This window comes from Sphaerochaeta sp. (genome assembly GCA_022482495.1).
Taxonomy (GTDB): Bacteria; Spirochaetota; Spirochaetia; order Sphaerochaetales; family Sphaerochaetaceae; genus RUG023.
Genome location: JAKVPA010000004.1, coordinates 1 through 56,696, shown reverse-complemented (window position 1 = coordinate 56,696; position 56,696 = coordinate 1). Strand labels below are relative to the sequence as shown.

59 protein-coding genes, 1 tRNA gene and 2 pseudogenes are annotated in these 56,696 nt (G+C 57.4%); 22 read left to right on the top strand and 40 right to left on the bottom strand.

Annotation, left to right across the window (positions count from 1 at the left end):
- Positions 1–44: 44 nt before the first annotated feature.
- The gene (locus LKE28_05690; GenBank protein ID MCH3907735.1) at positions 45–977 is read left to right on the top strand and encodes a ketopantoate reductase family protein; all 933 of its coding nucleotides are present in this window, start codon (positions 45–47) and stop codon (positions 975–977) included.
- Here the strand turns inward: LKE28_05690 and LKE28_05685 are convergent.
- Together LKE28_05685 and LKE28_05680 are read right to left on the bottom strand one after the other, a co-directional pair.
- Positions 974–1,300, bottom strand: coding sequence for a hypothetical protein (locus LKE28_05685; GenBank protein MCH3907734.1), 327 nt, complete (start codon positions 1,298–1,300; stop codon positions 974–976). The two genes, LKE28_05690 and LKE28_05685, sit on opposite strands and share 4 nt — an antisense overlap.
- Position 1,301: 1 nt before the next feature.
- On the bottom strand, positions 1,302–1,847 hold the full coding sequence (locus tag LKE28_05680; GenBank protein MCH3907733.1) for a hypothetical protein: 546 nt from the start codon (positions 1,845–1,847) through the stop codon (positions 1,302–1,304).
- Positions 1,848–1,903: 56 nt separating this feature from the next.
- Between LKE28_05680 and LKE28_05675 the strand changes: the two genes are divergently transcribed.
- The gene (locus LKE28_05675) at positions 1,904–2,497 is read left to right on the top strand and encodes an MBL fold metallo-hydrolase (protein MCH3907732.1); all 594 of its coding nucleotides are present in this window, start codon (positions 1,904–1,906) and stop codon (positions 2,495–2,497) included.
- Here the strand turns inward: LKE28_05675 and LKE28_05670 are convergent.
- The 4 genes from LKE28_05670 to LKE28_05655 all read right to left on the bottom strand — a co-directional run bounded on the left by LKE28_05670 (position 2,484) and on the right by LKE28_05655 (position 7,432).
- Positions 2,484–3,362: an acyltransferase domain-containing protein gene (locus LKE28_05670; GenBank protein ID MCH3907731.1), complete on the bottom strand. Its 879-nt coding sequence runs from the start codon at positions 3,360–3,362 to the stop codon at positions 2,484–2,486. The two genes, LKE28_05675 and LKE28_05670, sit on opposite strands and share 14 nt — an antisense overlap.
- Before the next feature lie 66 nt (positions 3,363–3,428).
- A complete protein-coding gene (locus tag LKE28_05665; protein MCH3907730.1) occupies positions 3,429–4,703 on the bottom strand; it encodes an NCS2 family nucleobase:cation symporter in 1,275 nt (424 codons plus the stop codon).
- A 187-nt stretch (positions 4,704–4,890) separates the two neighbouring features.
- Entirely contained in the window at positions 4,891–6,777 is a 1,887-nt protein-coding gene (locus tag LKE28_05660; protein ID MCH3907729.1) for a phosphoenolpyruvate carboxykinase (GTP), read from the bottom strand.
- A gap of 106 nt (positions 6,778–6,883) precedes the next feature.
- Positions 6,884–7,432 carry a cyclic nucleotide-binding domain-containing protein gene (locus LKE28_05655; GenBank protein MCH3907728.1) on the bottom strand — a complete coding sequence of 183 codons (549 nt, stop codon included), beginning with the start codon at positions 7,430–7,432 and terminating at the stop codon, positions 6,884–6,886.
- Between the two features lie 67 nt (positions 7,433–7,499).
- Here LKE28_05655 and LKE28_05650 point away from each other — a divergent pair, with 67 nt between their 5' ends.
- The 3 genes from LKE28_05650 (at position 7,500) to LKE28_05640 (ending at position 11,125) form a co-directional block, all read left to right on the top strand.
- Complete coding sequence (locus LKE28_05650; GenBank protein MCH3907727.1) at positions 7,500–8,843, top strand: MFS transporter; 1,344 nt, start codon at positions 7,500–7,502, stop codon at positions 8,841–8,843.
- 39 nt (positions 8,844–8,882) lie between these two features.
- The gene (locus LKE28_05645; GenBank protein MCH3907726.1) at positions 8,883–9,053 is read left to right on the top strand and encodes a hypothetical protein; all 171 of its coding nucleotides are present in this window, start codon (positions 8,883–8,885) and stop codon (positions 9,051–9,053) included.
- A gap of 65 nt (positions 9,054–9,118) precedes the next feature.
- A complete protein-coding gene (locus tag LKE28_05640; GenBank protein ID MCH3907725.1) occupies positions 9,119–11,125 on the top strand; it encodes a U32 family peptidase in 2,007 nt (668 codons plus the stop codon).
- Here the strand turns inward: LKE28_05640 and LKE28_05635 are convergent, their stop codons facing one another.
- The 5 genes from LKE28_05635 to LKE28_05615 all read right to left on the bottom strand — a co-directional run bounded on the left by LKE28_05635 (position 11,126) and on the right by LKE28_05615 (position 14,955).
- Positions 11,126–11,404, bottom strand: a complete 279-nt coding sequence (locus LKE28_05635; protein ID MCH3907724.1) for a hypothetical protein — start codon at positions 11,402–11,404, stop codon at positions 11,126–11,128.
- Between the two features lie 320 nt (positions 11,405–11,724).
- Complete coding sequence (gene asd, locus LKE28_05630) at positions 11,725–12,744, bottom strand: aspartate-semialdehyde dehydrogenase (GenBank protein MCH3907723.1); 1,020 nt, start codon at positions 12,742–12,744, stop codon at positions 11,725–11,727.
- A gap of 137 nt (positions 12,745–12,881) precedes the next feature.
- A complete protein-coding gene (locus tag LKE28_05625; protein MCH3907722.1) occupies positions 12,882–13,031 on the bottom strand; it encodes a hypothetical protein in 150 nt (49 codons plus the stop codon).
- Positions 13,025–13,522, bottom strand: coding sequence for a hypothetical protein (locus LKE28_05620; protein ID MCH3907721.1), 498 nt, complete (start codon positions 13,520–13,522; stop codon positions 13,025–13,027). The genes LKE28_05625 and LKE28_05620 overlap by 7 nt, the downstream gene beginning before the upstream one ends.
- Positions 13,519–14,955, bottom strand: a complete 1,437-nt coding sequence (locus LKE28_05615; GenBank protein MCH3907720.1) for a DUF1538 domain-containing protein — start codon at positions 14,953–14,955, stop codon at positions 13,519–13,521. Before LKE28_05615 ends, LKE28_05620 begins: the two co-directional genes overlap by 4 nt.
- A gap of 136 nt (positions 14,956–15,091) precedes the next feature.
- Here LKE28_05615 and LKE28_05610 point away from each other — a divergent pair.
- Positions 15,092–15,165, top strand: a tRNA-Ala gene (locus LKE28_05610).
- Between the two features lie 30 nt (positions 15,166–15,195).
- Here LKE28_05610 and LKE28_05605 read toward each other — a convergent pair.
- The 3 genes from LKE28_05605 to LKE28_05595 form a co-directional block, all read right to left on the bottom strand.
- The gene (locus LKE28_05605) at positions 15,196–15,702 is read right to left on the bottom strand and encodes a GNAT family N-acetyltransferase (protein MCH3907719.1); all 507 of its coding nucleotides are present in this window, start codon (positions 15,700–15,702) and stop codon (positions 15,196–15,198) included.
- A gap of 64 nt (positions 15,703–15,766) precedes the next feature.
- Positions 15,767–17,098, bottom strand: a complete 1,332-nt coding sequence (locus LKE28_05600) for a hypothetical protein (protein MCH3907718.1) — start codon at positions 17,096–17,098, stop codon at positions 15,767–15,769.
- Positions 17,098–17,697 carry a penicillin-binding protein activator LpoB gene (locus tag LKE28_05595; protein MCH3907717.1) on the bottom strand — a complete coding sequence of 200 codons (600 nt, stop codon included), beginning with the start codon at positions 17,695–17,697 and terminating at the stop codon, positions 17,098–17,100. The genes LKE28_05600 and LKE28_05595 overlap by 1 nt, the downstream gene beginning before the upstream one ends.
- A 191-nt stretch (positions 17,698–17,888) precedes the next feature.
- On the opposite strand from LKE28_05595, the gene LKE28_05590 reads away from it, so the two are divergent.
- Positions 17,889–18,641, top strand: a complete 753-nt coding sequence (locus LKE28_05590) for a hypothetical protein (protein MCH3907716.1) — start codon at positions 17,889–17,891, stop codon at positions 18,639–18,641.
- Positions 18,642–18,757: 116 nt separating this feature from the next.
- Entirely contained in the window at positions 18,758–19,147 is a 390-nt protein-coding gene (locus LKE28_05585) for a hypothetical protein (GenBank protein MCH3907715.1), read from the top strand.
- Here the strand turns inward: LKE28_05585 and LKE28_05580 are convergent.
- A complete protein-coding gene (locus tag LKE28_05580) occupies positions 19,137–21,686 on the bottom strand; it encodes an EAL domain-containing protein (GenBank protein ID MCH3907714.1) in 2,550 nt (849 codons plus the stop codon). The two genes, LKE28_05585 and LKE28_05580, sit on opposite strands and share 11 nt — an antisense overlap.
- A 177-nt stretch (positions 21,687–21,863) precedes the next feature.
- Between LKE28_05580 and LKE28_05575 the strand changes: the two genes are divergently transcribed.
- Positions 21,864–22,802: an ADP-ribosylglycohydrolase family protein gene (locus LKE28_05575; protein MCH3907713.1), complete on the top strand. Its 939-nt coding sequence runs from the start codon at positions 21,864–21,866 to the stop codon at positions 22,800–22,802.
- On the opposite strand, the gene LKE28_05570 is transcribed toward LKE28_05575, so the two are convergent.
- The 6 genes from LKE28_05570 to LKE28_05545 all read right to left on the bottom strand — a co-directional run bounded on the left by LKE28_05570 (position 22,777) and on the right by LKE28_05545 (position 27,831).
- Positions 22,777–23,136, bottom strand: a complete 360-nt coding sequence (locus tag LKE28_05570; GenBank protein ID MCH3907712.1) for an Hpt domain-containing protein — start codon at positions 23,134–23,136, stop codon at positions 22,777–22,779. The genes LKE28_05575 and LKE28_05570 overlap by 26 nt on opposite strands.
- 64 nt (positions 23,137–23,200) lie before the next feature.
- Complete coding sequence (locus LKE28_05565; protein ID MCH3907711.1) at positions 23,201–24,322, bottom strand: GGDEF domain-containing protein; 1,122 nt, start codon at positions 24,320–24,322, stop codon at positions 23,201–23,203.
- A 160-nt stretch (positions 24,323–24,482) separates the two neighbouring features.
- Positions 24,483–25,028, bottom strand: coding sequence for a GNAT family N-acetyltransferase (locus tag LKE28_05560; GenBank protein MCH3907710.1), 546 nt, complete (start codon positions 25,026–25,028; stop codon positions 24,483–24,485).
- A 1-nt stretch (position 25,029) separates the two neighbouring features.
- Positions 25,030–25,404 (bottom strand): VOC family protein, encoded by a 375-nt coding sequence (locus LKE28_05555; GenBank protein MCH3907709.1) that lies wholly within the window; start codon positions 25,402–25,404, stop codon positions 25,030–25,032.
- 11 nt (positions 25,405–25,415) lie between these two features.
- Positions 25,416–26,099 (bottom strand): MBL fold metallo-hydrolase, encoded by a 684-nt coding sequence (locus LKE28_05550; protein MCH3907708.1) that lies wholly within the window; start codon positions 26,097–26,099, stop codon positions 25,416–25,418.
- An 829-nt stretch (positions 26,100–26,928) separates the two neighbouring features.
- Positions 26,929–27,831: an SPASM domain-containing protein gene (locus LKE28_05545; GenBank protein ID MCH3907707.1), complete on the bottom strand. Its 903-nt coding sequence runs from the start codon at positions 27,829–27,831 to the stop codon at positions 26,929–26,931.
- A 126-nt stretch (positions 27,832–27,957) separates the two neighbouring features.
- On the opposite strand from LKE28_05545, the gene LKE28_05540 reads away from it, so the two are divergent.
- Positions 27,958–28,788, top strand: coding sequence for a phosphatidylglycerol lysyltransferase domain-containing protein (locus tag LKE28_05540; GenBank protein MCH3907706.1), 831 nt, complete (start codon positions 27,958–27,960; stop codon positions 28,786–28,788).
- Here LKE28_05540 and LKE28_05535 read toward each other — a convergent pair.
- The 7 genes from LKE28_05535 to LKE28_05505 all read right to left on the bottom strand — a co-directional run bounded on the left by LKE28_05535 (position 28,775) and on the right by LKE28_05505 (position 34,275).
- Positions 28,775–30,298 (bottom strand): alpha-amylase family glycosyl hydrolase, encoded by a 1,524-nt coding sequence (locus LKE28_05535; GenBank protein MCH3907705.1) that lies wholly within the window; start codon positions 30,296–30,298, stop codon positions 28,775–28,777. The genes LKE28_05540 and LKE28_05535 overlap by 14 nt on opposite strands.
- Before the next feature lie 147 nt (positions 30,299–30,445).
- A complete protein-coding gene (locus LKE28_05530) occupies positions 30,446–30,871 on the bottom strand; it encodes a flavodoxin (protein MCH3907704.1) in 426 nt (141 codons plus the stop codon).
- Positions 30,868–31,500, bottom strand: coding sequence for a DUF3793 family protein (locus tag LKE28_05525; GenBank protein ID MCH3907703.1), 633 nt, complete (start codon positions 31,498–31,500; stop codon positions 30,868–30,870). Before LKE28_05525 ends, LKE28_05530 begins: the two co-directional genes overlap by 4 nt.
- A gap of 31 nt (positions 31,501–31,531) precedes the next feature.
- The gene (locus LKE28_05520; protein MCH3907702.1) at positions 31,532–32,458 is read right to left on the bottom strand and encodes an AraC family transcriptional regulator; all 927 of its coding nucleotides are present in this window, start codon (positions 32,456–32,458) and stop codon (positions 31,532–31,534) included.
- Entirely contained in the window at positions 32,455–33,066 is a 612-nt protein-coding gene (locus LKE28_05515) for a methyltransferase domain-containing protein (GenBank protein MCH3907701.1), read from the bottom strand. The genes LKE28_05520 and LKE28_05515 overlap by 4 nt, the downstream gene beginning before the upstream one ends.
- On the bottom strand, positions 33,063–33,320 hold the full coding sequence (locus LKE28_05510) for a heavy-metal-associated domain-containing protein (protein MCH3907700.1): 258 nt from the start codon (positions 33,318–33,320) through the stop codon (positions 33,063–33,065). The genes LKE28_05515 and LKE28_05510 overlap by 4 nt, the downstream gene beginning before the upstream one ends.
- A gap of 82 nt (positions 33,321–33,402) precedes the next feature.
- Entirely contained in the window at positions 33,403–34,275 is an 873-nt protein-coding gene (locus LKE28_05505; protein MCH3907699.1) for a LysR family transcriptional regulator, read from the bottom strand.
- An 89-nt stretch (positions 34,276–34,364) separates the two neighbouring features.
- Here LKE28_05505 and LKE28_05500 point away from each other — a divergent pair, with 89 nt between their 5' ends.
- The 7 genes and pseudogenes from LKE28_05500 to yicI all read left to right on the top strand — a co-directional run bounded on the left by LKE28_05500 (position 34,365) and on the right by yicI (position 42,125).
- Positions 34,365–34,937, top strand: coding sequence for a DJ-1/PfpI family protein (locus LKE28_05500; GenBank protein MCH3907698.1), 573 nt, complete (start codon positions 34,365–34,367; stop codon positions 34,935–34,937).
- A 14-nt stretch (positions 34,938–34,951) separates the two neighbouring features.
- A pseudogene (locus LKE28_05495) lies at positions 34,952–35,862 on the top strand (NAD(P)/FAD-dependent oxidoreductase).
- A 175-nt stretch (positions 35,863–36,037) separates the two neighbouring features.
- On the top strand, positions 36,038–37,054 hold the full coding sequence (locus LKE28_05490) for a LacI family transcriptional regulator (protein ID MCH3907697.1): 1,017 nt from the start codon (positions 36,038–36,040) through the stop codon (positions 37,052–37,054).
- Between the two features lie 33 nt (positions 37,055–37,087).
- Complete coding sequence (locus tag LKE28_05485; protein MCH3907696.1) at positions 37,088–38,359, top strand: extracellular solute-binding protein; 1,272 nt, start codon at positions 37,088–37,090, stop codon at positions 38,357–38,359.
- Positions 38,360–38,372: 13 nt separating this feature from the next.
- Positions 38,373–39,266 carry a sugar ABC transporter permease gene (locus LKE28_05480; protein ID MCH3907695.1) on the top strand — a complete coding sequence of 298 codons (894 nt, stop codon included), beginning with the start codon at positions 38,373–38,375 and terminating at the stop codon, positions 39,264–39,266.
- A 1-nt stretch (position 39,267) separates the two neighbouring features.
- Complete coding sequence (locus LKE28_05475; protein ID MCH3907694.1) at positions 39,268–40,110, top strand: carbohydrate ABC transporter permease; 843 nt, start codon at positions 39,268–39,270, stop codon at positions 40,108–40,110.
- Positions 40,107–42,125, top strand: a complete 2,019-nt coding sequence (gene yicI / locus LKE28_05470; GenBank protein MCH3907693.1) for an alpha-xylosidase — start codon at positions 40,107–40,109, stop codon at positions 42,123–42,125. The genes LKE28_05475 and yicI overlap by 4 nt, the downstream gene beginning before the upstream one ends.
- Before the next feature lie 54 nt (positions 42,126–42,179).
- On the opposite strand, the gene LKE28_05465 is transcribed toward yicI, so the two are convergent.
- A complete protein-coding gene (locus LKE28_05465; GenBank protein ID MCH3907692.1) occupies positions 42,180–42,353 on the bottom strand; it encodes a hypothetical protein in 174 nt (57 codons plus the stop codon).
- Positions 42,354–42,442: 89 nt separating this feature from the next.
- Between LKE28_05465 and LKE28_05460 the strand changes: the two genes are divergently transcribed.
- Both LKE28_05460 and LKE28_05455 read left to right on the top strand, forming a co-directional pair.
- Complete coding sequence (locus LKE28_05460) at positions 42,443–42,589, top strand: hypothetical protein (protein ID MCH3907691.1); 147 nt, start codon at positions 42,443–42,445, stop codon at positions 42,587–42,589.
- A 56-nt stretch (positions 42,590–42,645) separates the two neighbouring features.
- Entirely contained in the window at positions 42,646–43,677 is a 1,032-nt protein-coding gene (locus LKE28_05455) for a dihydrodipicolinate reductase (protein MCH3907690.1), read from the top strand.
- A gap of 73 nt (positions 43,678–43,750) precedes the next feature.
- Here LKE28_05455 and gpmA read toward each other — a convergent pair whose 3' ends face one another.
- The 8 genes from gpmA to LKE28_05415 form a co-directional block, all read right to left on the bottom strand.
- The gene (gene gpmA / locus LKE28_05450; protein ID MCH3907689.1) at positions 43,751–44,497 is read right to left on the bottom strand and encodes a 2,3-diphosphoglycerate-dependent phosphoglycerate mutase; all 747 of its coding nucleotides are present in this window, start codon (positions 44,495–44,497) and stop codon (positions 43,751–43,753) included.
- 19 nt (positions 44,498–44,516) lie between these two features.
- A complete protein-coding gene (locus LKE28_05445; GenBank protein MCH3907688.1) occupies positions 44,517–45,299 on the bottom strand; it encodes a ZIP family metal transporter in 783 nt (260 codons plus the stop codon).
- Positions 45,300–45,383: 84 nt separating this feature from the next.
- On the bottom strand, positions 45,384–46,292 hold the full coding sequence (locus tag LKE28_05440; protein ID MCH3907687.1) for an HNH endonuclease: 909 nt from the start codon (positions 46,290–46,292) through the stop codon (positions 45,384–45,386).
- A 42-nt stretch (positions 46,293–46,334) separates the two neighbouring features.
- Positions 46,335–47,270: an MBL fold metallo-hydrolase gene (locus tag LKE28_05435; protein MCH3907686.1), complete on the bottom strand. Its 936-nt coding sequence runs from the start codon at positions 47,268–47,270 to the stop codon at positions 46,335–46,337.
- Positions 47,267–48,136, bottom strand: a complete 870-nt coding sequence (locus tag LKE28_05430) for a sugar ABC transporter permease (protein MCH3907685.1) — start codon at positions 48,134–48,136, stop codon at positions 47,267–47,269. The genes LKE28_05435 and LKE28_05430 overlap by 4 nt, the downstream gene beginning before the upstream one ends.
- A 61-nt stretch (positions 48,137–48,197) precedes the next feature.
- Complete coding sequence (locus LKE28_05425) at positions 48,198–49,439, bottom strand: extracellular solute-binding protein (GenBank protein MCH3907684.1); 1,242 nt, start codon at positions 49,437–49,439, stop codon at positions 48,198–48,200.
- Positions 49,440–49,489: 50 nt separating this feature from the next.
- On the bottom strand, positions 49,490–50,326 hold the full coding sequence (locus tag LKE28_05420; protein MCH3907683.1) for a carbohydrate ABC transporter permease: 837 nt from the start codon (positions 50,324–50,326) through the stop codon (positions 49,490–49,492).
- 13 nt (positions 50,327–50,339) lie between these two features.
- On the bottom strand, positions 50,340–51,317 hold the full coding sequence (locus tag LKE28_05415) for a LacI family transcriptional regulator (GenBank protein ID MCH3907682.1): 978 nt from the start codon (positions 51,315–51,317) through the stop codon (positions 50,340–50,342).
- A 298-nt stretch (positions 51,318–51,615) separates the two neighbouring features.
- Between LKE28_05415 and LKE28_05410 the strand changes: the two genes are divergently transcribed.
- Genes LKE28_05410 through LKE28_05400 form a run of 3 tightly spaced genes read left to right on the top strand, consistent with a single transcriptional unit; the run spans position 51,616 to position 53,311 of the window.
- On the top strand, positions 51,616–51,849 hold the full coding sequence (locus LKE28_05410; protein ID MCH3907681.1) for an AbrB/MazE/SpoVT family DNA-binding domain-containing protein: 234 nt from the start codon (positions 51,616–51,618) through the stop codon (positions 51,847–51,849).
- A complete protein-coding gene (locus LKE28_05405; protein ID MCH3907680.1) occupies positions 51,846–52,571 on the top strand; it encodes an ABC transporter ATP-binding protein in 726 nt (241 codons plus the stop codon). The genes LKE28_05410 and LKE28_05405 overlap by 4 nt, the downstream gene beginning before the upstream one ends.
- Entirely contained in the window at positions 52,568–53,311 is a 744-nt protein-coding gene (locus LKE28_05400) for an ABC transporter permease (GenBank protein MCH3907679.1), read from the top strand. Before LKE28_05405 ends, LKE28_05400 begins: the two co-directional genes overlap by 4 nt.
- 75 nt (positions 53,312–53,386) lie before the next feature.
- Here the strand turns inward: LKE28_05400 and katG are convergent.
- From katG to LKE28_05385, 3 genes and pseudogenes are all read right to left on the bottom strand, one after another.
- Positions 53,387–55,531 (bottom strand): annotated as a pseudogene (gene katG / locus LKE28_05395) (catalase/peroxidase HPI).
- Between the two features lie 79 nt (positions 55,532–55,610).
- A complete protein-coding gene (locus LKE28_05390; protein ID MCH3907678.1) occupies positions 55,611–55,943 on the bottom strand; it encodes a DUF4491 family protein in 333 nt (110 codons plus the stop codon).
- Between the two features lie 15 nt (positions 55,944–55,958).
- The gene (locus tag LKE28_05385) at positions 55,959–56,312 is read right to left on the bottom strand and encodes a transcriptional repressor (protein MCH3907677.1); all 354 of its coding nucleotides are present in this window, start codon (positions 56,310–56,312) and stop codon (positions 55,959–55,961) included.
- Positions 56,313–56,696: the final 384 nt, after the last annotated feature.

Here is a 56,696-nt window from a genome sequence, read left to right as displayed (position 1 = left end):
GGGGACATCAGGACAGAAAAAGTGGTTTGTGCTATGCTGGTGCCATGGAAATCAACACTGTCGCCATCATTGGTACCGGAGCGGTCGGATGTCTGTACGGATCGAAACTCGTCGGATGCCTTGGGCACCAGCATGTCCAGGCCATCGCCAGCGGGGAGCGTCTGCAGCGTTACCGGTCCGAAGGACTGTATTTCAACGAGAAACGGGTCGACTTTGATTTCACCGATTCACCCGCCGTGGCCGATCTGGTGATCATCGCGACAAAGAACCTGCAGCTTGCCCAGGCCGTCCAGGCCATCAAGCCTGCCGTTGGTCCGAAGACCTCCATTCTCAGCCTGCTGAACGGGACGGAGTCGGAAGGGGTCGTCGCCCAGGCGTACGGGGAAGAGAAGGTGCTGTACAGCTTCGCCGTAGGACTTTCCTCCATGCACCAAGGCAACCATATCCACGCGGACAGCGAGGGGAAGATCGTCTTTGGAGAGAAGGACAACAGCGTCACCGAACGGGTCAAGGCGATCCAGCGGCTGTTTGACAAGGCGCACATCGGCTGGGAAGTGCCGAAGAACATTCATCTGGAACTGTGGAAGAAGTTCATGCTGAACACGGCGTTCAACACGCTCTCGGCCATCACCTGGAGCGGGTATGGCGACTTTGTCCATCCGGAGATCCAGCAGTTGGTCCGCATGACCAGCAACGAGGTGATCGCCGTGGCCAATGCTGAAGGCATCCCGTTGACAAGCGCAATGGTGGAAGACAACATCGCCACCATCGTGCGTCTGAACAAGGATGGCATGACCAGCATGTTCCAGGACATGGTGGCCGGCAGGAAGACGGAGAACGATTGGTTCTGCGGCACGGTGGTCAAGCTGGGCGAGAAACATCACATCCCCACCCCGACCTGCCAGGTGCTTTCCCTGTTGGTCAAAAGCTGTGAGGCAAGCCGTGCCCGGGCGATCGCCGAGCACATCCAGCGTTAGTTCTGTTTGGTGCCTGACAGTTCCTGCCAGGCTGCCGTTTTTGCCTTCAGGAGCGCCTCCAGCAGTTCATCGGAACACCGGATTCTCGCGCGGAACGCTTTCTCGTCGGAGGGCACGTCCCTGACCAACGCGACGAGGGAGTGTTTGTCCAGAATCCTGGCTGCGGGGACGTTGTGTTCCCGGGCGATGCCGTCACGGGCAAGGAAGAAGTGTTTGGCGTACACCTGCTCCTGCCGGTTGAAGAACCGGTAGGAGGGCAGCTTCTCCCATCCGGGACGTTCCGGATTCTTCTGTTTGGCGCAGACGCGCATCTTGCCATCCACCTCATGTTCCAGATGCTTTCGCCTTGATCTGTTCCTTCAGGATGTCTTGGAGGGCGAACAAGTCGGCGACATCCCCCAACGCGTACTGGATCTGTGTCTCCGAGAGCGGCCGGGTGAGCCAGTTGGTCGTCTGGTTCTGCTTCTTGTTTCCTTCCACATGGGGAAGCTGGTACATCTCCATCAAGCCACTGAGGTTTCCCATATAGCCCAGCGCCATGGCGGGGATGCGGATGTCATAGACGTTCTCCAGCTGGATGCCGTACTGCTTGCGGACCAAGGAAGCGTCACTTGCGCAATCGAACATCACCTTCTCGATTTCCTTGTCCTCGAAGAACTGCCGAAGGGCTTCCGCAGGGATGCGGAATGGATCGGCCAGGAAGAAATCCGTACCATCATACAGTTGCACCAGACAGAGGTGCTCCCCATAGATGTGGAGGTTGAACTCCCCTTCAAAATCCATCGCGACGGAGGTCACGCCCTTCTCTTTCCATGTCTTCACCTGGCCAAGGAATTTGGCCGGGCTGTCCAGCAACGTGTAGTGGTACATATGGGCAATCGTACCGCAAAACGGATGTCTGTGCTATACTGGGCAGGGAGGCTCGTATGGCGGTTTTACGGTATCAAGGACACGGAAGTTACCGGATCACCACTGCGGACGGGGTGGTCGTCTACATCGACCCGTATGCCGGCACGGGGTATGACCTCCCCGCCGACCTGGTGCTCATCACCCACGAGCATTACGACCACACCAACACCAGCCTGGTCACCCTGAAGAAAGAGGGAATGATCATCAGGGAGCGGGACTTGCTGCAGCATGGCGTCTACCGTCATACCACGGTGAAAGGAATATCCCTCACGGCGGTGCCGGCGTACAATGCCCACCACGACAAAAACGAATGCGTTGGTTACCTGTTGGGGATGGACGACATCACGCTGTACGCCGCCGGAGACACCTCGACGACCAAGGAGATGCAGGACATGAAGGATCTCCATCTGGACTGGGCGATCCTCCCCATCGATGGCATCTACAACATGGGGCCGAAGGAAGCGACGGCGTGCGCACAAATGATCGGAGCCAGACACACCATCCCGGTGCATATGAAGCCGGGCGCGCTGTTCGACCCCCAGATGGCCGCCGCATTCACCCCTCCTGGCCGGGTGATCCTCCACCCTGGCGAGGAGATCACGCTGGACTGACTAGCTCCACGAATCCGCCGGTGGTGCGGAACGTCACCCCACGGCGCACCGCGTCCTGGATTCTCCGTTGCAAGGAAGTCGTGCATTGATACGAAAGCACATCTTCCCTGCGGGCACCAAAGAAGAAGACACGCTCAAAAATCTGCGGTTCCCCTTGCTGGGGGATGGGGAATGTGGTGAACCGGCTCTGGAATGAACGGATGTTGGGGCTGTCCTGGCAGACTTGAGCCAAGGCGGGGTCGAGCAACCAGGAATCACAGACGGCAATCGTCGCCCACGGGAAAAACGAGGCGGCTCGATGGAGAGACGCGTCCACCTCTGAGGGGAGTAGCGGACCACCTTGGGGAATATGGATGCGCACCGCGTCCATTCCTGGTTTTCCGACGACGGTCAGGTCGGGAAGCGGGGTGTCCGTCACATGATACCGACCATCCCTATCCCGGTTGATCACCTGGGAGAACGGATAGCGCCCCCATTCGAACTGTAATCTTCCCAACCGCCAGATATGTCCGCACGCATGGCGGACCACCCAGCCCACCCGGTCCAGTCCAATGGTTCCGTGACGCCGTTCATACCAGCTCTCCCAGACGGCAATGTCCGAAAGCGTCTCCCTTCGTATCGTCTCGTCCGGATAGAACTGCCGGATGATCTCATGGCACAGTCCCAGCAACACCAGCGGATACACCGGGCCATACCAGTCCAACCCTTGGGAAAGCACCGTGGAGAGCGCTTCCTGATCCTGCCGGAAACAAGCCTGGATGGCGCTCCTGCGAAGCGGCAGGTCCTGATGTTCCCGATAGGATCGCTCCATGGCGAGGCGCACATCCCCACGCAATCCCGTTTCTTCACAAAACATCTCGAACATGCCATCAGTATACCGCAAAAAAAGAGCACCGGCGTACCGGTGCCCATCGTATGAAAAATGATTCGGTTACTTTGTTTCAGGAAGCACCAGGTTGAGCAGAATGCCGACCAGCGTGGAGAGCGCAACCGCGCCCAACGAGAACTGCATGTTTCCCATCGGGAAGGAAAGCAGACCACCACCGATACCGATGGTGAGGATCACACTGGAGATGGTCAGGTTCCGTTTGTCCTGGTAGTTGACGCCGCTTTCCACCAAGGTCCTCAGGCCGCTGGAGGCGATGATGCCGAACAGCAGCATGGAGATGCCACCGAGAACGGGATTGGGGATGGTGTGGATCAACGCGCCGAACTTGGGGAAGAACGAGAGCAACACGGCGAAGACCGCTGCGCCACCGGTCACCCAGACGCTGTACACGCCGGTGAGGGCAAGCACGCCGATGTTCTCGCCGTACGTCGTGTTGGGAGGTCCACCCCACAGGGACGCCCACAACGTGGCAAGACCGTCACCACTGAGTGTGCGGTGCAGACCGGGATCCTCATAGAAGTTGATGCCGACCACTTTGGAGACGGTCATCGTGTCGCCCAAGTGCTCACAGATGGTGGCGAAGCTGACGATGACGAACGTCAGGATACCCACCAGGTTGAACTTGGGGAAGGAAAAATGGGGCAAGCCAAACCATGCGGCATCCTTCACGCCCTGGAAGTTGATCAACTTGTAGGCGGGAACGAACGCGCCCATGATCAGGGTGAACAGGTATCCGGCGGCAAGTCCGAACAAAATCGGAATGATGGCGAAGAATCCTTTGCCGTAGATGTTCATGATCACCGTGACGGCCAGCGTGACGATGGCGATGGAGAACAACACCAGGGAATAGCCCTGGGACGCGTCGGAATTGGGATACATCGCCATGTTCATCGCCGTCGGTGCCAGGGACATGCCGATGACCACGATGACCGAACCGATCACCACCGGCGGGAACGCCTTGTGGATCCAGTCCAGCCCGGTCTTCTTGATGATCCCCGCGACGATCAGATAGGTGACGCCGGAGAAGAACGCGCCGCCCATCGCGTAGGGCAATCCGTACGTACCGGAAATGGTCACCAATGCCGGGATGAACGCGAAGGAAGATCCCAGGAATACCGGGACTTTCGCCTGGGTGAGCAGGATATAGATCAACGTGCCGGTACCTGCGGTGAACAACGCGGTGTTCACATCCAATCCGGTGAGGATCGGCACCAAAATCGTCGCTCCGAACATGGCGAACACATGCTGGATGCTCAGTGGGATCCATCTGCGCAAAGGTGGCTTGTCAGAGGGGCCATACAACGCTTTCGTTACCATGGATTACTCCTTGGAAAATTGAGGATGTGACTTTCTTGGAAGTCTCTCAATTTTATGGTGGAACGCGCGTGCATGGGAAGACGGGGAAAGGAGGAAAACAGAAAAACTGTCAGAAATGCAAAACAAGTTGCAACAGAAAAAAAACCCGTCCTCCGAAGAGGACGGGCGAAATACACGAAATCAGGAATCAGCAACCGCAACCACAGCCGCAGCTTCCCCCAATCTTCTTGTAGTCCCACTTGCCGGCCTTGGCCTCGTTGAGGTTCTTCTCAAGGGTGTCAAGGAAGACAGCGAGCTCTTTCGGAAGATGGCTGCCGAACTTCGGATAATGGTTGGTGCGGATGTCAGCGACTTCCTTCAGCCAGCCATCGACATCGACGGAGAGCAGTTTCTCCATCGTCTCCGGAGTGACGGAATCCGGGCGATCGAAGTACTTCGGATCCGGCATGATGCCGATCGGGGTATCCACCGAATGCGCGGTTCCTTCGCAGCTCTCGAAGACCCACTTCAACACACGGCTGTTCTCGCCGTAGCCCGGCCACATGAAGTGACCCTCGGCATCCTTGCGGAACCAGTTGACGTAGAAGATCTTCGGCAGTTTCTCCGGATCAGGGGCGTTCTTGCCGATGTTGATCCAGTGCTGGAAGTAGTCACCCATGTTGTAGCCGCAGAACGGCAGCATGGCGAACGGGTCACGGCGAATCGTGCCGGCCTTCAGGTCGAGCGCGGCGGCGGTGACTTCGCTTCCCACGATGGAGCCAAGGAATACACCATGGTTCCAATCACGGCTCATGTGTACCAAAGGAATGGTGCTGGGCCGGCGACCACCGAACAGGATGGCGCTTACAGGAACGCCTTCCGGCGCTTCCCACTCAGGCGCGATGCACGGGCACTGTTTGGCAGGCGCGGTGAAGCGGGAATTCGGATGAGCGCAGGGCTTCTGCGTCTTGTCCTCTTTGTTCTGCTTCCACGGATTGCCGTTCCAGTCGATCAACTCGCCCGGAGCATCGTAGCCGATGCCTTCCCACCATACATCCCCATCCTTGGTCAGACCAACGTTGGTGAAGATGGTGTTCTTGCTGGCGGCGATAAGGGCGTTCGGGTTGGACTGCATGGACGTTCCAGGAGCGACTCCGAAGAATCCAGCCTCCGGGTTGATGGCATGGAGGTATCCATCCTTGCCAAACTTCATCCACGCGATGTCATCACCAACGGTGTGGATCTCCCAGCCGGGCAGTGTCGACTTCAACATGGCCAGGTTGGTCTTTCCACAGGCGGAGGGGAAGGCGCCGGTCACATAGCGGCTCTTGCCTTCCGGACTGGTGACTTTCAGGATCAGCATGTGCTCGGCCAGCCAGCCTTCATCACGGGCCAGAACGGTGGCGATGCGCAGCGCAAGGCACTTCTTGCCAAGCAGAGCGTTCCCGCCGTAGCCGGAACCATAGCTCCAAATCTCACGGGTTTCGGGGAACTGGGAGATGAACTTGTGCTCGATCGGAGCGCAGGGCCAAACGCCATTGTCCTTCTCACCCTTGGCCAGCGGCTTGCCGACGGAATGGTAGCACGGCACGAAATAGCCATCTTTGCCAAGCTCGTCCAGCACCTTGGTGCCGACACGGGTCATGATCATCATGTTCAGCACGACGTACACGCTGTCGGTGAGCTCAACACCAATCTTGGAGATCGGGCTGCCCAGCGGTCCCATGGAGAACGGGATGACGTACATCGTCCGGCCCTTCATGCTTCCACGATACAGATCGGTCATTTCTTTCTTCAGTTCGACGGGGTCAATCCAGTTGTTGGTCGGACCAGCATCTTCCTGCTTCTTTGAAGCGATAAACGTCCGTTTCTCGACACGGGCGACATCAGAAGGATCAGAGCGGAACAAAAGGCTATGGGGCTTCTTGGTTTCACTGAGTCTGGTCGCAAGTCCATCGGCGACCATAAGGTCGGCCAGTTCATCATACTGCTTCGCGCTGCCATCACAGACAACGACGTCGTCCGGCTGAGTCAGGGTGGCGAAATCCTCCACCCACTTCTTCAGCCGAGCATGCTTGAGTTCATTGATTTTCATAGGCATCTCCTCGTTGAAATATATAAGTATCAACCATTACAAAACGGTTGCTGATACCCCGTCAACCATTGTTCAAGGTAGCGTTTTTTGATGAGACATTCAAGTATTATAACATCGTGCCATGAAAACGGTTGTAATAGCCGGCGTACAAGTCCGGTGGAACGTCCTTTGGGATGTTAAAAAAGTACTCGGTGTATTTTTTCAGCTTTCCCATAAAACTGTTCTTTTTCTTTTCGTCCTGCTCCTGAAGGGTGGACAGGCATTCCCGGATCACTTCCTGCTCATTCTTCAGCTCCTGGGTGACATTCTTGAACCGGATGGCAAGATCGACGATGATCTGCCGGGCCTCCATGGGATTCTGCGCGATGAACGCTCCGAACTTGTCTTCGGAAATCTCCACCAGCACGGCATCGGTCAGCGCCACCGCGGTGGCGTTGCGTGGTTCCCCGTCCAGCAACCCCATCTCTCCGAGGCTTGAATCCGGTTGGGACAGCTCACACAGCTGGAACTGCTCCGGCGTACCATAGTTCAGATACAGCCCCACGGTTCCCTGGCGAAGAAGGAACATGGTGGAGCACTCCTGCCCTTGCTTGTAAATGACGGTATCCTTCTCCACGTGGAGGATCGGATTCCCGCCGGTTCCGTTGGCTTCCATCTTGAACCCTCCTGTATCCATGGTATCAAATCGATCCGGATTATACAATTCATGCTACAATCGTCATATGGATAATCCGTCGCGTCTTGGGAAAAAAGAGGTCTTCGCCTACGGCATCGGGAATTTCGGACAGAACATGATCTACAACTTCATGTCGTCGTTCCTGTTGTTCTTCTATACCGACGTGTTCGGCATCGGCGCCGCAGCGGCGGGAGTGATCCTCCTTGTGGCTCGCCTGTGGGACGCCATCAACGACCCGATGATGGGAATGCTGGCAGACAGGACCCGTACCCGCTGGGGAAAGTTCCGGCCGTATCTCGCCTTCACGCCGATCCTGTTCGTCCCGTTCGCCGTTATGACCTTCTCCACCCCATCCTACCCGCCTGCAGGAAAGATCGCGTGGGCGGCGTTCACCTACATCTGCTTCGGCATGATCTATACGGCAAGCGACGTGCCGTTCTGGGCGATGGCATCCACCATTACGGAAAACGGCGCTGACCGGGCGCGGATCGTCTCCGCACCCCGTCTTTCGGCCACCATCGCCGTGGCGTTGGCAACGGTGATCACCAAGCCGCTCCTGGACGCCTTCGGAAAACAGCAGACGGCCCGGGGCTACCAGATCGTCGCCCTGCTGTACAGCCTGCTGACCGTCGGTTGCTTTTTGGTCACCTTCTTCGGCGTGAAGGAACGGGTGACGCGCCCCCATACGGAAAGCCGGCCGACGTTCCGCGACATTTTCACCACGATCTTCGGCAACAAACCGCTGCTCTTGGTAATCCTCTCCGGACTGTTCACCGGCATCGGACAGACGGCGAAGCTGTCCATGCTGATCTACTACACCACCTACAATCTGATGGACGGCTCCCTGTACACGCTGTTCGCCGGCATCAACATCCCGTTCATCCTGATCGGCATCTCGCTGGTGCCGTTCCTCACCCGGAAGTTTGGCAAGAAACGCACCTGCATCGGCTTCTATCTGGTCTACGCCCTCGGTTCGCTGGGCTTCTACCTGACCGGATGGCGGAACATCCCCGCCCTGCTCTTCTGGAACTGCGTCGCGTCTCTTGGCATGGCAAGCCCTCAGGTGGTGCAGACCGCCATGATCGCAGACACCATCGAGTGGGGTGAGTACACCACCGGAAAGCGCAACGAAGGGATCATCTTCTCCACCCAGACATTCCTGGCCAAGCTCACCCAAGCCATCACCAGCGTGGTGATCGCCTGGTCGCTGGCCTCGCTCCACTTCGTCCCCAACACCATCCAGACCGAACCGGTCAAACAGGGAATCCACGCTTTGATCTCCCTGATCCCCTTCGCCTGCTCGCTGATCGGCATTCTCCCGATCATCCGCTATCCGCTGGACGAGAAGGAGCACCAGCGGATCGTCGACGAGCTTGGCAAGCGTCGTTGATACGTTGCTTTTCCCCTGCGTTTCCACTACTGTAGGGCCATGACTGAATTATTGCTTCCCGCAGGCGGGCTTCAGGCGGGGCTCGCTGCGTTCGAAGGCGGCGCAGACGCCGTCTATCTGGGATTCTCCCGCTTCTCCGCGCGCAAAGAGGCGAAGAACTTCTCGTTTGAGGAGTTCGCCAAACTCACCTCAGTACGCGCGAGACCATAAGAAAAAGATTCATTGTCGCCATCAACACACTGGTCGGTGACGACGACCTGGACCAGGTGTTGCCCTTGATCCGCAGGGCGGCGTTCCTTGGCTGCGATGGCGTCATCGTCCAGGATCTGGGCGTGGCGTCCATCATCCACGACCAATTCCCCACCCTGAAACTCCACGCATCCACCCAAATGGCCGTCCATACCGTCCAGGGCGTCAAGATGATGGAACAATTGGGATTCGAGCAGGTAGTGCTCTCCCGGGAACTCACTTTGGAGGAGATACGGACCATCCGGAACGAGTGCCCGTCCATCAAGCTGGAAGTGTTCATCCATGGGGCGATGTGCTATGGCTTCTCCGGCCTCTGCATGGCAAGTGAGAAATTCTGCGGACGCTCGGCAAACGGCGGCGCCTGCGCACAGATCTGCCGTTCGTGGTTCCAAATCTCCAAAGATGAGCTGAAACCGGCCGAACTGACGCCGCAACCCATCAACCGGAGCGGCTGGTGGCTCTCCATGAGCGATCTGGACGGCACCAAGGCGGTGAAGGAACTGGTGGAGATGGGCATTGACTCCCTGAAGGTGGAAGGGCGGATGAAAGGCCCCGCCTACACTTTGGCGGCGGCGCGGTACTACCGGGCCCTGCTGGATGGGGAGGAGGCCGCACACACCGAGGAACTCCGCAAAGAGTTGCAGACTGTCTTCGCCCGCAGGCAGACGGGAGGATGGCTTGCCGACTACGGTCGGGACGGCCAGGACTTCACCGAACGGAAGGCACCCACTCTCGGTTCAACCAGTTTTCCCCGCCACCGCGGCCTGAAGATCGGCACGGTGCGGGAGATACGGAATGGCATGCCGGTGCTGACGCTCCAGGAACCACTGGCCCTGCGGGATGGCATCCAATACTTCGTCGCCTCGGAAGAAGAACCCATCGGGGTGGTGCAGTATGGACTGGGGCAGATGTTCGACGCCTACAACCATTTCGCTCCGGAAGCCCAGAACGGCATGACGGTAGCCATCGCCATTCCTGAGGGCGCCACACCCCCGGTCGTCGGACAGGAACTATTCGTCATTTCCCGCCATGACCAGACGCTCCCCATCATGGGCAAGGATCTCAAACCGGAGAAAGTCAACCTGGATACAGAGATTACGCTGGAAGAAGGAAAGATCACCATCGAAACCCGGTTGGATTACCGTGGAAAACGGGTGAGAAAAATTTATCCGCTGGTGATGGAAAGGGCGCAAAAACCACGATCATTGGAAGAGACGCTCCACGAAATCTTCCAGGAAAGCGACCAGAGTTTCTTCTCGTTGGGCCGTTTTTCCGTCTCCAACCGGACCGGTCTTCCCGATGACGGGATTTTCCTCCCCTTGTCGAAGATCAAGGCGGTGCGGCGGGACTGGTACGCCACGATGGACCAGCTCCTCACTTCCTGGCTGGATGCTCCGTACGACCGGCCGGCGCCAAAACCGCATCAGGCGGAAATCCTGCCGGAGCGGAACCTGCTGTCCACCAGCAGGGCGATTCCCTGGCTGGACATCCATGAGCTTGCCGATCTGGAAAAGCCGGAGGAGAGGATGTACAAGGTGATGGGCAGGTTCTACTGCCCGCTTCCTCCGGTGACGTTCACCGAGGAGGCGCTGTGGCAGGATCTGGAAACCGTGGTGAAAAAGCTCCAGGATGATGGCGCACTTTCATCGGTGCGTTTCGGGCTGAACAACGTCTCCCAGATCCGATGGGCACAGGCGCATCCTTCCTGCATGGTGTTCGCAGACATCTACATGTACCTGTCCAACGCCGCCGCGGCGTCACTGCTCTCTTCGTTGCTCCCGGAAAACCTGACCGGAGGGTACCTCTGGCTGGAGACCCAGTCGTTCCACCAAGCGGAATGGCCGTTCACTCCATCGGTGGTCAACCCGTCGTTCAACATCCCGCTGTTCATCAGCAGAAGCTGTTTCCGTCACGACTCGTTGCTGCTATCCTGTGAGCACTGCCCTCGTCAGGGGTCCTGGTATATCTCCCAGCAGGACCGCAAGCTCCATGTGATGGTCAAGGATTGCATGACGGTGATCACCCAAGCGTGATCACGGTTTTTGGAACGTGCCGACGGTGCCTTTCTCCGCGCTGCGGTACATGGCGTACCCGCCGTCATCCTGCGTTTCCTTCCGGTACTGCCACAACCGGTTGCTCACCTGGATGGCGTCTCCATTCTTGACGAACAGGAACGAGATGTCACCTTGGGTGGTGTAGATCGTCACTTGCAGGCGATGCCAGAACTTCTTTACCTTGATGGCCGCGTCTCCTTGGGAGACCAATGAGGCGAGGTCAAACTCCGAACCGGTGAAGAACCGGTCCAGCCCCACCGCGGAAAAATCCCCGTGGTAGCGGATCGTTCCATCGGCGAAGGTGAACGTCCCCTGGTCATTTTGCCAGGTGCCGGACAGCCATCCGGGAATGGAAAGCGTGTCGCTCTTTCGAGGGGATCGCAGGACTGGTCACCACCGTCCTGCCGTTGGCATCCTTTCCAGAAACCACAACGGTTTGGGAAGACGAAGCATGAAACGAAGCGAATACACTGGTCATCATGCAGAGGCACAAAAAAAAGAGAGGCAGTTTTTTCTTCATTGCGGAACCTTCCGCATTGAAGATACTCAGCCTCTCTTCGTTCGGCAACGCCAAGTGATCAGCGCAAGCCGTATTTCGTGACAAACGCCTCAGCGTTCAGGACGGAACCGCCCGCAGCGCCTTTGACGATGTTGTTGACCAGCAGGATGTAGCCGATCCGATTGTTCTTCTTGCGTACCCGTCCGGTATAGACGACCATCCCCTTCGGAGAACCCCAGAACGCATACTTCGGCTGGGGGAATGTGGGCTCGGAACCATAGGTGACCGGTTGCTCCGGGCTGGACGGAAGGCCAGGAATCCGCTGGAAACCAGCCCATGCGTTGATCACATCCTCCACTTCGACGTTCTTCTCAAAATCAAGCCAGACGGCTTCCAGATGTCCGACCATCACCGGGACACGAACCGTGTAGGTGTAGATCTCCGGGTTGATGGACAGAATCTTCTTCGCTTCCTTCTCGATCTTGTCCTCTTCCCCTTTGATGAACGGGATACAGTTGTCCGTGATATCGAACGACGACAGTCCGGGATACCCTGCTCCACTGACACTCTGGTAGGTGTTGACGGTGATGTCCTTGATGCCGAACTTGCGCAGCGGCGCCAAGGTCATCGTAAGCCCTGTCGTCACGCAGTTGGCGTTGGTGACGACGAACCCACCATTCGGATATCCCTGTTTCTCGATCAACGAAAGCTGCTCCAGGTTGGCTTCCGGGACCAAGATGGGCACATCATCGTCGTACCGCATCGCGGCGGCATTGGAGAAAACGTAGAAGCCATTGGCGCGAAGCTGAGGCTCCGCTTCCCGGGCCACTTCAGCAGGAAGGGCGGAGAAGACAATCTGCACCCCGGCCTTCTTCATGGCCTCGAAGTTGAATTCCTTGATTTCCATGTTCCGGACATTCAACGGCATCTCAACGGGAATGATCCAATGGGTCGTAGCCCCGTACTTCAGCCCGACACGTGCGGAACTCGCAGTGAGATAGGCCAATTCGAACCAAGGATGGTCCGAGAGCATCCACATGAAGACTTGCCCGACGGCACCCGTAGCCCCGATGACGGCGACTTTGATTTTCTTTTCCATTTTCTTTCCATTTCCTTCGCTTCAAGGCCATGCCCTTGAAACTTGCGAAAGCCACCATACAACAAAAGGGACAAAGTTGCAAGACTTCTTGAACAAATTTCCTTAATTTATAACATAGTGTTAGTATAATAACACTTTTATAAGGAACTCTTTCCTCCCAGCAGTTGGAACCGTGTCACCGGCATGGTGTAGACGATGCCACTACCCGGTTCCTGAAGACAAGGAAGGGCGACAATTGCATTGAATACTTCCTCTTCTTTTTCCTTCTCCACCAGAATCATCAACATCTCTTTCTCCGGGACCAGCTGGATGCCGAAGAACTTGACATCCGCAGGGGTTCCCGGTACCCCGTCCGTTGACCACCGTACCGCCACCAGCCCCGGCACCACGTGCCGCAGCCATCACTTCCTCCGAGTACCCTTGGTTGCAGATCACATTGATCATTTCCCATGCTGTATCCATTGTGTCTTCTCCTTGCTCGTTCTGCACGAGCCGCTGCTGAAACCGCTTTTCCGCAGGGAGCCACCCAAACGGCTCCCTGACACTTCTCCACACCACACATCGCCGTGATGATGGCGTTCTCCTTTTCTTCCTCCGTCAGGATGACGATCATCTCCTTGTGGCTGTCACCCAACCCCAGCATGGACAGAAGACGGGAAGGGGCGGTGCCATGGGCATAGAAGATCGTTCCGCCGGTGGAACCGGCGTTCCTGGCGGCGGCGAACACTTTCTCCGCCTTTCCTTTCTGGACGATGGTGAAGATCACCACATCGCTCATATCTTGCCTCCTCCTTGCTTTTTCAGTTTCCGCTGGTACAGGACGCCAAGCATCTGAATGGTGATGAGCGGCGCCATGGATACACAGCCGATGATGCCGAACGAATCTCCCTTGAACACCATGGAAGATCCGATGAAGAACGGCAGGATGAACGTGGCGGCCATGGGGCCTGCGGCCACTCCGCCGCTGTCAAACGCAATGGCACCGAACAATCCTGGTCCGGTGAACAACAGAATGAACGAGATGAGATACACCGGGACAAGAACCCACAGGATGGAGAAGCCAAAGACCATCTTCACCAGTCCAAGCCCCACCGACAGGGAAACGCCCGCGGCGAGGAACGTCAGCATCATCCGTTTGGTGATGTGGTTGTTGCTGATCTCCTCCACCTGGGTGACCAGGACGTAGACGGAAGGCTCGGCCAGCACCACCAGCGCGCCAAGCACCAATCCCAGGACGATCAACGCCGCCGGGGAGAGGGAACCCATCGCTTTCCCCAACACGAAGGCGACCGGCATGAAGCCGCTGTTCGCCCCCAACAAAAACACCGACATGCCGACAAAGCAGTACACCATACCGACGAACACCCGGGTCATCTGGATGCGAGGCATGCGAAGCAGGGTGAACTGGAAGAACAGCACCACCGCCACCAACGGAAGCATTGAGGAGGCGACGGACTGGAACTGGGCGCCTGCCATGGAAAGGAAGTGTCCTGAGGGATACGAAGGAACCACCGTGGCGGATGAGCCTTGGGGAACCAGCAATCCCATGACCAACACCGCAATGATGGCGCCGATGGACTGCATGCCGACGAATCCGAAATTATCCATCTCCGTGCTCCCCGACTGCACCCGCGCGGCGCCGATGCCCAGCGCCATGATGAACGGGACGGCCATCGGCCCGGTGGCGGACCCTCCGCTGTCAAACCCAATGGAGACCATCGTCTCCGGATTGAGGAACGCCAGGACGAAGACCACCACATAACTGACCAAAAGGACGTATTTCAAGGGGATATGGAGCACCAGGCGGGCGAAGGCCAACGCGATGTACACGCCGACACCCAAGGAGAGCATCAAAAGCAGTTTTCTGGCCTGGATCGCTTGGTTTACCAGCGAAACCTGGGAAGCGAGGACCAGCGCGTTCGGTTCCGCATAGGTGATGACGAACCCGACGACAAACCCCACCACAACCAGAAGCAACGCGCTGCGTTTTTCCATCACTTTGGAGCCGATCACCTGTCCGACCGGCACGATGCTGATGTCCACACCGAGCAAAAACAACGTCAGGCCGAGGATCACATACAACGATCCCAGCAGAAAGTTTCCGAAGTATCCCGGAGGAAGCGGGGTGACGAACAGATGGCAGATCACGACAACCACGACAATTGGCAACACTGAAGAAAGCACATCCTTCAGTTTCTTCACCAACTCCATAGCAACCTCCCTGCCGTAACGATGCATCCATCATAGCAGAGACCCCAGCAAGACTCAATTGAAGCTTCCCCAATTTCCGCGGTACAAACCTCTTGAAAGTTTTTGGCGTTATCTGATAGAGTACCTACTGTTGCATGGGGGCTTAGCTCAGTTGGCTAGAGCGTCTGCATGGCATGCAGAAGGTCGTCAGTTCGATTCTGATAGCCTCCAACCACAGGGGACAGCGGAAGCTGTCCCTTTTCAATTGCGGAGCAATCCCCAGTACTCCCCGTCTATGTATGCACCATTCATCCGGAACATCCGCTGGTTGACTCCTTCCTTGACGAAGCCGCACTTTGCATAGAATCCTTTTGCCCGTTCGTTGTCAGCCCGCACCAGGAGATTCACCTTGGTCACGCCCCGTCGATCCGCCCATTCCATGGCTCGCTGGAACAGGGCCGTCGCCACCCCATGACCCCAGCATTCCTTCCGTACGGCGATCGCCATCTCCGCAACATGACGGGTCCGATCTCTGGTTCCCGCAGTAAGCTGGATGGTTCCCATGATCGTTTGGTCTTCCATGGCAAGGAAAAAGCAACCCCGCAAGCTGTTGCTGCGGAACAACCAGGTACGTTCTTGTTCCAAGGTGGTTCTCGGACCTTCCTTTCCAAAGGTCAGATTATCCGTCTCCGAACCGATCACGGTAAGGAATTCCAGCATTGCCGGAGCATCCTCACCTTTCGCTTTTCGGATCACAATCTGATGCATTTCTCTTTTTTCCCCCCCCTTGTTCACCGTATAGCATCAGAGGAGGAGAATCAAGTGAAACCACCTACCGAAGGCAGACGGCCTCCACCAGGTTGAGCCCTCCTTCCTTGACATGGCAGTCCTTGTAAATCACCCGGCCGACCACGAAGCCGGAGGCATCCTTGAACTCCACCGTCACGTCATACACCCCGGGTTCGACGTTGATGCCGCCGACCCGCGCCATGGCGGGAAAGAAATGGGACATCCGGAGATCGGCCTGTTCGCTGGCGACGGAAAACACCGAGGAGAACAACGTGGCAAGATCGGCGAGAAGCCCCCACCCCTGGCGATCGTTCTCCGATGCCGATTGCGCGATCCCATGCCCTACGACATCAATGACCGACGTACCGACCGCCTTCATCGTTGCGCGGATCAACGTCCGGTTGGTGATGTCCTGGAGACGAAGGGCGAACGTCTGCTTCGCCACGGCTGACAGGTCTTCCAGAAGATCCAGCGTAAACCGCTCATCCCCGATGGAGACGTCCACCCGGGAGATCATGCTCTGCCGACCTTCCATTTCCGGCAGGGCGATCTTCATCCACCCGGACCGGGAAACCGGCAGGTATTGGGACACTTCCTGTTTGTATGGTTCCAGACCGGAGAATGCAATGACGTTGACCCGGGCCTTGCCGGAAGGAACAGACAGTTCCTCGTCCAATCGGGAGGGGACGGAAAAAGGATATAGATGCGGCTGACTGGAGAATGCCGACGTGACTTGTCCGTGGAAATAGGAAAGGTCGGCGGTGGCGCCGAGCCTGCGGGAGTACAGCATCCCCAGGTAATCGGCCAACGCGCTGTGACTGAACTCAATGCTGACCAGATCTCCGGACAGGCCATCCACCTGGTTGTTTTTTGCCGCCTGTGCCGTCTTGGCGGACAGCTTCTCATACTTGTCCCGGAGCACCTGTTGTTTTTCCGTCGCCCGACGGATTTCCACCATGGCGTCTTCCGTCTTTCCCAGCATCTGATAGTTCAACGATTTGAATACATTACTGTAGATATCCTCGAAATCCTCTCCCGGATAGGTCCTGGCGTTGTCATTGACCAGATAGGTGGCGACACCTTCGGTGATGCTTTTGGTGAAGGCATCGGTGATCAAACCCTCCGCGTTGTCCAGACTGCGGTTGGAGAGGTCAAACTGCCGGGCATAATGGAAGACCATTCCCTGGTCCAACGCCAGCACGATCGGACCCTGGGCGCTTTCCAGCTGTTTGCTGTTCGCCTCCAATGCCGTGACGGCCTCATCATACCGGCCTTCGGAAAGCGGATGCTCCACACTCCCCAACGAGACGGTTGAGGCGCACCCGAAAAGAAGAAGCGCACAGAGCGCGATGAGCAGGGTCCGTGGTATGCTCATCAGAACCGATAGGCATCCCGCTCGATGTATTTCTTGATCGAATCCTCGTTCATCCACACCTTGACGCCCGTTTCAATGTTGACCAGTTCCAGGCTGACATAGTAGGTTCTGACCGATTTCTTCCCTTCCTGGTCCAGGTTGGTTTTCACCGATCCGAGGAGCATGTAGTCGGCACCGGTCTCCTTGCCGGAAACCTTGGCCGTCTTCTTGGTGGCGTTTTCCTCCTGGTATTCCCGTTCAGAGACTAGCAGGTCACGGTTTTCGAAATCGTTGACCGTCAAAACCTTTCCACTGTTCACCAACGCCGCCTCCAGCTTTTTGCTGATGATCGTCGTGTCAATATGTTCGCTGGAACGGTTCTCCACCACCCCGATGATCACCACCGGCTTGCCGCCGCTCTTCGTCTTCGCCTTGATCCAGCTCCCTTTCAGACAATCCTGGATCATTGAATTGCTGATCAACTGGATGTCCGTGTCATTCCATCTGCCGGAAAGATCCATCTTGGTGTTTTCACTGAGCCGTTTGACCTTCGTCGTCGTGCATCCGGCCAGAATCAAGGCAATTACGCAGAGCACCACAAACGCGTTTCTGTTCTTCATGGCTTTGTACGCCGTCGCCGACCGACGGCTCCTCCTTCTTTGGTTCCAAGACTGCAACCCCAGCCTCTGGAAAAAGCGTACCAGAACCATGGTGAGATTGCAATGGAGACAATCCGCATCCTCTCACTTGCCCATCCGTCCTTCTCTTGGTACCATAGGAGTGCATCGTCCATTAGAGGGAGATATTATTCATGAAAAAGATTCGTGTACCATTGATGATCGCGCTGTGCGCCATCACATTGTTCGCTTCATGCGCTACCAAACCGGAGCAGGTCAGCCAGATTCCGACACCTCAGGCAACCACTGCGCAACCAGAAACAAAACCACAAGCCACTCCGGACAAATCCACGGCGCCCGTAGCGGTTGTTGAGACAAAACAACCTGCCGCCACGCCCAAAGCGGAAACCTCGTCCAAAACGGTGATCACCGTCAGCGGCACCATGCCGGAAGCGAAAGCTCCGGCAAAAGCCCCCACGTTGGCCGAACGGATCGCTTCCGTCTCCGAGCAGACTTCTGTGGATGAGATCAACCAGATCATCGCCGCTCTTGAAGTTCCGGCCAATGATCCCGATGGGAAACTGACCCAGCAGGCCTTGGCAAAAGCCCAGGAAGTCGCCACCAAGATCATCTCCAGTGGAGATGCCACGGTGAAGGCGAACCTGTTCGCATACGCCACCAAGACGGCACAGACGTTGATCGACAGCACCTACAGTGTGGATACGTTGCAGTACTACAAAGGGCTCCTGGCTTCCGTGCAGGGAATGTATGGTTCCGCCGTGGACACCAGCGCGTTGGTCGCCCAGGCTGATGAGCGTATCGCCGCCATCAACTCGTACTACAAGAACAGCATCTACACCTACCTTCGCGCCTACCCGAAAGGGCGGTACGTCAAGGAATTGGCGGCAATGCTGACCAAATACCCGGTGAAGAACCCGACCAAATAAACCAATTTCCTGTTCTTGTGAAGGGCCTCCAGCAATGGAGGCTTTTTTTTATTGCATCCTGCCGAAAGCCTGTATACAGTATAACCAGAAGCATTGACCAAGGAGGTTTGTGTATCATGGTAAGGATTGTTCGGCAGTTTCTCACCACGCTGTTCCCCCATATGCCAACCACCCTTGATTTCCGTATCTTCAGCGGGAAGGACTTCATCGGATATCTGCCCGTCCTAGAAAAGAGCGACGACCCGGTTCCGGTGTCCGATTCGCTGTCCGTCAAGCACTTCGTCATCATGGAAGATGCCGACGGATGTTCCTTTTATCTCACGCCGAACTATGCCATGAGTGTTTATTTCAATACGGATGACCCCACCAAAGTGGATATTCGAGTGGTCAATCTGGACAGCGAAGAGACGGAGGTGGAGGATACCATCCCCATCTCCGAATGGCCTGAACGAATGGAACAGGAGATCCTCACCTACCAAAGCATCGGGAAACCGATCAATCGCTGACGCGGTTCTGCGGGATCACCTTTTTCAAAAGGGTAAGCAACGCTTCCGGACTGAAGGACGAGTCAAGGTATCCATCCGCTCCGGGGACACCTGCTCCATTGATGACGATCACCGGGATACGCGAGACGGACGAAGAACGGATATGCAGGACGAAGGCGGAGCAACTGATGCCCGGCGCTCCACAATCCAGAAGAATGGCGTCCACCGGCTCGAACGATTCACTGAGGAACCGCAGGCCGCTGCCACCGCTTGCCACATCAAAGACCACGTAATTCGCCGAAAGGGCATTCCGGACACGTCCCACGACACTGCGATCCGGCTCGATGAGCAAAATGACACCGTTCTTGCGGATGGTGACGTTCGTTTCCGTCCGGAACTCACCCATCTGCTCCAAAACGATCTTGCGGTTGGTGATGTCATCCGCCATGCCGAGGAGCACCTTCTGGTTGCCGATCTGGCTGATGAACATCAGCTGCAGGGTCAGCCAGATGTCCTTGCCCTCCGGAAGATTACACAGAATCTCGCACTGGGCCAACGGATTGGTCGGTGAGAGTTTGGAGAGCACGTCCTCCACATCCGCCTGGGAAATGGAAGAGATGATGCTCATGGGGTCTTCCGTGAACGCCATCTGCCCACCCTTTACGCCGAACAATTCATCAAGCACACGGTTGGACTGCAGGAAGCAGAGCTGCTCGCCGTCATAGGTATACAGCGCCATGGCACTGTTGCAGGAGGCGAAATACCGCTGGAACTTGGAGGAGAGCACCCGCCAGGTGGAATCCTCCCCCAGAGAGGAAACCATCCGTTGCCTTGTGGAATTCTCCTGCTCTTGGGAGGGGAACGCCAACTTCTCAAACTCCGCGACCGGCATCGGACGAGCAAAGAAATAGCCTTGGGCGTATTCGCACCCGATGCTTCGGAGAAACCGCGCCTGGCGTTCATCCTCAACCCCTTCGGCGATGACCGGAACGGACATGCCCCTGCTCATGCGGATGATGGAATCCAAAATGAACCGGGCTTTTCCCGGATCGCTGCTTTTCTCCAAGAACTTCAGGTCGATCTTCAGAATGTCGATGGGCAGGTCCTTCAGCACGTTCAACGAAGAATACCCGCTGCCGAAATCGTCCATCAGGATGGTGAACCCATGCTCCTGCAGGCGTCCCATCGTCCGGATGATCAACTCCTGGTTCTCCGCGTAGGCGCTTTCCGTCAGTTCCAGCTGGAACAACTCAGGCGGAACCTGGTACCGGTCCACCAGCTCGATGATCTGGCTGACCAGCTCCGGGTTGTACACATCCATCCGGGAGATGTTGACGGAGATCGGCTTGGGGCGCTTGCCCTCCTTCAGCCAATGGCTGAGCAGCTTGCAGACCTGCTCCCACATGAAATAATCCAGCTTCAGGATGAACCCGTTCTGCTCGAATGCGGGGATGAACTCACCCGGACTGATCATCTCCCCCTGGTCATTGATCCACCGGACCAACGCTTCGCTGCCCGAGATGGTATTGGAGACCAGTTCGTATTTCGGCTGGAGGTAGACTTTGAACTGCCCCTCTTCCAATGCACGGGGAAAGATGTTGACATACTCCTGGATTTTCTTCAGTTTTTCGCGTAGCGGTTCCACGTAGAACTCATAGTTCTTATCGTACAGGTGGTTGCGTTTGCACTGCCGAGACGCAAGGCTGACTTTGTCGTAGATGTCATCCGGATCGGCGATCCTCGCATCGTTGATCATGTAGATGCCGAAGATCGGACGGATGTTGAAATCAATGGAATAGCTTTTCAGTTTCCGTTTGAACAGCTCGATCGCCGCGATGACCAACCCTTCCCGCGCGCACTTTCCGCAGGCGACGAAGATGTCCGCATGAAAGTGGGCGCAGCAGAACAACTCCCTGCTCTTGCCGAACTCCACCAGCTGGTTGGCAACGTACTTCAGGAACGTATTGCCGCTCTCCATGCTGAACATCAAGTTGATCAACCGGAAGTTCTCCACATCAAAGCGGATCATCACAAAGCGGTCATCCGGATGCTCGGCGAACATCTTGCGGCAATCCGCCATGAATTTCTGGCGGTTGGGAAGCCCGGTGAGCAAGTCATGCTGGTTGGTGTACTCCAACCGTTTGTTGGCTTCCTCAAGCGATTTCATCAAGCCAAGCTGGCTGCGGGCGTAGGCCGAACTGATGCGCAGTTTCAGGATAGGAAGATCATACGGCTTGCTGATGAAGTCCCAGGCACCCAGGTCAAAACATCTCCGGCCAACATCGCTGTCGTTCTGCGCGGTGGCCACCAGCACGGGGATGTTCTCCCATTCGGGCATCTTGTGGTACACCTCGAGGAACCCCAGTCCGTCCATCACCGGCATGACCAGGTCCAGAATGATCATCGAAATATCCTCGGCATGAGCTTTCAGAACTTCCAGAGCGACCTTGCCGTTTTCGGCATCCAAGACGTCAAAACTCTCCGATAAAACATGCCGCAGAATCTCTCTGTTCACCTCTTCGTCATCGACGATCAGTACGGTCTGTCTCTCCCTGGCCATCTCCCAAGTCCTTTCTTGAAACGCGTTCCCATCCGTTGCTGTTATTATACATAATACCATACCACATGCAAGCGGATGTTAGATCAAACATTGTACATCAATCTTTTTGAAGTCGTGTGGAAAATGTTTTTCAACAAGACCCTTTTTCTTTCCGTTCTATCTTGGTATGATGTCTGCATGCAAAGTGATACGGTGTATGACGGCATGTACGGGCTGGCTATCGGCGACGCCATCGGAGTGCCGGCGGAATTCAATACCAGAGAAGAGCTTTCCAAAAACCCCGTCACTGACATGACCGGGTATGGGACCCACTACCAGAAGCCCGGAACCTGGTCGGACGACACCTCGCTTTCGCTTTGCCTCCTGGACAGTCTGGCCTCCGGCCTGAACTATCTGGACATCATGGACAAGTTCCGCAGCTGGGAAGAACTGGGCATGTACACCCCGTATGGGAAGCTGTTTGACATCGGCATGACCACCGACGAGGCGATCGACCGGTATATCCGGGACATCCCCGTGCTGCAGTGCGGGGGAACGGATGAGTACAACAACGGCAACGGTTCGTTGATGCGCATCCTGCCCATCGCGTTCTTCATCCAGACCAAGCACATCACCTACGGGCAGGCGATGGAGATCACCGGAGACATCTCGTCATTGACCCACGCCCACCCGCGCAGCAAGCTCGCCTGTTGCATCTACATCACCATCGCGCTCCAGCTGCTGGACGGCAAGGATCTGAACACGGCATTGGATTCCGGATTGGAAAAAGCACGGACGCTTGTGGAAGGAAAACCGGAATTCCCCCATTTCCAACGCTTGTTCTCCCCTTCGTTCCCCACCACCCTGGTGAAGGAAATCCACAGCAGCGGCTATGTGATCGACACGCTGGAAGCGTCGTTGTGGTGTCTGTACAACACCCGGTCCTATCAGGAATGCATCCTTACGGCGGTCAACCTTGGGGACGACACCGACACCACCGCGTCGGTGGCTGGCGGGCTGGCAGGCATTGCCTACCACCGCTCAGGCATGCCGAAGTCATGGATCGAGCGGCTTGCCAGCCGTCCGCTCATCGATGGCATCTGCGCCAAATTCACCGCTGCTCATTGTCCTTCATGATCTGAAAGAACACCGCCTCCTGCTCCCGTACCCGTTCGTACAGCGGCTCCACCCCAGAGGTGAGTTTGGTCCGGAGTTTCTCGGTAAGGTCGGAAAGCGTCTTATACAACGGAGTCAACGACAGATTTCCCGTCACCCCTTTCAGCGTATGGGCTTCGGTGAACGCATCCTGATAATTCTTTGCAGCCATCGCGTGGTCCAGGGCGGTGAAATGCGTATCGTTCCACACCAGTTTCAGACACTTGGTATAGAACTCTTCATCGGCATAGATCCGCTCCATACCCCCATCCACATCAGCGCCCCAAGCCCGGAGCGCATCAAGCAATTTGGACATTCCCTGGCTTCCTTTCCCGATGATTGTACCATCCTGGCCAACCATGGCACAAGAACCTCTGTCGTTACTGCTGGCTATGGGACAACAGTTTGCGCTGGTACATCAGCACATCGATGTGACGCTGGAATTCCTCGGCATCCATCTTATCGTACGGATCAAACACATCACAACCAATGCTGAAGCCCAGGTGGAACGGATGGGGATGCTTGGCGTTGTACGCGTCCAATTGCCTGCCGATCTCCTCCACCACAAGATCCAGTTTTTCCTTGTCCCGGATATCCAGCACCACACAGAATTCGTCCCCGCCGTACCGGGCGATCATCGCATCCCTGGGAACACTCCTGTGGAGCAACGTGACGGTATCCTGCAGCGCGATGTCCCCCATGCCGTGCCCGTAGGTGTCGTTGATCGCCTTGAAATGGTCGATGTCCAGCATGATGGCGGAGAACATCGTATGCGCCTTGACCTTCTCCTTGATGGTGAAATCCAACCGTCTGCGGTTGTCCGCTCCGGTAAGGTAATCGATGTTGATGTCCTGGTTCTGGGCGAATACATGAACGACCAGGAGCGCGACGGTCGCACCCGCATACCCCAGCGACAATCCATAGAACACCGTCTGGAGCACGCCGCCTACCAATGGAATCAAGGGAAGGGAGAAGAAGAACCGGGAATACCGTCCCTCCACGGCGAACCGGTTGGCGATGACGAACACCTCAAGGTAAATCAAACCGAGGAGCATCAGGATGGCCCGGGCCAGGAACAGCGGGCCACGATGATACACACCAGCAGCATCAAACCAGAACAAAGATCCCGTCCAGAGCGTCATGACCGTCATCACTTCATTGAGGGTGCAGAAGATCCAGAACGGAATGAACCAATGGCGCTTGTGGGTCAGGTCAACCCCACACCACGTGCCGGCGTACAATGTCCACACGAAGATCATCAAGGGATCCAGCAGGAAAATCAGGAAATTGCCGGCAATGACCACGAAGCGGGAGACCGGACCGGTAATGGGCAGGCGGCTGAGGGTATCACTGACCAGCAACACCATCAAAAACAGCAGAATGAAACGGAACAGCCGTTGTTGGCGCGTTTTGTTTTCCCGGTTCTTCACCGTAAACAGGACGAGCATGACCAAAAACACGAAGGAATACCCATTGATGACCAACCACGACGGAACGTTCACTTTCTTTTCCCACTACCCCTGCGCTCTACCCCCTCATCGTTGATGTTCCCCCAGATTCTGTCAAGATTTCCGGTTGATGAATCACTCGTTTTTCGTGAAAACATCACGAGAAACGAATACACTACCATGTAAATTCGCTCATTTCCCGACGAATTGCCGGTCAGAAAACAGATTGTTGTTTCCAATCCTCAGCGGAGAGAAAGGAAAACCGGTCGACCCTCGTATCCCCGATGATCGGCCGGACAACTTCTCGCGCATGATGGAACGTGAAGCCACATTTCTCCTGGACCCGGCGGGACGGAGCGTTCTCCGCAAGGCAGACGCACCACAGACCGGAATAGCCAAGATCGACGAACGCCCGACGGATCAATGCGCACGCCACCTCCGTGGCGAAGCCCACGTTCCAGTACGGTTCAGAGATCCAGTACCCGATCTCCCCTTCTCCAGGGCCCATCGGCGCAGACCCTTCCGGAAGCGTCATGATGCTGGCGCACCCGATCAACGCCCCACAGCCCTTCAGCGTCACCGCCCAGGTCTCCGGCTTGGAGAGCACCGTACGGATGATCTCCTCACTTTCCTGGACGCTCTGGTGGGGGTTCCACCCCGCCATCGGACCGATGTGGGGGTTGCGTGCCGCCTGATACAAATCCTGTGCGTCTTCCACCCGCCAATGGCGGAGTTCCAACCGCTCCGTCACCAGTCTCACGTCACTTCTTCTCCGGCACGATCTCGATCCAGTACTCGTCCGGATCGCTGATGAAGTAGATGCCCATGGCGGGATTCTCGAAGCAGATGCATCCCATCTCCTTGTGCTTCTTGTGGGCCGCCTCCATGTCATCGGTGGTGAAGGCCAGGTGGAACTCGTCATCCCCCAAGTCGTAGTGGTCCTTGCCCCAGTCACGAAGCCAGGTCAGTTCCAGTTGGTGGACGGAGTGTCCATCCCCCAGGTAAACGATGATGTACGACCCATCCGGCGCCACCTTGCGCCGCACCTCGGTCAACCCGAGCGCTTCCTTGTAAAACCTCAAGGAACGATCCAGATCCATCACATTGAAGTTGTTGTGGGCGAAATGAAAATACATAGGCTCTCCTCTCAATCAATCTCGAACCGCTGGCCTTTGCGGGTGATCTGCTCCACCGGCCGGCCAAGCTCCTGTTCCAGTTTGGAACAGACCGAATAATCATCCCAGAAATGCATCGGAAACAGATGATCCACCGTCGTATGGGAAAGCAGTTCCTTCACTCCCAGGCTGTACGTCGTCTCCAGACGGGGATCAACGGGAAGGAACGCGATGTTGAAATGGGGATCCATCTTCTCCACCTCCTTGCGGTAGGCGCGCTGCATCGCCTTGTTCTCCTCTTCATCCTCCCCAATCCAGTACCAATCGTTGAGATCTCCGGCATGGTAGACCGTCTTTCCCCCTACCTTGCAGATGAACGCCACCCCTTCGTCGGTGCTCTCCAAGGCGCGAAGCGAGAACCGGGCCAAGGTGAGTTCCTGTCCCGGATGGATGAACGTCGTCACTTTCCGCAGCCGAGGGGGCACCCGTTTGTTGTTGTCGATGTCGTACGACAGGAGGTAGTACACCTCATCGTACTGGTCGCTCAGCCGGAAGATCCGGTCGGAATAGTGGTCGCTGTGCCGATGGCTGCACAGCACGTAGATCGGCTTGTCCGTCCGGAATTCAGGGAGCGGACCCTTCACATAGTCGAACAGGATGGTGCAATTCACCGCTTCGACGGAAAAACTGCTGTGATGGATATAGGTGATCGTCATGGCTCTACTGTAGCGGACAGACGCGCCTCCTGCAAGAAGCGGCCGGCCCCTGCCCCAACCAGATGGGTTGGTGTATACTTTCCAGCCATGGGATCCCTTTTGATCACCTTCTTCGCCTTCTCCCTGCTGTCGCTCACCATCGGGTGCGTTGACGCTCTGGTGCCCACACTCCCCGCCTGGCAGGTGATCATCGCGTTGGCTCCGGCGGCGCTCTTCCCCCTTCTCAAAGGAAAGCCCCGTTTCGTCCTGCTGTCCGTCCTGTTCGCCTTTCTTTTGATTCTTCAGGCGTGGAAGACGCCCCCCTGGCTCACCGCGCCCCTGCTTGGGGTGGGAAACCTGCTGTTGGTCCTGATGCTGGTCCAGATCCCCGATTTCGCCGGACAACGCCCGTTCTTCCACCTGTTGGTCTCGTTGTTCTGGGCCATCGGACTGTGCGGCTATCTGTTTCTTCCCCAGCGCTCCCCCCAAGCCCCGTTGATCCTGGTGGCAGCCATGTGGGGGTTCGCCATCTTCTTTTTAATCCCTTCCCGATTCGGGCCGATGGACAAGAATCCAAATCTCCCGCTGATTCCCCTGCTGCTCCTGGTGTGGTACACGAACACCCCATTCCTTTCCGTCGGGATGGTGATCGGGATTCTGATCCGCCCCCGTCTTTCCCCATGGTGGGGATGGCTTTCCCTGCCCTTCGGACCGCTGTGCGCCATCCACCCGTTGTTCGCCATCCCGCTGGGGGCTCTGGCCGCCTGCATACCGTCCCGACGGTTCCCCCTCTCCCCCATCCTTTCCGTCACCCCGGTACTGTCCTCAAGCCTGTGGATGACTCCGCTCTTCATTGCGCTGGGAATGTTTTTCGGTAGCGGGCGAATAATCCCTTGTACGAGGCGCACCGGTACAACTGGCCGGTCACCGGACTGCGCTGGGCCTGACAGCCGGTGTGGCACCACTTCTCAAACGGACACGCCTGGCACGCCTGGCCATGGACCAGCGACTGGTTGATGAACCCGCTCTCCCGGCGTTTCCGATCCAGACTCCGTTTGGTATCCTCTGCCACGTTTCCCAACCGATAGGCGGCGTTTCCTGCGTACAGGGGGCAGGGATAGACGGAACCGTCCCCATCCACGGCGTACTGGATGTCACACACCCCACGATACACGCACCGCGGTGGACGTCCCCCCTGGACGATGGTGGAAAACGCGTCCAGTTGCGGCACCTTCACCTCCACCGGCTTTTCGGCATGCCAGTAGGAAAACAGGGCGGAGAGGAATGAGCGGAACAGGAACGGGGAGAGCGTTGGCTGGCAGGTATACTCAAAGCTGGTGAATCCGGCGTTGGAAAGGGTATCCAGCCACATCCAGGGAACCAACGTCTCGGCGCGCTCCTCATCCAACGAAGCGCGGAACGTCGCATCCATCCCCATCTCCTTCAAGACGAGGCTGTTGGCGAACAGCGTGGTGGAATTGGGGTAGCCATCCTGCAGGAACACCACCTTTGCATGGGCGTCACGGAGCACGGAGCAGAGGGAGGAAGAGACCAACAAGCCGTTCGCCTCGATGGTCACCGGCAGGTCACGGGCGGCTTTCAAGCATCGGAGCACCGTCTCCATCGTGGCGTACCGCCCCATCCGAAAGACCGCATGATAGTGGAAATCCGCAGATTTCAAACAAGAAAATGTCTTGGAAAGCAATGCCGGTGTCATCGCTTCCGGCGCGATGACCGTAATGACGGAATCCACGGAATCCCCCTCCTTTTGTTTCCATCATACCACCGTGAGACAGGGGAGACAAACTTTTTCAGCCCCTTGACGGAGCCTGCGTGGCGTGCTATTCGTGTTGGTACCATGATTTTTCACCAACCTACATTGGCTGACCAGTCCCTGTTTACCGTCGGTTCTTCCCTCCTTGCCTACGAATACCAGTTCTCCTATTGCATGCTTTGGGAACCGACCGACCACATCACCATCGCAAAAACCGATACCGCACTCTACGTGCACAACCAAGTCCAGGACGCGTTCCTCTATCCCATCACCGACGATATTGACGCGGCGTTGTCCGAACTGAACGCATACTGCAAGGAAACCGGTACCCGTTTCGCCCTGGAGTGTGTTCCCAAGGAACAGGCCCAGGAGCTGGAGCAAAAAGGATACCACATCGAACACACGCGCAATCTGGATGATTACCTGTACAGCGGACAGAAACTGGTGACGCTCTCAGGCAAACACCTGCAGAGCAAGCGGAACCACATCTCCCAGTTCAGACGGGACTACACCTACGAGGCTCAGCCGCTGACCAAAGCGGACATCCCTGACGTCCTGAACCTGGATTGGTGCTGGATGCAGAGCAACACGGACGACAAGGAAACGGAGCAGGAGCGGAGCGCCATCCGGCGGGCGCTGACCTACTGGGAGGAGCTGGGGTTCATCGGAACGACCATCCGCATCGACGGGAAGCTGGTGGCGTTCACCATCGGGGAGATTGTCGACAAGACGCTGGCCATCTCCCACTTCGAGAAGGCGGACACCAGCTACATGGGGGTGTACAGCGTGATCAACCAGGCGTACGCCGAGATGTACCTGGCGGACATCCTGTATGTCAACCGCCAGGAAGATGTCGGGCTTGAAGGGCTGAGGAAATCAAAACTCTCCTACCATCCGGTGATGATGGTGGAGAAGTACATCGTCACCGAAGCGTGAAGACGGCGAACGACTGTCCTCCCATGGACAGTGTCGTTCCATCCAGCCTGGCCTCCCCCACGCCGAAGCGAAGCGTCCCCCGTTGGGAAAGCGGGATATCCACCTTCTGATCCTTCGGATTGACGGCAACAAGGAATTTTCCCCGCTGGTAGACAAACGGGTAGCTCCCCTTCTCGGCATACACTACGTGGAAGTTGGGCGTGCTGCCCAAATCCGCTTCCTTCTCCCGAAGCGCCAGCAGAGAACGGACGAAGGAGAGCAGCGAATACGGATCCCCGTCCTCCGCCTGCACCGTCGGAGCGTCGGATGAGGAATCCACCGGCAGATACAACTCCTTTGCGGGAGCGTCGGAGAAGCCCAGGTTGGCACCGCGGTCCCACTGCATCGGCGTGCGCGAACCGGTGCGCTGGTAGCCGCCTTCCTTGCTTTTCAAAGGGAGGTACCGCATCCCGATCTCGTCGCCATAGTACAGGAACGGAACCCCCGGCATGGTGAACAGGAACCCGTAGGCGAGCCGCAGTTGCCGCTCGTCCAGGCTCCTGCTGATCCTGATGGTGTCATGGTTGCCGGTGATCATGCTGATGAACCCGGTCTGTTTGGTCGCTTCGTACCAGGGGACGTATTCGTCGATGAAACGCGTGATGTCCCCGTTTCCTTCCGCACTGAAGAACGGCGTGGCGCTCCGCATCAGGGACGCGTAGCCGTTGCCATGCTCGCTCAGATAGAAATCGGAATCAAACCCCGCCTGCCCCACCGCCTTGGGGGGATCGGACCATTCGCTGACGACCGCCATCTGGGGGAAATCCTTCCGCACCGACGAGAGGATGTCACGCCAAACGATGGATGTGCCCGTCCACTGGGGATCGTTCTTCACCAAGGAACCCGCCATATCCACCCGGAAGCCATCACATCCGGCTTCCAGCCAGAAGCGCATCACGTCTTTCATCGCGTCCCGGGTAGCCAGGGCGCCAGGATCATCGATCGGCTTCTGCCACGAAGCTGTCGGATGGAAAAAGCCGTAGTTCAACGCAGGCTGGCAGGCGAAGAAATTCAGGCAGAACGCCCCGTCCCGTTCTGATTCCCCGCTGACCGACGGAGGATTGGTGCTCTTGTTCCAGACGGAATCCGTCCAGATGTACCGGTCGGAGTACCGGTTCCGCCTGGCCTTCTGGCTGTTGCGGAACCACGGATGGGAGATGGAGGTATGGCCAGGCACCAGGTCGAGGATCACATGCATCCCCCGCTGATGGGCTTCCTGGAAACAGCGCTCCAAGTCATCGTTCGTTCCGTATCGGGGCGCGACGCGAAGATAATTCCGCACATCGTAGCCGGCATCCTGGAACGGAGAATCAAAGCAGGGATTCAGCCAGATGGCGTTGCACCCCAAACCCTTGATGTAATCCAGACGACGGATGATCCCGGGAATATCCCCGATCCCATCCCCATTGGAATCCTGAAACGACTGCGGATAAATCTCATAGAACACCGCTGAACGAAGCCAATCTGGCATGTCGCACCTCCCGACGGCGTCAGTATACCGCACTTCTCCCCCATTTGGGGAAGTGGAAAGATGTGAAATGGGGCCCGCCACAAGGCAGGCCCCAAGGAGTGTAGTATCATCATGTCCGTTTCCGGGCCAGATTCCAAAATCAGCGCATCACTTGGTCAGCGATGCTCCCAACGTGCCGCAGGCGGCAAGGGCATCGGCATCCGGGGCTTCCTGGCAGATCACACTGTCATGGACCAGCGTGGCTCCCGCTTCCTCGCACCGGGTTTCCCAGTTGCGCATCCACTCGCCATCCCCCCATCCGTACGAACCAAACAGAGCGATCCGTTTGCCGGCAAGGGATTTGACCAGAGCGTCAAACATCGGCTCAAACTCCCCTTCCTCCAGGTTCTCCGCCCCCATGGCAGGGCATCCGAACGCGATCGCGTCATACATCGGGACCTTGGATGCGCCAAAATCCGAAGCGGTGATCAAATCAACATCCGCTCCGGCGCCTTTCGCGCCATCACGCACCGCTTCGGCCATCGCCTGGGTGTTTCCCGTTCCGCTCCAATATACCACCGCAATCTTGCTCATATCTTTTTCCTTCCTTCCGGAAACCCCACCACCAGCCGTTCCAGTGGCGTACCACAGGACAACGCCCGATGGTAGCATTCCGTACACATTCCAAACTGACGAAACAGCCGTTTTGCCCGCTGTTCATCCCCATACACCTTCCAGCACCCGACGCACTTGCAGTTCTGCGCCTTGTGCTGGATGAACCCCGTCACATCCTCGGGAGGATAGCCAAGGAACAACCCCACCTCATGGGGGAACGGAGCGTCCGAAGCAAGGCGACGAAGCAGTTCCCGCACGCACGATCCCATCCCATCCGGACAATACCCCGCCTGGAGCAACAGGCGTTTCGCCTGACTGTCCTTCCAGTCGTCGGAAAGCCGCTTCGGACGGTAGACGTACACCAGAAGCCGTCCGTCATGGCACCGACAGTACAGAACCCGCACCCCTTTCGGACCAAGGCGTCGATTGGCGTCCCTGAGGGAGTGTCTGAGGCCCTCCTCATCCCTGTCCGGGCAGGGGAACAGGTTACCTGTCTTCAACCCCGCCAGTGTCGGTGAGGCGAACCTAACCAGAAGTTCGTCCAGCATCCGTTCCTCGCTTTCTTGCCAACCATACCCGGTTTTTTCCCTCCGCTCCACTCCATTCATGCGCAATTGAATCCAATCGGACACAAACCCATCAAAAAGCGACCGAACCATCCCGGTAGGCGCTGGGCTCCACCCCCATCACATCACGGAACGCTTTGGCGAACTTGCTGCCATTCTCATAGCCGTACGTCTCCGCCACCTGGAGGATCGTACCGCCATAGCCTCGGAGCATCTGGGCGGCGGCCTGCATCTTCATCGTCCGGACGTAGGCGTACAGCGGCATGCCGTACACCCCGCGGAAACTGGTCTTCAGCAGGGTCGGAGAAACCTTCAGCATCCGGGCCAGTTCCTGGATGGTGACCTTCTCGTCCAGATGGGCGCACAAGTACCGGCTGGCGCGTTTGGCGAGATCGACCTGCGCCTTGGAGAAGCGGGGGTGTTCCGCTTCGGCCGGGTCCATCCCGCTGAGAAACAGCATCAGCTCCAACACCTTGACCTTCAGGTATCCCTTGCGGATCGCCTCCGGCACGGCGTACATCTCGCTGAAGATGTGCTGGAAACAGGGCCGTTCCCGGGCGACGAACCAGGGTTCCTTCCCACAAAACTTTCGTTCCAAGGAGGCGGGCCGCACGTCCACGTCTTCCAGGAAACAGGACATGCAGGGCGGGGAGGCGTCCACATCCACCAACAGGGAGATGCCGTGGTAGTGGTTGGTGGGGAACCACAGACGATCATCCGCCTCCGTCCTTCGGGAAATGGACAGGTCTCCCGGAGACAGGTAGACGTACCGCTCCCCCCACTCCCGCTCCAGCCTTCCCTCCTTGCAGTGGTCGATCTCCAGCACACGGGAAGAACCGGAAGGGATCGGCCCGCAGGACTGGATGTGGGCGTCGTTGTACACCAGGTCGACGCCAGGAAACAGGTGATGCCGGGTGCGGAAGAATTCCCCCGTCGCGTTGCTCAGCCGGGTCACCGTCGTCTCTTCGTCTTCCCTGAGTGTTTCCAGACGATCGTTCATTTTCCCTCCTTGGACAGCACCACGAAGCAGAGCGGAGAGACGCTTCCCTGCAACACCCGGCTCTCCCTGACGACAAACCCATGGGACTGCAGGAATTTCAGGAACTCCGGTTCATCCCAGGGATGAAGGACTTCAAATCCCAGAGCCTGGAGGAACCGCTTGCGTACCGTCGTCTTTCCCCGAATGAACGTCGGAGCGAACAGCAACCCGCCATCCTTCAACACCCGATGCACCTCCCCAAGCGCGTTCTGCGGCTGGGGCATCATGTGCAGGACATTGGCCACCACCACCGCATCAAAGCTTTCCGTCGCATACGGCAAACGCGTGGCATCCAGGACGGAAAAATGCAACGTTTTCCCCCTCCTGTGAAGCCTCGCCTGACGGATCATCGCGGCGGACCGGTCACTGGCCTCCCAGTCTGCCACGAGGGGCGCCAGAGGGAAGGAAAGCTGTCCGCTTCCACACCCCACCTCCGCCACATGCCACGAGGGGGTGAGATACGGCCGGATGCCATCGCACACCGCATCGTACAGATGCCGGTCGCGACGCATGAAACGGTCATACCACGGAGCCGTTTTCTCCCAAAACGAACCGTCGCGTACGTTCATCCGTTTTTGTGAAAGAACCATCCCTTCTTCTCGTACGGAGCGGTCTTCACGGACACCACCTGATACCCCGTCTGGTCCACCACCTCTTTCAGATGGTCGAGATCGATCGGTTTCTCTGTCAGGATGACCGTCTGCTTCTTCTGCCGGGACGAGGTGACCTTCTTCACCGGAAAGTTGTTCCTCACCACATCGTTGATGTGCGCCTCGCACATCCCGCACGCCATACCCTCGATGCCAAGCGTAATCTGTTCCATACCATCCTCCGGATAATCCACCCTTTCGGTTAGGACCTCCTAACCATAAGGTACTGTATCTTTCTGTTTTCTGCAATGGATTTCAGCCATTCAATTCCCGGCACAACGACCGGTATCGGTCGGCGAACCGGCTACCCCGGTTCCACACCATGGTGAAGTCATGGTACAAGGGAAAACCGCGAAGCGGAAGGACACGGAGCGCGCCGGATGCAATACCCTGCTCTGCGGCAAGACGGTACATGAAACTCACCCCGGCGTCCTGCTCGACGCACTCCAGTACCGTCATCATCGACCCCACTTCCGTCACGTGGGGAAACTGGGAAAGGGAGTGATTCTCCAACCGCAACACGTCCTCCATGATCTGGCGCGTCCCCGAGCCTGGCTCACGGATGATCAAGCGCTCCCCCAGAAGATCCCCCAGCATCCGGGGTTCCGCGGGGAATTGGTGGCTCGCGGCGCAGACGGCCAGATACGCTTCGCTGCGCCACGGCATGGCGTCGAACAGCGTGGGATCATATGAACCTTCGACCAACGCGCACTGCACCACCCCATCCCGGATGGCGGAGAGGAGGGAGCGGGTGTTGTCCACCTTCAGCCGGATTCTGCTCTCCGGATGCCTGCCAAGAAAACCGGCCAACGGTTTTGCCACGGCGAAATCGGCGATGGTCCGGGTGGCCCCCAACGTCAGGGGCGGCTGTTCCTCCGTCCGGCGCATTTGGGACCTGAGGAGCGCCTCGTCATCCGCCTGGGTGACGGACACATCCCTGAGCAACCGTCCCGCCACCGTCAGCGTAATGGCACGGGAGGTGCGATCAAACAGCGACACGCCGAACTCCGCTTCCAACGAATGGATCTGCTGGGTGACGGCCGGCTGACTGAGAGCAAGTTTCCGTGCCGCCTTGGTGAAGTTCATCGTCTGGCATATGGTGAGGAACGTAGTGATTCGTGCATCCATATCATAAGTATAACTTATTGTTATATTTATTTCAATTATTTTACTTTATATACCGATGATGCTATGGTAGAAGTCCAGAGGCAAGGGACATGGGAAAAGCATTGGTGCTGTGTGCGGATGGATGTGAAGAGAGCGAAGCGCTCTTGGTGGTGGACATCCTGCGGAGGGCGGGCATCACCACCCAGACGGTATCGGTGAACGAGACCCATCGGGTCGTCTCACTGCACGATGTGGTGATCCAAACAGATCTGACCATCAAGGATGTGGATGAGAAGGGAGTGGAGCTGTGCGTGCTCCCCGGAGGACTGAAAGGAGTGGATGTCCTCATGGCGAATGGCATGGCAAAGAAGCTGTGCCGCGATCTGGCAGCCCAAGGCAAACGGCTCGCCGCCGTCTGCGGCGGACCGGCCGCATTGGCCGGCTACGGGGTGCTGGACGGATACCACGCCACGGTATTCCCCGCGTTGAAGGACAAACTGTGTGGGGCGATCTCCGTGGATTATCCCGTGGTGGTGGACCGGAACATCACCACCGGCAGGGCGCTGGGCTCGACCATTCCGTTCGCCCTCTCGCTGGTCAGGCAACTGGCCGGGGACGAAGCGGTGACCAAGGTACGCTCGGCCATCGTGTTTCACGATCCGGTGGAAGAACAACGATACTGAAGAAGAGGCAAGATATGCATGATGTGATCGTATTGGGAGCCGGCCCTGCCGGCGTGAGCGCCGCGGTGTACGCGAAGAGCCGCGGTCTGGATGTGGTGGTGTTGGAACAGAACCGTGTCGGCGGCATGATCGCCAACGTCTCGCTGGTGACCCATTTCGCCGGAATCGGGGCGGAGGAAAGCGGAGCGCAGTTCGCCAGCCGCTTGTCCGACCAGCTTCAGCGTTCCGGCATCGAGGTACGCCATGAGTGCGTCACCAGCGTCAGGCTTGAAGGTCCGGTGAAGGAGATCGTGACGGACAAAACGACCTGGCAGGCCAAAGCGGTGATCCTGGCCACCGGCTCCACCCCACGGCGTCTGGACATCCCCGGAGCCAAGGAACTGACCGGCAAAGGGTTCGCCTTGAACGCGGCGCGGGACGGCATGCGGTATGCCGGCAAGGATGTCTACGTCGTCGGCGGTTCGGACGGCGCGGCCAAAGAGGCGTTGTTCCTCTCCAAGACGTCCAAAGAGGTTACGATGATCCACTTCGAGGAGAAGCTGGGAGCCATCGCCTGAGTTTCCGGGAGAAGATCGCCAAGACAGCCAACATGCGGCTTCTGTTGGGTTGCCGCCTGGCCGCCGTGCAAGGCAAGGACCAGGTGCGCTCCCTGACCATCCGTCATGAGGCGGACGGCAAGGAAGAAACCATCACCGATGAGGAATGCGGCATTTTCGTCTACGCCGGTACGCTTCCCACTACCGGCCTGTTCACCGAACTGTCCCTCCATGACGGATACATTCCGGTGGATGGCAGGCAACAGACCACCATCCCAGGGGTGTTCGCCGCAGGGGACATCTGCGCCAAACAGGTGCGTCAGGTCGCCACAGCCGTCTCTGACGGCGCCGTGGCCGCCATCAACGCGGCGGCATTCGTGGCCCGGTGAGAGCCGGAGCGCTTCTTTCCTGACGGGGGGCCGTACGGCTCCCCTCTTTTCTGTTTTACTCTTCCCGTTTTCCCCAGACGAAAACAATCCTTGACAATCCACCAGGATGGGATAGAGTAAGACATGAACAGGAAATGAAACGTTTCGATGATTCGTTTCGATAGGGGGTTGTCGGATGACGATGAAGGATGTGGCGGAAAAGGCGGGAGTGTCGCTGAGCACCGTATCGTACGTCGTCAACGGTAACCGGCCGATCTCCGAGGAGAAGAAACAACGCGTCAGGCAGGCGATGGAGGAGCTGCACTACCGGCCCCATGCCATCGCGCGCAGCCTGGCAAGCAAACACTCCCGGATTCTGGCCATGCTGTTTCCCCCGGTGGAACGTGGCATGGGAGCGTCGGAATTCTCCCTGCTCTCCAGCGCAGCGCAGCTTGCCACCGCCAAGGGGTACCATCTGGTCTTCTGGTCACTGAAGACCAAAACGGCCAAGGAACTGGAAGGGTTGCTTTCCCAAGAGCTGGTCGATGGCGTGATCTTGATGGAAGTGCACGCCTATGATTTCCGGATCCCTATCTTGAAGCAGGCGAACATCCCGTTCGTGCTGGTCGGTCGCGACCCGGCCGCAACCGGTGCGGTATACGTCGACACGGACTTCGACCGCACCATGCTGGACGCCCTCTCCTATCTGATCGGTAAAGGGCACGCAAAGATCGGGTTCATCAACCAGAGCAAGGAAGCGTACGACGCTGGTTACGGTCCGGTGGTCCGCACCTATGACGCGTTCCAGAATTTTGGCAGGACGCTCCGCTTCGAGGGCCATGCGTTGTTCTGTTCCCCCAACCCCCACGCGGGGTACGACCTGGTGGTCCGGGATTTGGAGGAACACCCGGACTGTACGGCGTTCATCGTGATGAACGACCGCTCCCTGGCCGGGGTGATCAAAGGGATCGAGTCGACGGGACGGAGGATCCCGAACGACTGTTCACTGGTTTCCATTGTCTCGTCAGCCGGCGCGGCGTGTCTGTACCTGCCCCAGCTGACCACGTTTGAACTGCAGGGTGAACGGCAGATGGAGGCTGCCATCACCAATCTCATCTGCCTGCTTGAAAACACCTATTGTGCGGTGAAGGAATCGCTGGTCCCCTGTCTGCTTGCCGAACGGGAAAGCAGCGCTTCCGCACCGATACGATAGGGAAAAAGGGTTTGTTCGCAAAAGGAGGATTACATGAAAAAGCATCTTGCATTGGTGCTGGTTTTGTCGCTGGCTGCGTCGTTGGTGTTCGCCCAAGGACAAAAGGAGACAAGCGGCAAAAGAACATTCAAGATCTGGCATTACGAAAGTTCCAACGGCGCCATGGGTGCCGCATGGGATGAGGCGATGAAGCAGTTCCAGGAGAAACACCCGGACGTCGAGATGGTCTATGAGAACAAAGGGTTCGAACAGATCCGGCAGACGGCCCAGATGGTCCTGAACAGTGATGAAGCCCCTGACGTGATGGAATACAACAAAGGAAACGCCACCGCCGGCATGCTTTCATCCCAGGGATTGTTGGCCGATCTCACCGAAGAAGCGCAGAAGCGCGGCTGGGACAAAGTGCTGTCCCCCAGCCTGCAGACCACCTGCAGATACAATGAGAAAGGCGTCATGGGCAGCGGGAAATGGTACGGCGTGACCAACTACGGTGAGTTCGTCATGATGTACTACAACGACGACATGTTCAAACAGTACGGCATCGCCATTCCGACGACATTCCAGGAACTGGAAGCCGCCATGGCGGCGTTCAAGGCAAAGGGCGTCACGCCGCTGGCGATGGCCGGCGCGGAGTATCCGTCCCAGCACCTGTTCTACGAACTGGCGCTCTCCAAGGCGGATCGTGCCATGGTCAACGCCTACCAGCTGTACCAGGGTGACTTTGATTTCCACAATCCCGCGTTCACCTATGCCGCCGACAAGATGGTCGAATGGGTGAAGAAAGGATACATCGACAAGGATTGCATCAGCTTGAAAGCGGAGGACATGGGGCTGCAGTTCACCAACGGCAAAGCGCCGATCATGGTCTCCGGTTCCTGGTGGTACGGACGGTTCGTCTCGGAGATCACCGGATTCAACTGGTCCATCGGCCTGTTCCCCGGCAACAAGATGAGCCCGGGTTCTTCCGGAAACATCTGGGTGGTGCCCGCCAACAGCAAGAACAAGGATCTGGCCTACGACTTCATCGACATCACGTTGCAGAAGGACATCCAGACGCTGCTTGGCAACAAGGGTGGCATTCCTGTGGCCGCCGATCCGGCGCAGATCACCGATCCGAAGATCAAGGATCTGATCAACCTGTTCAACACGCTGAACGAGCAGGATGGTCTGGCGTTCTATCCTGACTGGCCGGCCGCCGGCTTCTACGACACGCTGGTCTCCAACATCCAGGATCTGATGCTGGGCACCAAGACGACGGCGCAGTTCCTTGATTCGCTCAATACGGCGTATCAGGAAGGAAAGTAAGGAGGCGCGGACCATGAGGGACAGATCAAAAGGATACGGCAAGTTCCTGATCCCTGGATTCATCCTGTTCGTGCTGGTCCTGGGGGTGCCGTTCCTCATGAGTCTGTGCATCAGTTTCACCCAGTGGACCGGTGTGGGCAAGCCCACCTTCGTGGGCCTGTCCAACTACCGCAAGCTGTTCCATGACCCCGTCTTCTGGGCGTCATTCTCCAACAACCTGCAGTTGATCTTCGCCATCACCGTGGTGCCGACGATCATCGGTCTACTGCTTTCCGTGTTTCTGTTCGATTATGTCTCCGAAGTGTTGGGAAACGTTGTGACCAACATCTTCAAGACAGCCTATTACCTTCCCCAGGTGCTGCCGGTGGCAATTGCCGGCATCGTCTGGGGCTGGATCCTCAACCCGACGCAGGGAGCGCTGAACTCCCTGCTGAAGGCCATCGGGCTGGGAGCCCTGGCCCACAACTGGCTGGGGGATCCCGCCACGGCGCTCCACTCGGTGATGGTGATCATGATCTGGTTCCAGATCGGATACCCGCTGGTCATCTTTCTCTCCGGCCTGCAGCGTTCCGACCCGCAGGTCATCGAGGCGGCCGAGGTGGATGGCGCCGGATGGTTTGAGAAATTCAAGATCTACGTGTACATGATCAGGCCGGAACTCTTGGTGGTCATCCTCACCTCCCTGATCTATTCCTTGAAGCTCTTCTCACAGATCTACGTGCTGACCCGTGGCGGCCCAGGTACGGCGACCATCGTGCCGTCCTACTTCGCCTACCAGAACTTCTTCGAGAAAACCAAGGTAGGCTATGGCTCGGCCATCGCCATGGTGATGACGTTGATCATCGTGGCGTTGGAAGTGATCTTCATCACCCGTCAGGAAAAGATGGCGGAAGAGGGGGAATACTGAGATGCATGTACAAAGCCATGGCAAACGGATCGCGGGCAAGACCTTCGCCCTGCTGTTCCTCATTCTTCTCTTTGTCATCATGGTCTTCCCGTTCATCGTCATCGTGTTGAACTCGTTCAAGACTGCCCAGGATTTCGCCGCCAATGGACCATTGGCCTGGCCGAAACCGTGGTCGGCGGGAGCCATCGTCACCTTCTGGAACCGGGTAAACTACGGTCAGAAACTGTGGAACAGCTTCTCCATCAGCTTGGTGGTCGCCGTTGTCGCCGTCATTCTGTCCTTGCTCAACGCCTTCTCGCTGGGCATCGGGAGGATCAAGGGATCGGTGGTCTTTTTGATCCTGTTCGTCATCGCCAACACCCTGCCCCAGGAAGTGCTGGTCTACCCGCTGTACTACATGGCCAAGCTGTTTGGCATCTACGACCGGAAGATCTCCGTGATCATCATCTTTACGGCGATCCAAAGCGCCTTCGGCACCTATCTGCTCAGTTCGGCCTACCATGCCTTCCCCCGTGAGCTGCTGGAAGCGGCAACGGTCGACGGGTGCACCAAAGGGGAGCTTTTGACCAACGTCGTGGCGCCGGTCAGCAAACCGACGCTCTCCGTACTGTTCGTCTTCTTCTTCCTCTGGACGTGGAACGAATTCTTCCTGCCGCTCGTCATGTTGGTCTCCAACGCACGGCAGACCGTCCCCATCGCCATCTCGGTGACCCAGGGACAGCACAACATGGACATGACCGCGGCGGCGGCAAGCGCGCTTTTGGGCGTGCTGCCCTGCATCATCTTCTTCGCCATTTTCCAACGCACCCTGACCAAGGGCATCACCGCAGGAGCCATCAAATGAAATTCAACAACGGATACTGGCTGTTACGCGAAGGCGTGACGGCAAAATTCGCCGTGGAGGCGGTACAGGCGGAAACAGACGGCACCGCCCTTTCCGTCTATGCCTCGTCCAAGATGATCCAGTCACGCAGGGACTGCAACGACTTGACCATGCTGACGGTCACCTACACCGCTCCGGCACCGGATGTGATCAAGGTGTCGGTGGTCCATTTTGACGGAGCGAAACAACCTACCCCGTCGTTTTCCCTCACCCCTGACCCATCGGCCAAACCGAACATCCAGATTGGGGACAAAAGCGCCTCCTTCACCAGCGGGAATCTTTCCATCACCATCCCGCTGGGACAGCCATGGCATGGCACCTGGTCGTACCAAGACAGGACGCTGACCACGGTGGAGAGCAAGTCCACCGGCTCCATGCTGGATGGGGACAAGCCTTACATCAAGGATGAACTGACCCTCGGCATCGGGGAATGCATCTACGGTCTGGGGGAACGGTTCGGCGCGTTCGTCAAGAACGGGCAGAGCATCGACATCGACAATCAGGATGGAGGAGCGGCCAGCGAACAGGCGTACAAGAACATTCCGTTCTACCTGAGCAGCGCGGGATACGGCCTGTTGGTGGACAGCCCGGACAAAGTAAGTTTCGAGGTAGGGAGCGAAAAGACCAGCAGGGTGCAGTTCAGTGTGCCGGGAGAGCGGCTGGAATATTATGTCATCGCGGGAAAGGAGCCGAAGGAGATCATCAGCCGGTACACGGCGTTGAGCGGTCGTCCCCCACTGATGCCGGACTGGTCCTACGGCCTGTGGCTCTCCTCTTCGTTCACCACCGACTATGACGAAAAGACGGTGATGGGATTCCTTGATGGCATGGAGGCGCGGCACATCCATGTCTCCGTCTTCCACTTCGACTGCTTCTGGATGCGGGCGTTCCACTGGTCCGATTTCCTGTTCGACCCGAAAATGTTCCCCGATCCCAAAGGGTTGCTCTCCCGTATCCATCAGAAGGGAACCAAGGTGTGCGTGTGGATCAACCCGTACATCGCCCAGCGTTCCGTCCTGTTTGCCGAGGGCAAGGAGAAGGGATATCTGGTTGTCAAACCGGATGGAGATATCTGGCAAACCGACCTGTGGCAACCGGGCATGGCGTTGGTCGACTTCACCAATGCGGATGCCTGCCGCTGGTACCAGGAGAAACTTTCCGCGTTGATCGACCTGGGAGTGGACGCGTTCAAGACGGATTTCGGAGAGCGGATCCCCAAGCACGTCGTCTACCATGACGGCAGTGATCCCCGGCGGATGCACAACTACTACACCTACCTGTACAACAAGACGGTCTTTGATCTTCTGGTGCAGAAAAAAGGCGAAGGGCAGGCCTGCCTGTTCTCCCGAAGCGCCACCGTCGGATGCCAGCAGTTCCCCGTCCACTGGGGGGGCGACTGCGAGTCGACGTTCCAGGCGATGGCGGAAACACTCCGGGGCGGCCTGTGCCTGGGGTGCTGCGGTTTCGGGTACTGGAGCCACGACATCGGGGGCTTTGAAGGAAAGCCGGACCCCACCCTGTTCAAGCGCTGGCTGCAGTTCGGCCTGCTCAGTTCCCACAGCAGGCTGCATGGCAGCAGTTCCTACCGGGTTCCCTGGAGCATTGACGAAGAGTCCAGCGACATCACCCGGGAGTTCCTCACGCTGAAGATGAAACTGAAAGGATACCTCCTGCGATGCGCCGAGGAAGCCCACCAGCATGGCACGCCGATCATGCGGGCCATGTTCCTGGAATTCCCCACGGATCCGGGATGCGCCACGCTGGACCGGCAGTACATGCTCGGCCCGGACATTCTGGTCGCCCCGATCTTCTCACCGGACGGACAGGTGGACTACTACCTGCCCCAGGGAGAATGGATCCACCTGCTGGATGACCGCCACGTCACCTCAGTGGGCCGGTGGTACCATGAATCATACGACCTGCACAGCCTCCCGCTGTGGGTCAAGGCGGGAAAAGAAAAGAAGATCTTCTCCTGAATCAAACAAGGCCGCCAGGATACCCCGGCGGCCTCTCTCTTGGCGACGATCAGCTCAGTAGCGGTACACCACTCCGACGGACGGCGTGAAGGTAACGCCGGAGAATGTGTAGGAACCGGAATAGGAGATGTTGCCTATTTTTCCACTGTAGCTTGCCGACAACGGCACGCCGATATCCAAGCTCCCCACTATGTACACCTGTTTGGAGAGGGAATACAATGCGTTCACTCCCAGCACCAATGACGAGAGCCGGGTGGAAACGACAGCTCCCGCGTCCTCAAATTCCGTGGTCGTACGGGCGACGGTAAATCCGGCTTTTGGACGCCATCGACCAGCAAGGATACGTCATCGCGGGGGATTACCTCTGCGAGGTCATCGCTGAATTCCCCCTGCTGGAGAGAAACAAGCGGGGCATGTTCCTCCGACTTCAGATCCCAGTGGAATTCGCCAAACATTCCCGTTGACCTTGCAGTTACAACAAGCTTTACGATGAAATCACCATACAGAAAGGGGGTACAACATGTACGGTGATAAGATTCGGGTTGTGCAGTACGGATGTGGCAAAATGTCCAAGTATACCTTGCGGTACTTGTACGAAAGCGGGGCGGAGATCGTCGGGGCCATCGACGTCAATCCCGCCGTGGTGGGCATGGATGTCGGAGACTGGGCGGGTCTGGGAACCAAGCTGGGCGTGAAGATCCGCAGTGACGCCGACGCCGTGCTGGACGAATGTGACGCGGACATCGCCGTGGTGACGCTGTTCAGCTTCGTCAAGGACATCATGCCGCATGTGGAGAAGCTGGTCAGCAGAGGCATCAATGTGATCACCACCTGCGAGGAAGCGATCTATCCATGGACCACCTCGTCGGCGTTGACCAACAAGCTGGACAAGATCGCCAAGGAGCACAACTGCACCATCGCGGGATCGGGGATGCAGGACATCTTCTGGGTCAACATGATCGGGCTGGTCGCCGGTGGCGTGCACCGCATCGACCGGATCGAGGGCGCGGTGAGCTACAACGTGGAGGATTACGGACTGGCGCTGGCCAAAGCCCATGGTGTGGGACTTACCCCGGACGAGTTTGAAAAGACCATCGCCCATCCGGCCACCCTGGAGCCCTCTTACGTGTGGAACTCCAACGAAGCGCTCTGCTCCAAAATGGGGTGGACGATCAAATCACAGAGCCAGAAATGCGTGCCGTATTTCTCCGACAAGGACGTGTTCTCCAAGACGATGGGCCGAGTCATTCCCGCCGGGCAGTGCATCGGCATGAGCGCCGTGGTGACGACAGAGACGTTCCAGGGCCCGGTGATCGAAACACAGTGCATCGGCAAGGTGTACGGTCCGGATGACGGGGATATGTGCGACTGGAAGATCAAGGGAGAGCCGGAAACGACGTTCTACGTGAAGAAACCGGCTACGGTGGAGCACACCTGCGCCACCATCGTCAACCGCATCCCCAAGGTGATCAACGCGCCGGCGGGATACTGCACGGTGGAGAAGATGGAGGACGTGGAGTATCTCTCCTACCCAATGCAGCTGTACGTCTGATCCTTTGATTTGCCTCAGATATGACGACGCCCCTTGGTTTCCCAGGGGGCGTTGTCATTGTTCCAGAGAACGGTTATTTCGCTTTGCCCTGGTTGGCCACCGCCTTCATCTTGGCGGCGATCTCATCAGGATTGCCCAGGTAGTACTTCTTCTGCACTGAGCCGTCATCGGCGAACTCATAGACCAAGGGAACGCCGGTCGGTACGTTGACGGCGGCGATCTCCGTGTCGCTGAGGTGGTCGAACGTCATGATCAAGGCACGAAGCGAGTTGCCGTGGGCGGCGATCAACACCCGCTTGCCCTGCTGGACCAACGGCAGGATCTCCGCATGGTAGTACGGCATCACCCGTGCGATGGTGTCCTTCAGGCTTTCCGTCAACGGGAGCTCGTCCTTGGGAATTCCGCGATACTGATCCTGCAAGGCAGGATTGCGGGAATCGGTCGGCTGGAGCGTGGGGGGCGCCACATCAAACGACCTGCGCCAGATCTTCACCTGCGCCTCGCCGAACTTCTCCGCCGTCTCCGACTTGTTCAACCCCTGCAGGGCGCCGTAATGGCGCTCGTTGAGTTTCCAACTCTTGATGACCGGCAGCCAGTCCCGATCCAAACCATCCAATGCATAGTTCAGCGTGTGGATGGCGCGCTTCAGATACGAGGTGAAGCAGACATCAAAATCATAGCCGGCTTCCTTCAGCATCTTCCCGGCGCCTTTCGCTTCCTCAACGCCTTTGGCGGAAAGATCCACATCCGTCCAACCGGTGAACCGGTTCTCCAGATTCCATTCGCTCTCGCCATGGCGGAGCAACACCAATTTGTACATATATACCTCCGTAATTCGTTCAACCCAACGCAACATCCAGCACCATCATGACGCTGAATCCAACCGCAAACAACACCGTTCCGATGTTGGAGTGAGATCCCTCCGACATCTCGGGGATCAACTCCTCGACGACGACGTACAGCATGGCACCCGCGGCAAAGCTCAGCAGGTACGGCAGCACCGGCACCACGAAGGATGCCGCGAGAATCGTCAGGATGGCTCCGATCGGCTCGACGATGCCGGAGAGCACCCCCCCGACAAACGCCTTGAACTTGCTCTCCCCTTCGCTGCGAAGCGGCATGGAGATGATGGCGCCTTCCGGAAAGTTCTGGATGGCGATACCCAGTGACAGCGCCATCGCCGCCGCAGCAGTGATCAACCCATGACCGGTCAGATACCCGGCATAGACCACGCCCACCGCCATCCCTTCGGGGATGTTGTGCAACGTGACGGCCAGCACCAGCATGGTGGTCTTCTGCAGGTGGCTTTTCGGACCTTCCGCCTGGTCACTGAAGCGGTGAAGGTGCGGGATCACATGGTCCAGCATCAACAGGAACAGCACCCCGATCCAGAACCCCACCGCAGCGGGGATGAACGAGAGCTTGCCCATGCTGGACGCCTGTTGCAACGCAGGGATCAACAGACTCCAGACGGATGCTGCGGTCATCACCCCGGCGGCGAAGCCGGTCAGCCCGCGCTGCACCTTCTCATTCATCGCCTTCTTCATGAAAAACACGCAACCGGCGCCCGCCGATGTTCCGGCAAACGGAATGAACAGGCCCCAGAATACATTCATATCCATACAATCCTACTCCTCACGCGCCTTGACGGCGCAGTTGCACCGGTCCCATTTTTCCACGAATCACCCCTTCGTTTCCAGTCCCCCTCACCCTTTGAAGCAGTGTTCGTTGTGCCAGGAGAGGAATTCCGGAGCGGGATACTCCTGAACGGAGGATGGAAGATCCTGAAGGAGCTGCCCATGATACCGGTAGTAATCCCTTCCGTTGCCATAGTCCTGATGCAAACGGGAGCTCACCTCGACATGGAGATCCGGAGTAACGGTGATGTACCCTTCATCAAACAACGTGTGGAAGTCAGAACGCAGGAGCAGGCCGTTATGGATGTCATGCGGACCGTTCTGGGCATATGGTTTGATATGGGCCGCTTCCAGGACCGGCAAGGTCTTCTCCCCGGTGATGGCACACCGTTTGTGATACGCTTCCGTAACCACCACACGGAACGCCCCCTGCCCCAGCCGGTGCAACGCCAGGGCTGTCCCGTACCGGGGTTCTTCCGACTGGGCGACGGACGGTTGTCCTTGCAGACACTGCCTGACCTGTTGGTACAACCGCTGCCCCTCAAACGTATCCGTATCGTACGTTTTCCCCTGCACGATGTTGGATTTCCAGTCTTGTGGCACCGGTATCCATTCGGATTGGGGCAGGAAAAACGGATCGGCAAGAACCACACATCCGATTTGGGTGTTCTCCCCATCCATCCCGTTTCTTCCCCGATATTTGGCGATATGGTCCCACAGCTCCTCATAGGTCGCCGTGCCGTTGTGCGTTCCAAACGCCTGCCAGGCGATGATGGGAGGCAACAACGAAAACCGGACGAAGAAACCTCCGCCCACGATCCAGTCATCGGGATGGTGCAGTTTGAACAAAAAGAGCTCGTTTTGCCGTAACACATGAAACAAAGCGGTACCCGGTTTCCAGAAATTCACCTCATCCGGTTTTTCCTTGGCCAAGTACGTATACCATGATTGATCGGTCACTCCCACGTAGAGTCTCATGATACCCTCCCGAAACCACGTCGACTCCAGTATACACCAACCCTACATTTGATACTGCACCGACATCTCCCCTCGAGGAGAAACGTTGGCCACCACGGCATGGTGGGGAGGGATGGGCGGGATACATGGAGGGCAATCGGAAAAGAACAACCGGGTCCCCGCCCCTCTGGCCAAGGAAAGGGTCGTTGGATCGGCGCTGTGGTAGCGCTGGTCGCTGGAGGCGCAGCAGACGACCACCGAGGGACGGATCCGTTCCAACAGCCGGGCATCCGCCGAATCCCGCTGTCCATGATGGCCCAGCTTGAACAGGTCGGCATGGATATCACCCGGACAATCCAGGAAACCATCCTTGTTCATGTCCCCGGGAAGCAGAATCCTCCGGCCTGCGTATTCCAGAAGCAGCACCAGGCTGAAGTTGTTCATCAACCGGTCCGCATGATCCCGGAGAAGCGTCCTCAGTTCCTCCGTAGGTGCGGTTCCTATCAACGACAAGAACGACTGGAGATCCCGTTCCCGTTCCAACGAGGGAGCAAGAATACGGACGGCAAGACCAGGCGCAAGCTCACGGAACGTTTTTGTGTCATTCACCTGCTGTACGTCAGTCCGTTGCACTTCAAGCAAGGCCTGCAACGTGCAGGCGTCATCCAACGCGCCGGCGAACAGCCCGGTTCCCCAATTGCGGCGGGTACGGAAGAACGACTTGGGAAGAATCTGCCAAAACCGTGATACCGGGACATCCCGGACGACGGGAAGCAGTCCGGACAGATGGTCCTCGTGGATGTGGGTGCAGACCATCAAGTCGATGCGATGGATGTCGTGGAGAGCAAGATAGCGGGCAAGCGGGGTCCGTCCCGTCTCCCCGACATATTCCTCCTCTCTTCCGCTTCCTCCGTCGATCACCATGACGAAGTCCTTGGTGCGCACCACCGTGGCCTCCCCGTACCCGACGTTGACGAACGCCAGTTCCAGACCGTTCATGACGCGCGCAGGGTGTTGCGGATGGTGACGGAGGAAAGCGCCAACACCAGGAGGGTCATCACCACCGCTCCTGCGCTTCCAAAGCCGAACTTCAGGTTCTTGATGCCGTACGTATAGATGTACTGGGTGATGGTCGACGTGGTGCCGGCCGGGCCTCCCCCGGTAAGGATGTTCACCTTGTCGAACAGACGGAACGTGTCGATGGTACGAAGCAACGCGCACACCCCGATGCCTTCGCGGATATTGGGGACGGTGATGTGCCAGAACACCTGCCATCCACCGGCGCCATCGATCCTGGCCGCCTCGTACTGCCGTTTGGGAACGTTCTGCAGGCAGGCGTAGAGGAGCAGGAACACGAACGGGACGTTCTGCCATACATCGATGACCAGAATGGTGGGGAACGCCGTCCCAGTCTCCATGAACCAGTTGTGGACCGGCAGGTGCAGCGCGGAGAGCGCCTGGTTGAGGATGCCGTAGTTCGGGGAGAGCATCATTTTCCAGATCATGGCGACCGTCGTGGTGGGCAGAAGGTATGGCAACAACAGCAGAATCCGCATCACCTTCTGGCCACGGCGCAGGCTGCGCACGAACAGGGCGACCAACATGCCGAGCACCATCTCAAGAACCACGGCGAGGATGGTGAAGACAACGGTATTCCGGACGGCAAGCTGGAAATACCGGGTCTGGAGCAGCTTCACATAGTTCTGGAGGCCGATGAACACCGTTGCGGCACGCTTCAGGTAGGAGTAATTGGTGAAACTGTACCCGATGGTGGAAAGGAACGGATAGGTCGTCAGGACAAGCAGGACGACCAGCGTAGGGAGCACCATCAACCGGGCAAACCAACCAGAACGCATTGAGCGCATACCAAACCTTCTCCTTACAAAGACAATTTCCCTGCGGGAGCCCCCGCAGGGAAGCAAACGATCATTGGGCCATCAAATCTTCCAGCTCCGCCTGGGCGCGGGCCAGACCCACATCCATCGTCTCGGTCCCTTTGATGATGTTGTCCATCTCCGTTCCCAAAATGGTGGTGAAATCATTCCACTGGGCGATGACCGGACGGTACACACCCTTCTCCAGAGCGGCGCACACCGTGGCGAGCTGAGGATAAGTCTTCAGGACTTCGGCGTTGGTCAGACTGGAATACCGGCAGGGAACTCCACCGTTCTTCACCGTTCCGAGCAGCACATCCTTGTCCATCAGATACGTCAGCAGTTTGACGCCAAGGTCCTTGTTGGCGCTGTTGCTGGGAACTCCGATGCACCACACACCGTACAACGCCGTGTTGTACGAAGCGCTGGAAGCGGTCAGCTGGGACGGGATCGGGGTGTAGTTTCCGTTGCTCTGGGCGCTGGGAACGTACCAGCCAGGCCAGCCGACGGCCAGGGCGGCGCTGCCATTGTCGATCTGCGCGACGATGTCGTCCTTGTCCATCGTGTCGCCCAGCTCGTACAGGCTGATGTACTGGGCCAGGGCGGCGCGGAACGCCGGGGTGTCCACCGTCGGTTTGTTGTTCCCGTCGACCACCCAGCCACCGTTGGCAAGCAGGACAGGCAGGAAGTCGGAGACGATGTTGTCCGGCGAGCCGCCACGGATCAGATAGCCGTTCTTGCCGGCGGCGTTGGCCGCTTTGGCGATCTTCGCCACGTCGTCCCACGTCTTGATGTCGCTTCCGTTGTACCCGGCGGCCTTGACCAGAGTCTTGTTGTACAGCATGACGGTGACGTTGCCGAAGTACGGAGCCAGGTAGATGTCGTCGCCCACCTTGCAGATCGACTCGGTAGCCGGGATGATGTCGTCATCGAACGAATATCCCGCCTCAGAAAGGTTCAACAGCACATTGTTTTCGGTGAACTCAGCCATCCAGGAACCATCCACCATGCACAGGTCGTAGGCGCCTTCCTTGTTGACGGCATTCAGCGCGATCTTGCTGTGCAGGTCGTCAAAGCTCAGATCCAGCGCCTCGATCTCCACGTTGTTGGCCTTCTCGAACTCCGGCAGGCACTCCTCAATGACCTTTCCGTACGTTCCACCGCGCAGAATGATGGTCATTTTCCGCTTTCCTTCCACTTCTGGGGTCGTGGAAGACGTTTGTTCTTTGGCGCCGTTGGCAAATACCGATGCGGCAAGCAGCACACAAAGCAGTACCGACACGATTCTCTTCATACATTTCTCCTCATATCCATGGAACCTCCATGGCAATTTACTTCAACCACTCAACTCTTCACCGCGCCCTGGGACAAGCCATCCAGCAGGTAGTTCTGGGCGAAGATGACGAACAGGGTGATCGGGATCACGGAGATCACCCCGGCGGCGGACACCAAACCGAAATTGGTCACGTTGTCCTCCGTATTCAGCACGACCAGCGCCAACGGCACGGTGTAGTTCTTCGGGGACTGGACGAACACCACGCTGTAGGCGTACTCGTTCCATGCGTACAGGAAGGAGAGCATGGCGATGGCGGACAGCCCGGGGGCTGCCAGCGGCAGGACGATCCTGAGGAACGTGGCGAATTCCGACGCCCCGTCGATCCGTGCCGATTCCTCGATCTCTTCCGGAATATCCTGGAAGAAGCCCATCATGTACCAGATGATCAACGTGATGTTGATCAGCACGCAGGCAAGAACCACCGGCACCTTGGTGTTCAGCATGCCGCTATGGGCGAACATCGTGTACAGCGGGATGGTGAAGGCCACCGGAGGCAGAATGCGCACCAGCATCACCCAGAACGAGACAGGTCGTTTCAGCCCGAACCGAAAGCGCTTTCGGGAGAGCACGTAGGCGGAGGAAAGCCCGATGGCAAGGGAGAGCAACGTGGCGCTGATCGTCGTCTCGACGCTGTTCTTGATCGCCGTGCCAAACCCTTTCTGGGCGAACAATGAAGAGAAATGCGCCATCGTAAGCGAGCGTGGCAGCAACGTGATGTGTCCTTTCAACTCCGCTGTCGGACGAAGGGATACCCCGAGCAGCCAGAAGATGGGGAACAGCGCCACGACAAGCAGAAGGGCCGAGACAATTCCTTTTCCGATGGTGGACGCGTATCGTTTTCTCATCTTTCCCTCCCCTTCATACCGATGAGCGGATGCACAGGTCGGTCGGCACGACGGTCCGCTGCGGCAGCACAGGTTCCCCGGCAAGCAAGGAAAGCAGTTGCCGCGCGGCGAGCGATCCCATCCGGACGCAGGAGATGTGGATGGAGGCGAGTTCCGGCTCCACCACCCGGCACAAGCGGGAATCGTCGCAACCGATGACAGCCACATCCTGGGGAATCCTGAGGTGGAGATGATGGGCCGCTTTGATCACCCCGGCGGCGATGACGTCATTGGCGCCGAAGACCGCCGTCGGCCGTTCCTGGGGGGAAAGCAGCGCCATGGCGGCGCGGGTGGCGCTTTCGATGTCCGGTTCCACCATCCGGATGAACGAAGGATCCAGGGAAAGGCCATGTTCCTCCATCACGCTGCGGAAGGCGGCATACCTCCGCTCACTGATGTATGGGGAGAACCTGCCTGCCAGCATCCCGATCTTGTAATGCCCCTTGGCGATCAAATACTCCAGGGCGGAGCGAACCCCGCCCTCCTCGTCGGAGACCACACAGGGAAGCTCCAGACCGGGCACCTCGTGGTTGGCCAGCACGATCTTGACGTTCTGGCTCCGGAATTCGGAGATCAAATCCAAGGAGGCGTTCCCGCCGAGGATCACGCCATCGACCTGCTTGCGTTTGGCCACGGCCCAATCCTCAGCGGTGGACACCAGGAGTTGATAATCGGAAAGATTCGTTTCCTGCATGATGCCTTCGCAGACACCCGCGTAGAATTCATCCAGAATGGAGGAGCGTTTCTTGCAGATCAAAAACGCGATCTTCTCCGTCCGCTGGAGAGCCATCGAACGGGCGATGGCATTGGGTTGGTAGTCCAAGGTCTCAGCCACTTCCTGCACCCGCTTGCGGGTCGTCTCACTGACCCTCTGTGGCGCGGAGAACGCCCGGGAAACCGTTGCGGTGGAAAAGCCGGAAAGACGCGCGATATCCCTGATGGTATGGGTCATTTCCTGGCGCTTCCTTGGGTAAAACCTGTAACCGTATACATCCTATCCCCCCTGCCGCAGGGTGGTGTTCCCTGCCGGCTTCAAGGAGAACATAGCCCAAACATGTAAGAAACCTATGAGAGAACCATGCAAATTGTGTATACCTGTTCCTCCCCACGCATCTTTTTCCAATGTAAACGGTTACATTCGCAAAGCGACAGTACTTGCCTTCCCAATCCCAGACCTCCCCCTTGACCTCCAAAGAAAGAAAAGTAATACTAATCATATTTTTCATACTTTTCTTCCAAGGAGACGACAGATGAAAGGACGCAAAGGACCGGAAGGGAAATACGCATGGACGGTGAAGGTCGGGGAGAAAGGGCAGCTGGTCATCCCCAAGGAAGCCCGGGATCTGTTTGACATCCAGCCGGGGGACACGTTGGTGCTTCTGGGGGACATCCACCGGGGGCTGGCCATCCCTCCGAAAAACACGTTGACCCAGTTCATGACCCGGATATTCGGGACGGGTGCGCCAGAAGAAGACCCTTCATGATCGCCATCCAGACGAACCAGCTGACCAAACGGTACGGGGACCTCACCGCGGTGGATCATCTGGACCTCTCTGTCAAAGAGGGTGAGATATTCGGCTTGCTGGGTGTCAACGGAGCCGGAAAGACAACGACCATCAAGATGCTCTGCTGCCTCACCAAACCGACATCCGGGGATGCGGTGCTTCTGGGGCACAGCATTCTGGGGGACCGTATGCCCATCAAACGGGAGATCAACCTCTCCCCGCAGGAGACGGCCGTCGCCCCGAATCTCTCCGTTGAGGAGAACCTTCGGTTGATGGCAGGACTGTATGGACAATCCTCCAACGAAGCAAACGCGCACACCCAGGAGATGATCACCCGTTTCTCTCTGGAGGACAATCGTACACGGAAAGCAAAGGCCCTCTCCGGAGGCACCCAACGACGACTCAGCCTGGCCATGGCGTTGATCACCGAGCCCCGAATCCTGTTTCTGGATGAACCGACGTTAGGGTTGGATGTCCTGGCCCGTCGGGCGTTGTGGGATGCGATCCGCGTTCTGAAAGGCAACGTGACGATCATCCTCACCTCCCATTCCATGGAGGAGGTGGAGGCGTTGGCCGATCGGATCGGCATCATGGCGCATGGAGCCATGCTTGCCGAGGGGACCAGCAAGGAATTGGAAGCACAAACCCATACCCATACATTGGAAGAGGCGTTCATCGCCATTGCGGGAGGCACCAAATGAGAAAAACATTGCTTTTTTCCCGAAGAAACGCACAGGAGATTCTCCGGGATCCGGTCAATCTGTTCTTCTGCCTGGGCTTCCCGCTCGTGTTGTTGTTCCTGTTTCTTCTGATCAACCGAGCCATTCCGGAAAGCGCCCAGAACACGATGTTCGAAGTCCAGAACGTCACCCCCGGGGTGGCGATGTTCGGAACGGTGTTCCTGTCGTTGTTTTGCGGGATGCTCCTTGCCAAAGACCGGAACAACGCGTTCCTGATGCGGCTGTTCGCCTCCCCGATGCGTCCGTCGGACTTCATCGGAGGATACACACTCCCCATGCTGGCCATCGGGATGCTTCAGACGGTGCTCACCTTCACCGCCGCTTCCTTTTCCGGGCTCCCCTTCACCTCCCATACCCTCCTTGCCCTTGTGGTCTTGATCCCCATCGCCCTGATGTTCGTCGGTATCGGGTTGATCTGTGGGAGCGTGCTGCAGGAAACCGGTGTCGGGGGAATCTGCGGGGCGCTGTTGACCAACCTGGTCGGTTGGCTTTCCGGCGTCTGGATCCCATTGGATTTGATCGGCGGCGCGTTTCGGACCATCTCCCACATCCTGCCGTTCTTCCATGCCGCCGAAGCCGCCAAAGATGCCCTCTCCGGCTCCATCCCAGCCATGCTCCCCCACCTGGGCATCGTGTCCGCCTACGCCGTGACATGTTACCTTGCCGCCATTGTGGTGTTCCGGAGAAAGATGCGGGGGTAATCAAAAAGACTCATTCTGAAACCAGAAAAAAATCCGGGGGAATCGCTCCCCCGGATACGCAATCTGAAACGTTGGTTACCTGCTCAGGTCGAAACGGTCGGCGTTCATCACCTTGTTCCATGCCGCGATGAAGTCGTTGTGGAATTTCTCCTTGGCGTCTTCACTCGCGTACACTTCCGAGATGGCCCTGAGTTCCGAATTGGATCCGAAGATCAAATCCACCCGGGTCGCCGTCCATTTCTCTTTGCCGGTCTTCCGGTCAAACCCTTTGTACACGTCCTTGTCGTCGGTCGGTTTCCACTCCGTACCCATATCCAACAGGTTGGTGAAGAAATCGTTGGTAAGCGTCTCCGGCTTGTCGGTGAACACGCCGTTCTTCGACCCGCCGTAGTTGGCGCCCAGCACACGCAGTCCACCAATCAGCACCGTCATCTCCGGAGCCGTCAGCGTCAACAGCTGTGCCTTGTCGACCAGAAGCGCTTCCGGACGAGAAGTGAATTCCCTCTGCAGGTAGTTGCGGAATCCGTCATACACCGGTTCCAACACCTGCATGGCGTGGACATCCGTCTCTTCCTGAGAGGCATCCATTCTTCCCGGTTCAAACGGAACCGTCACTTCGACGCCCGCTTTCTTGGCGGCCATCTCGATGCCTGTCGCCCCACCGAGGACGATCAGATCGGCCAACGATACGAACTTCCCGTTGACGTTGAACGCCTTCTGGATCTCTTCGTACTTCTTCAGGACGACCTTCAGCTTGGCGGGTTGGTTCACTTCCCAGGAGATCTGCGGTTCCAGCCGGATCCGTGCGCCGTTGGCGCCACCTCTGCGATCAGAACCACGGAACGTCGCGGCGCTCGCCCAGGCGGTGCTGACCAGTTGCGCTACAGTAAGTCCAGAAGCCGCAATGGTCTTCTTCAGTTCCTTGATGTCCGCTGCGTTGATCAGATAGCCCGTCTGCTTGGGGATGGGATCCTGCCACAGGAACTCTTCCTTGGGAACTTCCGGACCGAAATAGGTGGTCACCGGTCCCATATCACGATGGGTCAGCTTGAACCACGCTTTGGCGAACGCGTCATGGAACTTCACCGGATCAGCGGCGAAACCTTTGGCGATCTTCGCATAGGCGGGATCGAACTTCAGCGCCAGGTCGGCGGTGGTCATCATCGGACGATGCTTCTTGGTGGGATCCTGCGCATCCACCACCATATCCTCGTCATCCACATTCATGGCCAGCCAGATGTACGCGCCGGCGGGACTCTTGGTCAACTCCCACTCGTACTTGAACAGTACCTTGAGGTACCCCATGTCCCAGGTGGTCGGATTGGGTTTCCAGGCTCCTTCAATGCCGCTGCCGATGGTATCATCCCCATGGCCGCTGCCATAGTTGCTCTTCCAGCCCAAGCCCATCTGCTCGATGGGAGCCCCTTCCGGTTCCGGTCCGACGTGCGTCGCAGGCGCGGCGCCGTGAGCTTTACCGAACGTGTGTCCGCCGGCGATCAAGGCGACGGTTTCCTCGGCGTTCATCGCCATACGGGCGAACGTCTCACGGATGTCTTTGGCCGCTTCTGCCGGCATCGGCTGCCCATCCGGACCTTCCGGGTTGACGTAGATCAAGCCCATCTGTACGGCGGCCAACGGATTGTCCAGTTTCCGGTTGCCGGAATACCGGGCATCCGGTTTGTCGCTGGTGGCAAGCCACTGTTTCTCAGAGCCCCAGTACACATCTTCCTGCGGTTCCCATACGTCTTCACGACCACCTGCGAAACCGATCAACGGACAGCCCATCGACTCGATGGCGCAGTTGCCTGCAAGGATCATCAGATCTGCCCAGGAAATCTTGCGGCCGTATTTCTTCTTGATCGGCCAAAGGAGCCGTCTCGCCTTGTCCAGGTTGACGTTGTCAGGCCAGCTGTTCAGTGGCGCGAACCGCTGTGTGCCATCACGCGCCCCACCGCGACCATCGATGGTGCGGTACGTCCCGGCGCTGTGCCACGCCATTCTGATAAACAGCGGACCATAGTTGCCGTAGTCAGCCGGCCACCAAGACTGGGAATCCTTCATCAACTTGAAGATATCTTTCTTCACCGCTTCCAGATCAAGGGTCTTGAAGGCTTCAATATAGTTGAAGTCCTTGCCCATCGGATTGCTCAACTCGGAATTCTGGCGCAGAATGCCGAGATCCAGCTTATCTGGCCACCAATCCTTGTTTTTGGTTCCTTCCGTGAAATCCGGTCTGCTAGAGCCCATGTGACCCGTTACCGGACATCTTGACTGTTCAACCATGTTTGACCTCCTATGATCAACGATTTGCGGAATAATCCGCATGTGTGACTCGTTTGTTTCCTGTGGTTTTCCGTTTCGGATTTGCCGGGAACCAGCCTTTTTGAACCCGTTCTTCCTGTTCAAACAGTTCCCGGATGCTCCACAGCAACGTAAAGCCCAATACCGCCACCAGGGCGGAGATCCACAGTTCCTTGATAAACACCGCGCCGACAGCGCAGATCAGGCCGGTTACCAAGAACACCGGCCAACATTCTTTTCCAAAATAGTATTCCGCTTTGATGACGATCGGATGGAACACTCCGATAATGAGGAATGTGCACACACCGACCAGCAATCCAAACCATTGCACGCCCGTTTCCTCCTTTCATCCCGACTTTTTCTTTTTCTGCTGGCACGCGGGACAGACACCGTGGAACACCACATCATGTGTGTCGACCTCAAAGCCGTATTTCTCCCGCACCTCCTTGTCCATGTCACCCACGTCATCGATGTCCACATCGAACAGGGCGCCACACTCCTTGCACTTGAAGTGGTAGTGGTGGTCGACCCGGGTGTCGTATCGTTCAAGATCGCCAGGCAGCAACACCTGCTGGATCGCGTGATCATCGGAGAGTTGCCTGAGATCGCGATACACCGTCACTTTGCTGATCGTCGGATGTTTCTGATGCACTTCCATATACACTTCGTCAACTGTTGGATGGTTCCCAAGTTTCTGCACAGTTTCCAAAATGATTTGCCGCTGTACCGTATTCCGTTTCACGTCTGAATCATCCTTATTGCAATCAAGTTTCAATTAGAAGACTATTACAGGTTTAGTAATCTGTCAAGAGTTGCACATCCCCACTTCCCACAATTCGTTGCGTTTTCCCTTTCCCCTCCGGAAAGTGTTTCGTATTGAAGATAAACGGACCACAATCATGACGATATATCGCAATGTGCAAAGACAACCAGCTGTTCTTCACATCGAAATTCTCCGGAGAAATGATAACCAGACCTTCCTGAGGATGATCGCTTCTCCCCTGTCCACAAAGGAATGCAATCATCAGGAACTCCGGTGATGGAATGATCCATTACGTCTCTATCATTCTCTCTCTTCATTGGT

Bases quoted from the DNA above. Each gene is read 5' to 3' on its own strand.
- LKE28_05690 (MCH3907735.1), top strand. From the start codon at position 45: ATGGAAATCAACACTGTCGCCATCATTGGTACCGGAGCGGTCGGATGT.
- LKE28_05680 (MCH3907733.1), bottom strand. From the start codon at position 1,847: ATGTACCACTACACGTTGCTGGACAGCCCGGCCAAATTCCTTGGCCAG.
- LKE28_05675 (MCH3907732.1), top strand. From the start codon at position 1,904: ATGGCGGTTTTACGGTATCAAGGACACGGAAGTTACCGGATCACCACT.
- LKE28_05670 (MCH3907731.1), bottom strand. From the start codon at position 3,362: ATGTTCGAGATGTTTTGTGAAGAAACGGGATTGCGTGGGGATGTGCGC.
- LKE28_05665 (MCH3907730.1), bottom strand. From the start codon at position 4,703: ATGGTAACGAAAGCGTTGTATGGCCCCTCTGACAAGCCACCTTTGCGC.
- LKE28_05660 (MCH3907729.1), bottom strand. From the start codon at position 6,777: ATGAAAATCAATGAACTCAAGCATGCTCGGCTGAAGAAGTGGGTGGAG.
- LKE28_05655 (MCH3907728.1), bottom strand. From the start codon at position 7,432: ATGGAAGCCAACGGAACCGGCGGGAATCCGATCCTCCACGTGGAGAAG.
- LKE28_05650 (MCH3907727.1), top strand. From the start codon at position 7,500: ATGGATAATCCGTCGCGTCTTGGGAAAAAAGAGGTCTTCGCCTACGGC.
- LKE28_05645 (MCH3907726.1), top strand. From the start codon at position 8,883: ATGACTGAATTATTGCTTCCCGCAGGCGGGCTTCAGGCGGGGCTCGCT.
- asd (MCH3907723.1), bottom strand. From the start codon at position 12,744: ATGGAAAAGAAAATCAAAGTCGCCGTCATCGGGGCTACGGGTGCCGTC.
- LKE28_05625 (MCH3907722.1), bottom strand. From the start codon at position 13,031: ATGTTGATGATTCTGGTGGAGAAGGAAAAAGAAGAGGAAGTATTCAAT.
- LKE28_05620 (MCH3907721.1), bottom strand. From the start codon at position 13,522: ATGAGCGATGTGGTGATCTTCACCATCGTCCAGAAAGGAAAGGCGGAG.
- LKE28_05615 (MCH3907720.1), bottom strand. From the start codon at position 14,955: ATGGAGTTGGTGAAGAAACTGAAGGATGTGCTTTCTTCAGTGTTGCCA.
- LKE28_05605 (MCH3907719.1), bottom strand. From the start codon at position 15,702: ATGCATCAGATTGTGATCCGAAAAGCGAAAGGTGAGGATGCTCCGGCA.
- LKE28_05600 (MCH3907718.1), bottom strand. From the start codon at position 17,098: ATGAGCATACCACGGACCCTGCTCATCGCGCTCTGTGCGCTTCTTCTT.
- LKE28_05595 (MCH3907717.1), bottom strand. From the start codon at position 17,697: ATGAAGAACAGAAACGCGTTTGTGGTGCTCTGCGTAATTGCCTTGATT.
- LKE28_05590 (MCH3907716.1), top strand. From the start codon at position 17,889: ATGAAAAAGATTCGTGTACCATTGATGATCGCGCTGTGCGCCATCACA.
- LKE28_05585 (MCH3907715.1), top strand. From the start codon at position 18,758: ATGGTAAGGATTGTTCGGCAGTTTCTCACCACGCTGTTCCCCCATATG.
- LKE28_05580 (MCH3907714.1), bottom strand. From the start codon at position 21,686: ATGGCCAGGGAGAGACAGACCGTACTGATCGTCGATGACGAAGAGGTG.
- LKE28_05575 (MCH3907713.1), top strand. From the start codon at position 21,864: ATGCAAAGTGATACGGTGTATGACGGCATGTACGGGCTGGCTATCGGC.
- LKE28_05570 (MCH3907712.1), bottom strand. From the start codon at position 23,136: ATGTCCAAATTGCTTGATGCGCTCCGGGCTTGGGGCGCTGATGTGGAT.
- LKE28_05555 (MCH3907709.1), bottom strand. From the start codon at position 25,404: ATGTATTTTCATTTCGCCCACAACAACTTCAATGTGATGGATCTGGAT.
- LKE28_05550 (MCH3907708.1), bottom strand. From the start codon at position 26,099: ATGACGATCACCTATATCCATCACAGCAGTTTTTCCGTCGAAGCGGTG.
- LKE28_05535 (MCH3907705.1), bottom strand. From the start codon at position 30,298: ATGCCAGATTGGCTTCGTTCAGCGGTGTTCTATGAGATTTATCCGCAG.
- LKE28_05530 (MCH3907704.1), bottom strand. From the start codon at position 30,871: ATGAGCAAGATTGCGGTGGTATATTGGAGCGGAACGGGAAACACCCAG.
- LKE28_05525 (MCH3907703.1), bottom strand. From the start codon at position 31,500: ATGAATGGAGTGGAGCGGAGGGAAAAAACCGGGTATGGTTGGCAAGAA.
- LKE28_05520 (MCH3907702.1), bottom strand. From the start codon at position 32,458: ATGAACGATCGTCTGGAAACACTCAGGGAAGACGAAGAGACGACGGTG.
- LKE28_05515 (MCH3907701.1), bottom strand. From the start codon at position 33,066: ATGAACGTACGCGACGGTTCGTTTTGGGAGAAAACGGCTCCGTGGTAT.
- LKE28_05510 (MCH3907700.1), bottom strand. From the start codon at position 33,320: ATGGAACAGATTACGCTTGGCATCGAGGGTATGGCGTGCGGGATGTGC.
- LKE28_05505 (MCH3907699.1), bottom strand. From the start codon at position 34,275: ATGGATGCACGAATCACTACGTTCCTCACCATATGCCAGACGATGAAC.
- LKE28_05500 (MCH3907698.1), top strand. From the start codon at position 34,365: ATGGGAAAAGCATTGGTGCTGTGTGCGGATGGATGTGAAGAGAGCGAA.
- LKE28_05490 (MCH3907697.1), top strand. From the start codon at position 36,038: ATGACGATGAAGGATGTGGCGGAAAAGGCGGGAGTGTCGCTGAGCACC.
- LKE28_05485 (MCH3907696.1), top strand. From the start codon at position 37,088: ATGAAAAAGCATCTTGCATTGGTGCTGGTTTTGTCGCTGGCTGCGTCG.
- LKE28_05480 (MCH3907695.1), top strand. From the start codon at position 38,373: ATGAGGGACAGATCAAAAGGATACGGCAAGTTCCTGATCCCTGGATTC.
- LKE28_05475 (MCH3907694.1), top strand. From the start codon at position 39,268: ATGCATGTACAAAGCCATGGCAAACGGATCGCGGGCAAGACCTTCGCC.
- yicI (MCH3907693.1), top strand. From the start codon at position 40,107: ATGAAATTCAACAACGGATACTGGCTGTTACGCGAAGGCGTGACGGCA.
- LKE28_05455 (MCH3907690.1), top strand. From the start codon at position 42,646: ATGTACGGTGATAAGATTCGGGTTGTGCAGTACGGATGTGGCAAAATG.
- gpmA (MCH3907689.1), bottom strand. From the start codon at position 44,497: ATGTACAAATTGGTGTTGCTCCGCCATGGCGAGAGCGAATGGAATCTG.
- LKE28_05445 (MCH3907688.1), bottom strand. From the start codon at position 45,299: ATGGATATGAATGTATTCTGGGGCCTGTTCATTCCGTTTGCCGGAACA.
- LKE28_05440 (MCH3907687.1), bottom strand. From the start codon at position 46,292: ATGAGACTCTACGTGGGAGTGACCGATCAATCATGGTATACGTACTTG.
- LKE28_05435 (MCH3907686.1), bottom strand. From the start codon at position 47,270: ATGAACGGTCTGGAACTGGCGTTCGTCAACGTCGGGTACGGGGAGGCC.
- LKE28_05430 (MCH3907685.1), bottom strand. From the start codon at position 48,136: ATGCGCTCAATGCGTTCTGGTTGGTTTGCCCGGTTGATGGTGCTCCCT.
- LKE28_05425 (MCH3907684.1), bottom strand. From the start codon at position 49,439: ATGAAGAGAATCGTGTCGGTACTGCTTTGTGTGCTGCTTGCCGCATCG.
- LKE28_05420 (MCH3907683.1), bottom strand. From the start codon at position 50,326: ATGAGAAAACGATACGCGTCCACCATCGGAAAAGGAATTGTCTCGGCC.
- LKE28_05415 (MCH3907682.1), bottom strand. From the start codon at position 51,317: ATGACCCATACCATCAGGGATATCGCGCGTCTTTCCGGCTTTTCCACC.
- LKE28_05410 (MCH3907681.1), top strand. From the start codon at position 51,616: ATGAAAGGACGCAAAGGACCGGAAGGGAAATACGCATGGACGGTGAAG.
- LKE28_05405 (MCH3907680.1), top strand. From the start codon at position 51,846: ATGATCGCCATCCAGACGAACCAGCTGACCAAACGGTACGGGGACCTC.
- LKE28_05400 (MCH3907679.1), top strand. From the start codon at position 52,568: ATGAGAAAAACATTGCTTTTTTCCCGAAGAAACGCACAGGAGATTCTC.